At 64.2% G+C, this 55,954-nt stretch carries 49 protein-coding genes, 1 tRNA gene and 2 pseudogenes (1 of these 52 cut by a window edge); 25 read left to right on the plus strand and 27 right to left on the minus strand.

Going from position 1 to position 55,954, the window contains the following annotated elements; genetic code table 11:
- Positions 1–113: 113 nt before the first annotated feature.
- The 5 genes from RJQ10_RS01815 to RJQ10_RS01835 form a co-directional block, all read right to left on the minus strand.
- The gene (locus RJQ10_RS01815; RefSeq protein WP_350143040.1) at positions 114–536 is read right to left on the minus strand and encodes a nuclear transport factor 2 family protein; all 423 of its coding nucleotides are present in this window, start codon (positions 534–536) and stop codon (positions 114–116) included.
- A 201-nt stretch (positions 537–737) separates the two neighbouring features.
- Positions 738–1,925 carry a hydroxymethylglutaryl-CoA reductase gene (locus RJQ10_RS01820; protein ID WP_350143042.1) on the minus strand — a complete coding sequence of 396 codons (1,188 nt, stop codon included), beginning with the start codon at positions 1,923–1,925 and terminating at the stop codon, positions 738–740.
- Between the two features lie 73 nt (positions 1,926–1,998).
- Positions 1,999–3,804: a DNA helicase RecQ gene (gene recQ / locus RJQ10_RS01825; RefSeq protein WP_350143044.1), complete on the minus strand. Its 1,806-nt coding sequence runs from the start codon at positions 3,802–3,804 to the stop codon at positions 1,999–2,001.
- 45 nt (positions 3,805–3,849) lie between these two features.
- The gene (locus RJQ10_RS01830; protein WP_350143046.1) at positions 3,850–5,316 is read right to left on the minus strand and encodes an acyl-CoA carboxylase subunit beta; all 1,467 of its coding nucleotides are present in this window, start codon (positions 5,314–5,316) and stop codon (positions 3,850–3,852) included.
- A gap of 106 nt (positions 5,317–5,422) precedes the next feature.
- The gene (locus RJQ10_RS01835; RefSeq protein ID WP_350143048.1) at positions 5,423–6,910 is read right to left on the minus strand and encodes a flavin-containing monooxygenase; all 1,488 of its coding nucleotides are present in this window, start codon (positions 6,908–6,910) and stop codon (positions 5,423–5,425) included.
- A 132-nt stretch (positions 6,911–7,042) separates the two neighbouring features.
- Here RJQ10_RS01835 and RJQ10_RS01840 point away from each other — a divergent pair, with 132 nt between their 5' ends.
- The 3 genes from RJQ10_RS01840 to RJQ10_RS01850 all read left to right on the plus strand — a co-directional run bounded on the left by RJQ10_RS01840 (position 7,043) and on the right by RJQ10_RS01850 (position 10,589).
- Entirely contained in the window at positions 7,043–8,104 is a 1,062-nt protein-coding gene (locus tag RJQ10_RS01840; RefSeq protein ID WP_350143050.1) for a helix-turn-helix domain-containing protein, read from the plus strand.
- A gap of 180 nt (positions 8,105–8,284) precedes the next feature.
- Positions 8,285–8,491 carry a cold-shock protein gene (locus RJQ10_RS01845; RefSeq protein WP_304704655.1) on the plus strand — a complete coding sequence of 69 codons (207 nt, stop codon included), beginning with the start codon at positions 8,285–8,287 and terminating at the stop codon, positions 8,489–8,491.
- 157 nt (positions 8,492–8,648) lie between these two features.
- Complete coding sequence (locus tag RJQ10_RS01850; protein ID WP_350143052.1) at positions 8,649–10,589, plus strand: DUF3604 domain-containing protein; 1,941 nt, start codon at positions 8,649–8,651, stop codon at positions 10,587–10,589.
- Here RJQ10_RS01850 and RJQ10_RS01855 read toward each other — a convergent pair.
- Entirely contained in the window at positions 10,566–11,210 is a 645-nt protein-coding gene (locus RJQ10_RS01855) for a redoxin domain-containing protein (protein ID WP_350143054.1), read from the minus strand. The genes RJQ10_RS01850 and RJQ10_RS01855 overlap by 24 nt on opposite strands.
- A gap of 152 nt (positions 11,211–11,362) precedes the next feature.
- Between RJQ10_RS01855 and RJQ10_RS01860 the strand changes: the two genes are divergently transcribed.
- Complete coding sequence (locus tag RJQ10_RS01860; protein ID WP_350143056.1) at positions 11,363–13,087, plus strand: SLC13 family permease; 1,725 nt, start codon at positions 11,363–11,365, stop codon at positions 13,085–13,087.
- 6 nt (positions 13,088–13,093) lie between these two features.
- Here RJQ10_RS01860 and RJQ10_RS01865 read toward each other — a convergent pair whose 3' ends face one another.
- Positions 13,094–14,107 carry a 3-ketosteroid-9-alpha-monooxygenase, oxygenase component gene (locus tag RJQ10_RS01865; protein WP_350143058.1) on the minus strand — a complete coding sequence of 338 codons (1,014 nt, stop codon included), beginning with the start codon at positions 14,105–14,107 and terminating at the stop codon, positions 13,094–13,096.
- A 247-nt stretch (positions 14,108–14,354) separates the two neighbouring features.
- Here RJQ10_RS01865 and RJQ10_RS01870 point away from each other — a divergent pair, with 247 nt between their 5' ends.
- Genes RJQ10_RS01870 through RJQ10_RS01880 form a run of 3 tightly spaced genes read left to right on the plus strand, consistent with a single transcriptional unit; the run spans position 14,355 to position 16,851 of the window.
- Complete coding sequence (locus tag RJQ10_RS01870; protein ID WP_350143060.1) at positions 14,355–15,128, plus strand: SDR family NAD(P)-dependent oxidoreductase; 774 nt, start codon at positions 14,355–14,357, stop codon at positions 15,126–15,128.
- A gap of 4 nt (positions 15,129–15,132) precedes the next feature.
- A complete protein-coding gene (locus RJQ10_RS01875; protein WP_350143062.1) occupies positions 15,133–15,759 on the plus strand; it encodes a nuclear transport factor 2 family protein in 627 nt (208 codons plus the stop codon).
- A gap of 33 nt (positions 15,760–15,792) precedes the next feature.
- Positions 15,793–16,851, plus strand: a complete 1,059-nt coding sequence (locus tag RJQ10_RS01880; RefSeq protein ID WP_350143064.1) for an alkene reductase — start codon at positions 15,793–15,795, stop codon at positions 16,849–16,851.
- A gap of 5 nt (positions 16,852–16,856) precedes the next feature.
- Here the strand turns inward: RJQ10_RS01880 and RJQ10_RS01885 are convergent, their stop codons facing one another.
- Positions 16,857–17,615 (minus strand): SDR family NAD(P)-dependent oxidoreductase, encoded by a 759-nt coding sequence (locus tag RJQ10_RS01885; protein ID WP_350143066.1) that lies wholly within the window; start codon positions 17,613–17,615, stop codon positions 16,857–16,859.
- Between the two features lie 212 nt (positions 17,616–17,827).
- Here RJQ10_RS01885 and RJQ10_RS01890 point away from each other — a divergent pair, with 212 nt between their 5' ends.
- Complete coding sequence (locus RJQ10_RS01890; RefSeq protein WP_350143068.1) at positions 17,828–18,580, plus strand: SDR family NAD(P)-dependent oxidoreductase; 753 nt, start codon at positions 17,828–17,830, stop codon at positions 18,578–18,580.
- An 11-nt stretch (positions 18,581–18,591) separates the two neighbouring features.
- On the opposite strand, the gene RJQ10_RS01895 is transcribed toward RJQ10_RS01890, so the two are convergent.
- Both RJQ10_RS01895 and RJQ10_RS01900 read right to left on the minus strand, forming a co-directional pair.
- Positions 18,592–19,947, minus strand: coding sequence for an ATP-binding protein (locus RJQ10_RS01895; protein ID WP_350143070.1), 1,356 nt, complete (start codon positions 19,945–19,947; stop codon positions 18,592–18,594).
- Positions 19,947–20,645: a response regulator gene (locus RJQ10_RS01900; protein ID WP_350143072.1), complete on the minus strand. Its 699-nt coding sequence runs from the start codon at positions 20,643–20,645 to the stop codon at positions 19,947–19,949. The genes RJQ10_RS01895 and RJQ10_RS01900 overlap by 1 nt, the downstream gene beginning before the upstream one ends.
- A 172-nt stretch (positions 20,646–20,817) precedes the next feature.
- Here RJQ10_RS01900 and RJQ10_RS01905 point away from each other — a divergent pair, with 172 nt between their 5' ends.
- Entirely contained in the window at positions 20,818–21,309 is a 492-nt protein-coding gene (locus tag RJQ10_RS01905) for a Spy/CpxP family protein refolding chaperone (RefSeq protein WP_350143074.1), read from the plus strand.
- 73 nt (positions 21,310–21,382) lie between these two features.
- Here RJQ10_RS01905 and RJQ10_RS01910 read toward each other — a convergent pair whose 3' ends face one another.
- The 4 genes from RJQ10_RS01910 to RJQ10_RS01925 are packed head-to-tail and all read right to left on the minus strand — an operon-like array spanning position 21,383 to position 27,962.
- A complete protein-coding gene (locus tag RJQ10_RS01910) occupies positions 21,383–24,334 on the minus strand; it encodes an insulinase family protein (RefSeq protein ID WP_350143075.1) in 2,952 nt (983 codons plus the stop codon).
- A 35-nt stretch (positions 24,335–24,369) separates the two neighbouring features.
- Positions 24,370–25,140 carry a glutaminyl-peptide cyclotransferase gene (locus RJQ10_RS01915; RefSeq protein ID WP_350143162.1) on the minus strand — a complete coding sequence of 257 codons (771 nt, stop codon included), beginning with the start codon at positions 25,138–25,140 and terminating at the stop codon, positions 24,370–24,372.
- Positions 25,141–25,145: 5 nt separating this feature from the next.
- Positions 25,146–27,164 (minus strand): bifunctional tRNA (5-methylaminomethyl-2-thiouridine)(34)-methyltransferase MnmC2/FAD-dependent 5-carboxymethylaminomethyl-2-thiouridine(34) oxidoreductase MnmC1, encoded by a 2,019-nt coding sequence (gene mnmC, locus RJQ10_RS01920; RefSeq protein WP_350143076.1) that lies wholly within the window; start codon positions 27,162–27,164, stop codon positions 25,146–25,148.
- Positions 27,165–27,203: 39 nt separating this feature from the next.
- Entirely contained in the window at positions 27,204–27,962 is a 759-nt protein-coding gene (locus tag RJQ10_RS01925) for an SDR family NAD(P)-dependent oxidoreductase (RefSeq protein ID WP_350143078.1), read from the minus strand.
- A gap of 191 nt (positions 27,963–28,153) precedes the next feature.
- On the opposite strand from RJQ10_RS01925, the gene RJQ10_RS01930 reads away from it, so the two are divergent.
- Positions 28,154–28,660: a hypothetical protein gene (locus tag RJQ10_RS01930; RefSeq protein ID WP_350143080.1), complete on the plus strand. Its 507-nt coding sequence runs from the start codon at positions 28,154–28,156 to the stop codon at positions 28,658–28,660.
- A 19-nt stretch (positions 28,661–28,679) separates the two neighbouring features.
- Here the strand turns inward: RJQ10_RS01930 and RJQ10_RS01935 are convergent, their stop codons facing one another.
- Complete coding sequence (locus RJQ10_RS01935) at positions 28,680–29,147, minus strand: MaoC/PaaZ C-terminal domain-containing protein (RefSeq protein ID WP_350143082.1); 468 nt, start codon at positions 29,145–29,147, stop codon at positions 28,680–28,682.
- 92 nt (positions 29,148–29,239) lie between these two features.
- Between RJQ10_RS01935 and hrpA the strand changes: the two genes are divergently transcribed.
- From hrpA to RJQ10_RS01970, 7 genes are all read left to right on the plus strand, one after another.
- Entirely contained in the window at positions 29,240–32,995 is a 3,756-nt protein-coding gene (gene hrpA, locus RJQ10_RS01940; protein ID WP_350143084.1) for an ATP-dependent RNA helicase HrpA, read from the plus strand.
- A gap of 137 nt (positions 32,996–33,132) precedes the next feature.
- A complete protein-coding gene (locus RJQ10_RS01945; protein ID WP_350143086.1) occupies positions 33,133–33,474 on the plus strand; it encodes an HvfA family oxazolone/thioamide-modified RiPP metallophore in 342 nt (113 codons plus the stop codon).
- Positions 33,474–34,331 carry an HvfB family MNIO-type RiPP peptide maturase gene (locus RJQ10_RS01950; protein WP_350143088.1) on the plus strand — a complete coding sequence of 286 codons (858 nt, stop codon included), beginning with the start codon at positions 33,474–33,476 and terminating at the stop codon, positions 34,329–34,331. The genes RJQ10_RS01945 and RJQ10_RS01950 overlap by 1 nt, the downstream gene beginning before the upstream one ends.
- Positions 34,324–35,061, plus strand: a complete 738-nt coding sequence (locus RJQ10_RS01955; protein ID WP_350143090.1) for an HvfC family RiPP maturation protein — start codon at positions 34,324–34,326, stop codon at positions 35,059–35,061. The genes RJQ10_RS01950 and RJQ10_RS01955 overlap by 8 nt, the downstream gene beginning before the upstream one ends.
- Positions 35,062–35,151: 90 nt before the next feature.
- Positions 35,152–35,871 carry an MlaA family lipoprotein gene (locus tag RJQ10_RS01960; protein ID WP_350143092.1) on the plus strand — a complete coding sequence of 240 codons (720 nt, stop codon included), beginning with the start codon at positions 35,152–35,154 and terminating at the stop codon, positions 35,869–35,871.
- 124 nt (positions 35,872–35,995) lie between these two features.
- The gene (locus tag RJQ10_RS01965; protein ID WP_350143094.1) at positions 35,996–37,180 is read left to right on the plus strand and encodes a PP2C family protein-serine/threonine phosphatase; all 1,185 of its coding nucleotides are present in this window, start codon (positions 35,996–35,998) and stop codon (positions 37,178–37,180) included.
- A 1-nt stretch (position 37,181) separates the two neighbouring features.
- Positions 37,182–37,664: an STAS domain-containing protein gene (locus RJQ10_RS01970; protein WP_350143096.1), complete on the plus strand. Its 483-nt coding sequence runs from the start codon at positions 37,182–37,184 to the stop codon at positions 37,662–37,664.
- A 7-nt stretch (positions 37,665–37,671) separates the two neighbouring features.
- Here RJQ10_RS01970 and RJQ10_RS01975 read toward each other — a convergent pair whose 3' ends face one another.
- The 3 genes from RJQ10_RS01975 to dusA are packed head-to-tail and all read right to left on the minus strand — an operon-like array spanning position 37,672 to position 40,099.
- Positions 37,672–38,115 (minus strand): tellurite resistance TerB family protein, encoded by a 444-nt coding sequence (locus RJQ10_RS01975; protein ID WP_350143098.1) that lies wholly within the window; start codon positions 38,113–38,115, stop codon positions 37,672–37,674.
- Positions 38,112–39,065 carry a transaldolase gene (tal, locus tag RJQ10_RS01980; RefSeq protein WP_350143100.1) on the minus strand — a complete coding sequence of 318 codons (954 nt, stop codon included), beginning with the start codon at positions 39,063–39,065 and terminating at the stop codon, positions 38,112–38,114. Before tal ends, RJQ10_RS01975 begins: the two co-directional genes overlap by 4 nt.
- Before the next feature lie 20 nt (positions 39,066–39,085).
- Positions 39,086–40,099: a tRNA dihydrouridine(20/20a) synthase DusA gene (gene dusA, locus RJQ10_RS01985; protein ID WP_350143102.1), complete on the minus strand. Its 1,014-nt coding sequence runs from the start codon at positions 40,097–40,099 to the stop codon at positions 39,086–39,088.
- Between the two features lie 144 nt (positions 40,100–40,243).
- Here dusA and RJQ10_RS01990 point away from each other — a divergent pair, with 144 nt between their 5' ends.
- A complete protein-coding gene (locus RJQ10_RS01990) occupies positions 40,244–40,555 on the plus strand; it encodes an antibiotic biosynthesis monooxygenase family protein (protein ID WP_350143104.1) in 312 nt (103 codons plus the stop codon).
- On the opposite strand, the gene RJQ10_RS01995 is transcribed toward RJQ10_RS01990, so the two are convergent.
- From RJQ10_RS01995 to RJQ10_RS02010, 4 genes are all read right to left on the minus strand, one after another.
- On the minus strand, positions 40,552–41,658 hold the full coding sequence (locus RJQ10_RS01995) for an HDOD domain-containing protein (protein WP_350143106.1): 1,107 nt from the start codon (positions 41,656–41,658) through the stop codon (positions 40,552–40,554). The genes RJQ10_RS01990 and RJQ10_RS01995 overlap by 4 nt on opposite strands.
- Positions 41,659–41,769: 111 nt before the next feature.
- A complete protein-coding gene (locus RJQ10_RS02000; protein ID WP_350143108.1) occupies positions 41,770–42,915 on the minus strand; it encodes an ABC transporter ATP-binding protein in 1,146 nt (381 codons plus the stop codon).
- Positions 42,912–44,582 carry an ABC transporter permease gene (locus RJQ10_RS02005; RefSeq protein WP_350143110.1) on the minus strand — a complete coding sequence of 557 codons (1,671 nt, stop codon included), beginning with the start codon at positions 44,580–44,582 and terminating at the stop codon, positions 42,912–42,914. Before RJQ10_RS02005 ends, RJQ10_RS02000 begins: the two co-directional genes overlap by 4 nt.
- Positions 44,573–45,610, minus strand: coding sequence for a Fe(3+) ABC transporter substrate-binding protein (locus tag RJQ10_RS02010; RefSeq protein WP_350143112.1), 1,038 nt, complete (start codon positions 45,608–45,610; stop codon positions 44,573–44,575). Before RJQ10_RS02010 ends, RJQ10_RS02005 begins: the two co-directional genes overlap by 10 nt.
- Positions 45,611–46,180: 570 nt before the next feature.
- Here RJQ10_RS02010 and gltX point away from each other — a divergent pair.
- From gltX to RJQ10_RS02035, 5 genes are all read left to right on the plus strand, one after another.
- On the plus strand, positions 46,181–47,674 hold the full coding sequence (gene gltX, locus RJQ10_RS02015; RefSeq protein WP_350143114.1) for a glutamate--tRNA ligase: 1,494 nt from the start codon (positions 46,181–46,183) through the stop codon (positions 47,672–47,674).
- A gap of 7 nt (positions 47,675–47,681) precedes the next feature.
- Entirely contained in the window at positions 47,682–48,419 is a 738-nt protein-coding gene (locus RJQ10_RS02020) for a sulfotransferase (protein ID WP_350143116.1), read from the plus strand.
- A gap of 95 nt (positions 48,420–48,514) precedes the next feature.
- A complete protein-coding gene (locus RJQ10_RS02025; RefSeq protein ID WP_350143118.1) occupies positions 48,515–49,918 on the plus strand; it encodes an L-serine ammonia-lyase in 1,404 nt (467 codons plus the stop codon).
- 60 nt (positions 49,919–49,978) lie between these two features.
- Positions 49,979–50,054, plus strand: a tRNA-Ala gene (locus RJQ10_RS02030).
- Between the two features lie 208 nt (positions 50,055–50,262).
- Positions 50,263–50,472 carry a helix-turn-helix transcriptional regulator gene (locus RJQ10_RS02035; protein ID WP_350143120.1) on the plus strand — a complete coding sequence of 70 codons (210 nt, stop codon included), beginning with the start codon at positions 50,263–50,265 and terminating at the stop codon, positions 50,470–50,472.
- Positions 50,473–50,720: 248 nt separating this feature from the next.
- Here the strand turns inward: RJQ10_RS02035 and RJQ10_RS02040 are convergent, their stop codons facing one another.
- Entirely contained in the window at positions 50,721–51,080 is a 360-nt protein-coding gene (locus RJQ10_RS02040) for a hypothetical protein (protein WP_350143122.1), read from the minus strand.
- A 75-nt stretch (positions 51,081–51,155) separates the two neighbouring features.
- Between RJQ10_RS02040 and RJQ10_RS02045 the strand changes: the two are divergent.
- Positions 51,156–51,823, plus strand: a pseudogene (locus RJQ10_RS02045) (transposase); the annotation flags it as partial.
- Positions 51,824–51,833: 10 nt separating this feature from the next.
- Here the strand turns inward: RJQ10_RS02045 and tnpC are convergent.
- The 3 genes from tnpC to RJQ10_RS02060 all read right to left on the minus strand — a co-directional run bounded on the left by tnpC (position 51,834) and on the right by RJQ10_RS02060 (position 54,185).
- The gene (gene tnpC / locus RJQ10_RS02050) at positions 51,834–53,375 is read right to left on the minus strand and encodes an IS66 family transposase (RefSeq protein WP_350143124.1); all 1,542 of its coding nucleotides are present in this window, start codon (positions 53,373–53,375) and stop codon (positions 51,834–51,836) included.
- A gap of 79 nt (positions 53,376–53,454) precedes the next feature.
- The gene (tnpB, locus tag RJQ10_RS02055) at positions 53,455–53,799 is read right to left on the minus strand and encodes an IS66 family insertion sequence element accessory protein TnpB (RefSeq protein ID WP_350143164.1); all 345 of its coding nucleotides are present in this window, start codon (positions 53,797–53,799) and stop codon (positions 53,455–53,457) included.
- Positions 53,800–53,813: 14 nt separating this feature from the next.
- On the minus strand, positions 53,814–54,185 hold the full coding sequence (locus RJQ10_RS02060; RefSeq protein ID WP_350143126.1) for a transposase: 372 nt from the start codon (positions 54,183–54,185) through the stop codon (positions 53,814–53,816).
- A gap of 77 nt (positions 54,186–54,262) precedes the next feature.
- Here RJQ10_RS02060 and RJQ10_RS02065 point away from each other — a divergent pair.
- Positions 54,263–54,727 (plus strand): annotated as a pseudogene (locus RJQ10_RS02065) (transposase); the annotation flags it as partial.
- A gap of 152 nt (positions 54,728–54,879) precedes the next feature.
- On the opposite strand, the gene RJQ10_RS02070 reads toward RJQ10_RS02065, so the two are convergent.
- Positions 54,880–55,954, minus strand: the 3' portion of a protein-coding gene (locus RJQ10_RS02070) for an outer membrane protein assembly factor BamB family protein (RefSeq protein ID WP_350143128.1). 416 nt of this gene lie beyond the right edge of the window; the window shows 1,075 of its 1,491 coding nt (coding positions 417–1,491); the start codon falls outside the window, past its right edge — the gene reads right to left on this strand; its stop codon occupies positions 54,880–54,882.

Here is a 55,954-nt window from a genome sequence, read left to right on the forward strand (position 1 = left end):
GCCGCCCAGGTGGGGCCGCCCAGGTGGGGCCGCTTCGTCGGGCTTGTTTGCCGCATGTACCCGGCCTCGGCAGCTAGGCGCGCCTGCCCCTACTCGGTAGGCAATGAGATGCCTCAGTCCAACGGATACGGCGGCCGCTGCCCGCCGCAGAGCACGTCGGTCACCTGTTCCGTGTCCATGTACTCGGTGAGTTTGACCAGCTTGCCCTTGTCGAACTCGAACAGGAAATGGTAGTCGTTGCTGTAGGTCTGGCCGGACACATGTTCACCCTCACTGGAAGCCTCCACGGCGACTTTCTCGCCCTCGGCGACCATGCCGCGCACGGTGAAGGTGATGCCGGCAGGGAATACTTCCATGATGCTGGCGATGGCGCCGCGCAGTTCCGGGTATTCGGTGAGGCCGGAAATGAGCGTTGAGCCCATGGTCTCCACGCAACCGTTTCTGGCGTAGGCCGCGAGCACCGCATCGACGTTGCCTGCGCTGAGGTCCGCGAGGAACTGGCGAACACGCGCCTTGTTGTCTGTCTCTGTCGTCATTACTGTCACCCGCGAAATGGAGCGCCGGCGGCGCCATGGCCCCATCTTAGCCACCGGGATTGGTCGCGCCATCTCGCTGGTACAGCATTTCAAGCCAGGACATCCGACCCGTCGCAGCGGGTCGGCGCTGGTTCAACTATTCGACAAGACGAGGCCGGGCGGGCAGCGGCCAGGCTGCCGGGTGGAAGTTGCGTGCGGGTATCAGCGGTTCCTGCCCAGCCGTTCATGGGCATTGACCCATTCGTTCTGGCGGGTTTCCTTGTCCACCCGGGTGGCAGCGCCCAGTGACAGCTCCCCCGCGACGACCAGGCCGGCGGCGATTTCCGCCAGCTTCAATGCCTTGCCCTTGCCGTGGCAGTCCATGATCTCGAGGCACTCGCGCTGGGTGGGCAGATTGGTGCCGCCGCCGTAGGTGGCGAGGATCAGTGCCGGCAGGGTGATGGAGAAAAAGTAGTCGCCGGCACGGGTCACCCGGGTGTACACCGTGCACTGGTTGGACTCGCCGATATTGGCAATATCCTGGCCGGTAGCCAGGTACAGGGCGGCGAGGCCATTGGCGGGGTGTGCGGCGTTGTTCGAAGAGTGGGTGAGGAAGGAGGCCACGGTGGTGATGCCCCAGCCATAGTGCATGGCTTCCGGGGTGATGCGCAGGTTGGACTGCAGCACGTCCCGCGGCACGGTGATTTCCGCGGTCACCCGGCGCCCGCGACCCTTGAGCGAGTTTACCGAGGAGGTGCGTTTCTCGGTATCGAAGTTGCCGGAAAGCAGGTAGTGACGCATTCTCGGGAACTGCTCGCGGATCCACTCGCAGGCGACAAAAGTCGCCTTGCTGGTCATGTTCTGGCCAGCGGCATCGCCCGTGCTGTAGTCAAAGCGGGTGAACACCATGTTGTGGGCGATGTAGTGTTCGACCTCGTTGAGCTTGCCGACGGATGTGGTGCTTTCGGCCACCGCCTTGATCGCCGGGAAGTTCTCCACCAGCCATTCGTTGAAATCCCGCGCATCGCGGGCGTCCTTGAAGACGAAGCAGGGCGCCCGTTGCATGGCTTCGCCGCAGACGGTGGTTTTTACCCCGCCGCTCTCGCGAATGACTTTCATGCCGCGGTTGTAGCTGGCCAGCATGGTGCCCTCAACCGTGGCCATCGGTACGTAGAATTCGCCCTGCGCATGCTCACCGTCAATCAGCAAAGGGCCCGCCAGGCCAATCGGTACCTGGACTACGCCGAACATGTTCTCGATATTGCCGGCCATGACTTCGGGTTCGAAGGAGAACTGGCGCGTATGGTGCAGCTGCGCGGGGGTTTTTGCTTCGATAAAGGCCTGGCGTTCGGCGATGATGTCTCGGCTGTAGTCGTTCTCGTTGTTGCGCGGGATTTTGTTATTGCTCATGGCATCGCCCTCGGGAAAATGGGAAGGGTAGGAAAAAGGCCCCCGCAGCGCAAGCAACGCTCCGGCGGGGGGCTCAGCCGGCGGATTGTTCCAGGTGCTGTGCAATCACCCTGAGGAAATCCCGCCCGTATTTGTCGCGCTTGCGCTCGCCAACGCCGCTGAGGCGGCCAAAGGCATTGATGTCGCGGGGCAGCGCGGCGCACATTTCCTGCAGGGTGCGGTCGTGGAAGATGATGTACGGCGGTATGCCCTGGGTTTCTGCCAGGGCCCGGCGGCATTCGCGCAGGGCTTCCCAGAGCCCGACATCCACTTCCTCCGGCAGGGGCTGGCGGGTCTGCTGGCGGGTTGCCTTGCGGGCGATATCCTTGCGCAGTTGCAGGGTCTCCTCGCCCTTGAGCAGGGACCGGCACTTGTCCTGCAGGCGCAGGGCGCCAAAGCGCTCGAGATCCGCGCTGAGGTAGCCACCCGCGACCAGCTGGCGGAACACCGAGCGCCACTGGTGGTTGTCCAGCGACTTGCCGACGCCGAAGGTGGGCAGGCAATGATGGTCGTACTGGAAAATCCGGTCGTTCTCCACCCCGCGCAGCACCTCGATCAGGTGGTTGACGCCAAAGCGCTGGCCGGTGCGGTAGACCGCGCTTAGCGCCATGCGCGCGGCCTCGGTACCGTCCCAGGTGGGCACAGGGTCAAGGCAGGTGTCGCAGTTGCCGCAGGGCTCCAGAAGGTCATCGCCGAAATAGTGAAGCAGGGCCTGGCGCCGGCAGCTGGTGATTTCGCACAGGCCGAGCATGGCGTTGAGACGCTGCTGCTCCGCGCGCTTGTGCTCGGCGCTGCCCTCGGAGCTGTCCATCATCTGGCGCAGCTTGAGGACATCCTGCAGACCGTAGACCAGCCAGGCGTTCGCCGGCAAACCGTCGCGGCCGGCGCGGCCGGTTTCCTGGTAATAGGCTTCAATGGTCTTGGGCAGGTCCAGGTGGGCGACGAAGCGCACATCCGGTTTGTCGATGCCCATGCCGAAGGCGATGGTAGCGACCATGATCACAGCGTCCTCGCGCAGGAAGCGTGACTGGTGGCTGCTGCGCAGCGCGGCCGGGAGACCGGCGTGGTAGGGCAGGGCGTTGTAGCCCTCCTGCTGCAGCCACAGTGCGGTCTCCTGCACCTTCTTGCGCGACAGGCAGTAGACGATTCCCGCGTCGCGCGGGTGTTCCGCCTGCAGGAAGCGCAGCAGCTGCTGCTTCGGGTTCTGCTTCAGAGCGATGCGGTAGCGGATATTGGGGCGGTCGAAGCCGGCGATGAATTTTTCCGCATCCTCCAGGTCCAGCCTCGTAATGATTTCCTGGCGGGTGCGGGCATCGGCGGTCGCGGTGAGAGCGATCCTCGGCACTGCGGGGAAACGCTCGTGCAGCAGGCTCAGCTGCAGGTAGTCAGCGCGGAAGTCGTGGCCCCACTGGGATACGCAATGGGCCTCGTCGATTGCGAACAGGGCGATGTCCGCGCGTTCCAGCAAAGCCAGCATCCGGCCCTGTACCAGCCGTTCGGGAGCGATATAGAGCAGGTCCAGCTGGCCCTGGACCAGGGCCTGCTCCACCTCCTGGGCGGTGGCGGGGTCGAGGCTGGAATTGAGGTAGGCGGCCCGTACCCCCAGCTCCCGCAGCGCATCGACCTGGTCCTGCATCAGGGCGATCAGCGGCGAGATGACAATCCCGCAGCCATCGCGCACCAGCGCCGGCACCTGGTAACACAGGGATTTGCCGCCGCCGGTGGGCATCAGCACCAGCGCGTCCTGGCCGGCGACCAGTCGCTGCACGACGGCCTCCTGCAGGGGGCGAAAAGCGGGGTAACCGAAAACGGACTGGAGTACGGCGAGGGCAGAGGTCATGGCGGGCGAGTATACCCCAGTCCGGCCCGCTAGCCGGTGATCCAATCAGTGCAATAAGGCCTGAATCAGTTCGTTGCGCAGTTCGCGGGGGTCGATGACCCGGTCAAAGGCCATGGCATCGGCTCCGGCCCAGGCGCCGCTCTGGCGGGCCGCAAGCGCTTCGGCGGCATCGCTGTCGGCGCCGGTGACTGCGGCGGCGCCCAGGGCCGGGATGCCGCCCAGGCTGACTCCGGGCAGCGCCAGGCTCACCAGCTGCCGGTCCCAGGGGTTCATGCCCATGACCGAGCTGCCGAAACCAAAGGCCTTGCGCAGGGTGACGACCACCTTCTGTCCGCGATAGTGGCGCTGGGCCCGGAACATGTTGGCCGCCGCCCGCAGGACACCCGAGCGCTCCGCAGCCGGCCCGGGCATCACGCCGGGGTTGTCGACCAGGGATACCAGCGGCAGGCCGAACCGGTGCGCCAGGTCAATGAAGTAACTGGCCTTGTCGGCGGCCTGGCGGGTGATGGCACCCGCTTCAACGGCCGGCTGGTTGGCGATGAGCAGGCAGCTGCGGCCGCCGATGCGGGCGAGCGCGGCGATCAGGGTCCGGCCATAGTCTGGTTGCAATTCCAGCAGGCTGTCGGCGTCCACCAGCTCCGCCAGCACCCTGCGCATGTCATAGGGCTGAGCGACAACCGGCGGCATGATATCGAGCAGGCTGTCCACAGGGCGCGGCGCGCCTGCGGCGGGGTCCGCGGCTTTGGCCGCGAGCGTGTCGGGCTGTGCCAGCAGATCGAGGAATCGGCGCGCCAGGCTGAAGCACTCGGCCTCGCTGCCGCCACGCAGGTGGGCGACGCCACTGTCGCGGGTGTGGAGCAGGGCAGAGCCCAGCTGTTCAGCGGTGGTGTCGATACCCATGGCGGCCTTCACCAGTGGCGGCCCGGCGCTGAAGAGAGCGCTGTCCTCGGCCATGATTACCAGGTCGGCGAACATGGCGGCCAGGGCGCCGTGGCCGGCGGAGGTGCCGAGCACAAGGGCCACGATGGGCGCCTGTCCCTGCAGCTCGGCGAGCAGTTGCAGGTCGCCGGGAGCGTGGGGATAGCGCTCATCCTGGTTGCTGGCCCGCTCGCCGGCGCCGTCCAGCAACACCAGGAGGGGATAGCGCTGTTCCAGCGCCAGGCGCACCAGGCGGGCGCGCTTGGCGGCGTTGGGGTGGCCGATGGAGCCACCCTGGACGGTGAAGTCCTCCGCGAGGATAACGCAGCGGCGGCCGTCGATCTGCACAGTGCCCGCCACCAGGCCGTCGGCGGGTACCGCAGGCCGGCCGGCTGGATGCTGGCCGCCCGCCAGGGCGCCGTACTCCCTGAAGCTGCCCGCGTCGGCCAAGGCCTCGATACGCTCCCGGGCGGTGAGCCGTCCGCGCCGGTGCTGGCGGGCGATGCGGTCCTCACCGCCCTGGGCGACGGCGTCCTGCTGGCGCTGGCGCAGCTCGCACAACAGGGCTTCCCATTGCTTGCGGTATTCGGTCATGGTGGCGGGCCGTGTTGTTAGCGAAGACACTAAAATACGTAACGCCGCCGCCGCGGACAACGGCGGCGGTCTGGCCCCGGTTCAGTCTGTTGGTGCGCGACCGCCTTTATGCTGCCGAGGATCTCTTCGCTTGGGGCGGTTCCAGGCCGAATGCCGCCCAGTCCGGCTCCGCCATGCAGGCGGTGAAGCGGGCGAAATTCCACGGCCAGCTGGAGGGAATACCCTCCGCATCCAGGTACCAGCTGTCACAGCCCCCCAGGTACCAGACCGTGTTCTTGGCCGCGGCGACGCGCTCGGTCTCAAAGCTCTCCATGGCCTCGAGACTGGGGGCGATCTCGCTGCAATCGTCCCCCCGCAGGCGCGCCAGCAACTGGCTGATGTAGCCCCACTGGTGCTCGGCAATGTCTATCAGGGAGAAGTTGCCCACCGGCCCATTGGGGCCATTGAGCATGAACAGGTTCGGGAAATCGGGCATGGTTACCGCCAGGTAGGCCTTGGGTCGATCGGCCCAGAAGGCTTCCAGGCTGGCTCCGTTGCGCCCGTTGATCGTCATCGGGCGCATGAAGTGATCGGCATGGAAGCCCGTGGCATAGACGATCACGTCCAGCTCGTGCAGTTCCCCGTCCGCGGTGCGGATCCCTGCCGGCTCGATACGCTCAATGCCTTCGCGCACCAGCCGTGACTGTGGGTGCTGGATGGCCCGGTAGTAATCGGGCGAGAAAATCAGGCGTTTGCACAGCGGCGCGTGGTCCGGTCGCAGCAGCTCCCGCAGTGCCGGGTCGGTCACGGACTGTTCCAGGTTGTCCAGGCAGGCTTTGGCCATGGCGCGGGCGGGCTCCGATTCCATATCGGTGATGGACTGGGTGTAGGCCTCGACTGCAGCCATGTACTCGTCCACGTTCATCGCCTTGGCCAGTACCTCGGGATCCTGGAAGGCGGCCCGCTCTGCCTCGCTGAAGACCCCGTTTTCCACCGGCATGATCCACTGTGGCGTGCGCTGGTAGTGTTCCAGCAGCGCCGCCTTGCCCGCCAGCGCCGAGATGATCTGCACCCCGGTGGAACCGTTGCCGATGACGCCGATGCGCTTGCCCTCGAGCGCCACGCCATGGTCCCAGCGGGCGCTGTGCATCAGGTCCCCGCGGAAGGACTCGGCGCCGGCGATGTCCGGATAGCGGGGGTGGTGGAGTACGCCGGTGGCGGCGATCAGAATGTCGGCGCTGTCGCGGTGACCACTGCGGAACTCCAGCTGCCAGCGGCCATCGCGGTAGTCCGCGCGGGTGGCTTCCTCGCCGAACCGGGTCAATCGGTCGATACCGTATTTGGCAGCGGTGCGCTCGAAATAGGTCTGGATTTCAGGGCCGGGGGGGAGATGCCTGCTCCAGTCCGGATTGCGTTCGAAGCTGTAGGTGTAGAAATGCGAGGGCACGTCGCAGGTCAGGCCGGGGTAGGTGTTGTCGCGCCAGGTCCCGCCGACCCGGTCGGCCTTTTCGTAGAGGGTGATGTCGGTGTAACCCTCTTCCTGCAGGCGGATGCCGGCGAGGATGCCGGCCATACCGGCGCCGAGAACGATGATGCGGGGTTGTGTGGCGGACATGGGGATGGCTCCTGGCTGATGTGATTATGGTGATAGCTTACGGCAGAGCGGCCATTCAAGGCTTAACATTTATGTTCAACTTTATGGCAATATTGTCAAAATTGCCGACGGCTCACAGCGGTGCTGAATGTCATGCCTCAAAACACGCCTCAAGCTTCTCCCGCCCTGCGGAAACCGCCTGGCCCGGATGCCCCCAGTTCAACCTTTGCGCCGCTGGTGGAACTGTTGCTGGCGGAACTGGAGGCCTGCGGCCAGGCGGATGGCCTGCGCCAGCCGCCGCTCACCCTGGAGGCGTTTACCCGCTGGTATCTCGACGTGGTCCAGCGCCTGGATGCCTACCTGGCGGTTGGCGCCGATCACGCCCCGATGGCGCGGGGCGAGGTGGAGTTGATGTGCCGCTGCGCCCTGTCGGCCGCCGACTTGCGCGAGGTCATTGCCATCTGTGAACGTTTTGCCGGCATGTTGCAGCCGCGGGCGGGGCGCATCCGCCTGGAATCGGCAGCGGAGCGCGCCAGTTTCCGCCTTGATTCGCTCCGCGGCCAGCCCAGTACCGCCGGCAGTCTGGTGGATATCACCGGCCTGTTTGCATTTCTGCAGTTGTTCCAGTGGCTGCTCGGCAGGGAGCTGCCACTGGAACAGGTCCGTATCGGCCCCATACGTCGTAACGACGTGCTGCCCTTCCTGCGCCTGTTCCGGGCGCCGGTGCTGGCCGGTGGTGAGGACTATGCCCTGGACTTTGCCGCCGCGGCCCTGGACCTGCCGGTGGTGCGCAACCCCAGTGAGTTCACCGAGTTCTTTCACAGTTTTCCCTGCGCCGTGTTCGGTGTCCGTGGCCACAGCCTGCCGGGCCAGGTCGCCGCGCTGCTCTCTGCCGCCCTGCGCCACGGCGCGCCGCTGCCGAGCCAGGGGCAACTTGCCGAGGGCCTGGGGCTGCCGCTTTCGACCTTTCGCCGGCGCTTGCGGCAGGGGGGCAGTAACTACCGGGCCCTGCGGGAGGCTGCGCTGCGCAATGGCGCCTGCGAAGCCCTGGCGCAGCCGGACCGGCGGGTCGGTGATATAGCTGCCGGCCTGGGCTTTGCCGATGCCGCCAGCTTCACTCGGGCGTTTGTGCAGTGGTTCGGTGTGCCGCCGGGGGTGTGGCGGGACCAGTTCCTGCAGAAGGACCCCGCGCGGGGCGGCGAAAATAAACATTGACCGATTGTGCAACGCCTGTATACTCGGTCTTGCTTGAACGTTTTACACCTATCTTATGCATACCATTTCGAAGTCACGCAGTTAGTACCTCGTCCCTGATTTCATAAGTAATTGCACTACCTCAAGCCCTACCGCCTTCCCCGGAAGGTTTTATCTATACCTGAAATACAGGAACGTAACATGGCTACTAGCACCGGCACCGTAAAATGGTTTAACGAAACTAAAGGCTTCGGCTTCATCGAGCAGGAATCAGGCCCGGACGTATTTGCGCACTTCAGCGCGATCTCCGGCTCCGGCTTCAAGACGCTGATCGAAGGCCAGAAGGTTGAGTTCAACGTCACTCAGGGCCAGAAAGGCCCGCAAGCAGAAAACATCGTAGTCGTCTAAGACCGCGTAAGTTCTGCCAAGGCCCCCCGGTGGAGACACCGCGGGGCTTTTTTTATGCCCGTAATTCCCGGGCGGCGGTTCAACATGCCTTCCCCGGCAGTTTGCGCCCGGTGTGGCCGCTAATTATGGTGTGGTTTTCCCAGGCCCCGGGGGCAGCATGATTTTAGCATTCCTGTTTCAAGCAGCTGCGCATGACAGAGGCAGGCGGGCGCGCCAGTGCCTTGCTGCCCTGCTGATTGCCGCTCTGTTGCCGCTGTCGGCGGCCTGGGCGCAGGGCTCTGGCGGGGAGCGTACACCCTGCGGGCATCATCAACCGCTGCGCCAGCCGTTTTTTGGCGACCTCCATGTCCATACGCGCTACTCCCTGGATGCCAGTACCCAGGGCACCCGCACCTCGCCGGCGGACGCCTACCGCTTTGCCCGCGGGGAGAGGGTCGGTATCCAGCCCTGGGACGAATCCGGCCAGCCCGCACGCAGTCTGCAGCTGCGCCGGCCGCTGGACTTCGCCATGGTGTCCGATCACGCCGAGCTGATCGGTGAAGTCAACATGTGTGCCAACCCTGAGGTCTCGGGCTACTCCAGCTGGCAGTGTCGGTTTTACCGCACCTGGCCGCGGGGCGCCTACTACCTGTTCAATTATATGGCAGCGATGCGCGCCTCTCACCTGGGCATGTGCGGCGAGGACGGCGAGCGCTGCCTCGCGGCAGCCCTGGCGCCCTGGCGGGAGATGCAGGATGCGGCCGAGCGTCACTACGACCGCTCCGGAGACTGTGCCTTCACCACCTTTGTCGGCTACGAGTGGACCGGCGTGCAGGCGGATTCCGGCGGCAACCTGCACCGCAATATCGTGTTTCGCAGCGCCAGCGTGCCGGAACTGCCCGTAAGCTATATCGATGCGCCGGGTGAGACCCTGCTCTGGGACGCGCTGGAAACCCGGTGCATTGATGCCGACAACGGCTGTGATGCCCTGGTGATACCACACAACTCCAACCTGAGTGCGGGCCACATGTTCAGCGACCGCCTTGCTGACGGCTCGCCGGTCGATGCCGCCTATGCCCTGCGGCGCCAGCGCATGGAGCCCCTGGTGGAGATCATGCAGCACAAGGGGGCGTCGGAGTGTTTCTTTGCCCCGGACGTTACCCGCGACGAACTGTGTGCCTTCGAACAGCTGCCGCTGGACAATATCGCCGGCTTTGGCAATCCCCCCACCGGCAGCACCGGTTTCCTGCGCGAGACCTGGCGCCAGGGCCTGGCCCAGGAGGCCCTGCTCGGCGCCAACCCTTTCCGCTTCGGGGTGATCGCCAGCACGGATACGCATCTGGGCACGCCGGGCGCGGTGGAAGAAGACCGCTTTCTGGGCCACGGTGGTGCCGGCGTGCCGGCGCTGAAATCGGTGCCGCCCGGACTGCCTGACAAGCTTGAATACAACCCGGGAGGGCTCGCTGTGCTGTGGGCCGAGGAGAATTCCCGCGATGCCCTGTTCAGCGCCATGCGGCGGCGGGAGGCCTACGCCACCAGCGGGCCGCGAATCATTACCCGGCTGTTTGCCGGCTGGAACCTGGACCCCGAGCTGTGCGCGGTGCCCGACCAGCTTGAGCGCGCCTATGCCAGCGCGGTGCCCATGGGTTCGGAGCTGGGGCCGGCGCCCCCGGGCGGCGCCCTGCGCCTGCTGGTGGCGGCCGAGCAGGATGCCGGCACCGCCGACAGTCCGGGTATGCCGCTGCAGAAAATCCAGGTGATCAAGGGCTGGCTGGACGAGGAGGGTGAAACCCGCGAGCAGGTGGTGGATGTGGTGGGTGACCCGGTCAGCCGCGGCAAGGTGGACCTGGCGACCTGCGCTACCGCGGGCAGCGGCCATGCCCGGCTTTGTGCAGTCTGGGAGGACCCGGACTTTGATCCCGGACAGCGCGCCTTCTACTACACGCGAGTAGTGGAAAATCCCGGCTGTCGCTGGAGTCAGCGCCAGTGCCTGGCCGGGGGTGTCGACTGCAGTCGCCCGGAGACTATCGGCAAGGGCTTCGAAGGCTGCTGCGCAGCCGAACACCGGCCGCTGGTGCAGGAGCGGGCCTGGACCTCACCGGTCTGGTACCAGCCCTAGGACGTCCCGGGCGTAAGCCAGGGCTGCTGGCGCCGCCACCCGGGTGCGGTAGCCCTCGAGGAACAGCTTGCCGACGACGGTACCATCCGGCGCGACCACGATCATGCCGGGATGGGGGATGCCGTAGTGCTCGTCCCCCGGGCGATAGTCCTCGTGCAGGATTCCCAGGGTCTTGAAGCTCAGTGCCTCCACATCCGCCAGCAGGGGAATCGTGATCCCGTGCCGGCGGGCGAAAGCTGCCTGTTCCCCGGGGCTGTCGCTGGTGATCGTCACCAGGCCGATACCGGCGTCATCGAAGGCTCCCCGGTGCTCCTGCAGCTGGCGCATTTCCGCCATGCAATACGGGCACCACACCAGCGACCGGCTGGCCACCAGCACGGTGCCATTGGCGCCGGCAAAGCCGTCGAGCAGGGTGATTTCCCGGCCCTGGTGCAGCGCCCGCAGGCCCGGGAAGCGCGAGCCCACAGCGGGACCCAGGGACCGCAGCGCCTGGTCCGCAGAGACGAACATGTCCGCGGTCAGCCTGCTTTCCACAGCTTGCCGCAGGGGCGCGCGCAGGCTGTAGAGAATGCCGGCGGCAAGCACCAGGACGGCGATGACGCCGACAATAAGCCGTTGCATGGCTGTGTTCCTCAAGCCGGTGGTGACCGCGACAGTGTAACCGCAACGCGCTGGTCCCGCTGGTATGCATGGCTGGCAAGGATGACTTGTCGCTTGCACCGGGTTGCACGTATGCTTGCCCGTTTCGCATTTGCCGCCCCTGGACCCCATACATGATCGACCAGCTCCTGATTTCCGGCCTGTTCCTGTGGCTTCTGGGTAGCCTGATATTCAGCGACTGGGCGCCGTCGAAAATATTCCTCGGCACCATGCTGGCCGCGTACTTCCTCGGTCTGGTGGAAACGTCGCAGGTGCTGGAGAAGGCCTCGAACTCGGGGCTGATTACGCTGATCCTGCTGCTGCTGGTATCCATTGGCCTGGAGAAGCTGTCCTGGCTGAACAGCCTTTCCGGGCGCCTGATCTCCCCCAGTTATACGCTGAGCCTGTTGCGACTGGGTGGCGTCACGGCGGTCTTTTCCGCTTTCGTCAACAACACGGCGGTGGTGGCGACCCTGGCTACCGCCGTGCGCGCCAGCCGCCATCATCCGGCCTCGCGCCTGCTGATGCCCCTGTCCTATGCGGCGATCCTCGGCGGTACCATGACCCTGATCGGGACCTCCACCAACCTGATCGTCAGCAGCTTCCTGGAGGACGCCACGGGCGAGGGACTGGCCTTCTTCGATTTCTTTCCTGTCGGCGCCGCAGCGGTCGCGGTCGGTCTGCTGGTGATGCTGCTGTCGGCTCGCCTGCTCCCCCGCGCCAGCGCCGAGCAACTGCAGGTTGCGGAGTATGTGATCGAGGCGGAGGTGGGTCCCGGGTCCAGCCTGATCGGCAAGAGCATTGCGGACAATCGCCTGCGCGATCTCGACGCCCTGTTCCTGGTCGAGATCGTGCGCGGTGAGCACCTCATTTCGCCGGTGGCCCCCACTGAATTTATCGAGGCCGGGGACAAGCTGATTTTTTCCGGGGACATTACCCAGGTCAATGCCCTCGACGCCTTCGATGGCCTGCGCCTGTTCGCGGTGGAGGAGGGGTTGCTGCGGGAAAACATGATGGAAGTGATCGTCATGCCCAATGCCGCGATTGAGGGCAAGACCATCAAGGAGTCCGGTTTCCGCTCCCTGTTCGATGCCGCCGTGGTGGGAATGCGCCGCGGTGGCAAGCGTCTGTCGGGCAAGCTCGGCAACATCACGATCCAGGCCGGTGACAACCTGATGCTGGCGACCGGGCCGGATTTCAACGAGCGCAAGAACCTCGACAAGAACTTCGTGGTGGTGGACGACGCGGTAGCCGGCTCCAATACCACACCGCTGCAGAACTGGTCGGTCAGTCTGCTGCTCGCCACCGTGGTGCTGCTGGCGGCGCTGGAAATCCTGCCCCTGGTCAAGGGCCTGGTCCTGCTGCTGATCTGCATGCTGGGACTGCGTCTGGTGCGGGGCTCGGAGTTGCGCCGGCGCTTCCCGTTCGAGATCTGGCTGATCATTGCTTCCGCCCTGACCCTGTCCCAGGCCCTGACCAACACCGGCCTGGTGGCGACCCTGGCCCTGGCACTGCAGGACCAGCTCGTCGCCGTTGGCCCCTGGATGGCGCTGCTGGGTATCTACTTCGGCACATTGCTGCTCACCGAACTGATGACCAACAACGCGGCCGCGGCCTTGAGCTTCCCGGTCGCCTTCGGGCTGGCCGAGACCCTGGGCGTCAGCGCGATGCCGTTTGTAATGGCGGTTGCCTACGGTGCCAGCGCCAGTTTCCTGACGCCCTATGGCTACACCACCAATCTCATGGTGCAAAACCTCGGTGGCTACGGCATGCGGGACTACTTTCGCAGTGGCTTGCCGGTGTCCATCGCCTATTCCGCAGTGGTGCTGTGGCTGCTGCCCCGGGTGTTTCCGTTCTAGCGCGGCTCAACGCCCACCGGCACCGGGCCGCCAGTTGTCGTGGGTGTAGAACTGCGCGTACCACTTGCGGAACTTGGCGAAGGGGCCGTCGTTGTCACACAGCAGCGGCTTCTCGAAGTACTGCTTGTGGGTCCAGATGATGCGGTCCTCCTCCATCTGCCGGTAGATATCCTTGACGATGGCATCGGCGACACCGCCCACCGGTTCCCTGCCATCGACCTTTTTCTGGATGAAGGCATAAAAAGCCTTCGAGTTTTCATTGTCCACCGGGGTCAGGTTGGCCATCAGCACCGTGTCGCAGATACCGCTGAAGCGCACTGTGGCCTGTCCCGGCCCGGTGCTCTTGTTGGCGATCTCGCCGGTGACCTCGCCGCGGGGCGTGGCCATCTTGCTGATCAACTTGCCTGAGCGGTAGACGCCGTCAAACTCCATGATTTCGGGGGTGGGGATGTTCTGGGTGCCGTGGACATACAGGAAGTGGGCAGGGTCAACGGCGTTCTCGCCGATCTCCTGCATATGGGTCCCGATGTCCCAGGTGTGAATCTTGAAGCTGCCCCAGTCGCCGTTGTCGGCGGCGGCTTCCGGGATTTCTTCCGGCTCGAAATGGGGTGCCGCGCCTTCCGGGTGGTACCACACGTAGATCACCTGGTTCAGTTCCCGTACATGCCACGGCCGGATGACCTGCTCGCCGCGGGCGACCCTGGGCGGCAGATTGGTGGCATAGGGCACATCGGTGCACTGGCCGTCGCCGTTGTAGGCCCAGCCGTGGAACGGGCAGACGATAGAGTCCCCGCGCACCTCCGAACCGACGCCCGCTTGCCCGCGGATGCCGTAGCCGAGGTGGGCGCCCATATGGGGGCAATAGGCGTCCAGGACTTTTGCCTCTCCACTTTCGGTCCGGAACAGCACCAGGTCGGTAGCGAAATAGCGCAGGGGCATGGAGGCGGCGACAGGCAATTCCTGTGAGTAGGCGACCTGGAACCAGCCCAGGGGAATAGGCATGGGGATACGTTGACTCATGTTGGGATACTCCGTGCATTGGCAGCATTGCATTGACGCCTGGTACTCTACGGCAGCCCCGGGCTGATTGGTATGACTTGCAAATTTCCAGCGAAACGTTACCGGGGTAAATAATCATACCCTGCCGGCTATTCGTCGCTGGCGAGTGCGTGTCTGCCCCCGCCGGGGAGCGTGGCAGTTGACCGTTCGCCCCGGCGCTGCCTAAGCTGCCGCTCTTTCTATACGATGGTCACAAGAGGACAGGCAGATGAGACTGCAGGGCAAAGTTGCGATTGTCACCGGCTCGGGACAGGGTATTGGTGCTGCCACCGCCCTGCGGTTTGCGGAAGAGGGTGCCGCGGTGGTGCTGGCCGCCCGCAGCGAGGACAAGCTTGCCGCGGTGGCGGACACCATTGCGGCGGCCGGGGGGCGGGCTCTGGTCTGTCCCACGGACATTGCGGATGAGGACGCGGTGCGCGCACTGGTGGCCAGGACTGTGGACGCCTTCGGCCGTCTCGACATCGTGGTCAACAATGCCGTGCTGATGGTGCCGGGAATGCTCGCGAACCACGATACCAAAGCCTGGCGACAGAATTTCATCGTCTCTCTCGACGGCGCCATGTTCCTGATGCGCGAGGCCTACCCCCAGCTCAGGGCCAACCGCGGCGCAGTCGTCAATGTCTCCTCGGTCTGTGGCCTGCGCGGTTCCCCGGCCACGGCAGGTTACAGCGCTGCCAAGGCGGCGCTGCTGGGTCTGTCGCGCAACGCGGCAATGGAGTGGGGCAAGCAGGGCATACGGGTCAACACCGTGATTCCCGGTGCTTTCATGACTCCGCCCACCGCGGCGGTTCTGCCGGACGACGCGTCGCGCGAGGCCACGGCCAAATCCATTCCCATCGGCCGCATCGGTGATCCCCGGGAGTGCGCCAACGCCATCCTGTTCCTGGCCAGCGACGAAGCGTCCTATATCACGGGTACCGAACTGGTGGTCGACGGCGGCCGCGTGGCCGAGCTTAACGCCGGCACGGCGAGCTGGGAGTAGGGCGATGACGGACGCGAGCCTGCTGCGACGAATAGACCGCCTGGAGTCGCTGGATGAGATACGCCAGCTGGCGGCCAAGTACTCCCTGTCCCTGGACATGCGTGACCTCGACGCCCACGTCAATCTGTTCGCGCCGGACATTCGGGTGAGCCGGGAGAAAGTCGGCCGCAGCCAGCTGAAGCGCTGGCTGGACGATACCCTGCGCCTGCAGTTCACCGGCACCTCGCACCATATTGGCAATCACATCATCGAATTCGATGATCCGGATCGTGCCCACGGCGTGGTTTATTCCAAGAACGAGCACGAAACCGGTGACCAGTGGGTCATCATGCAAATGCTGTACTGGGACAATTACGAGCGCATCGACGGGCGCTGGCTTTTTCGCCGCCGCCTGCCCTGCTACTGGTACGCCACCGACCTCAACAGCCCGCCCATCGGCGAACACAAGATGCGCTGGCCGGACCGCGAATCCTACGACGGCGCCTATCACGATCTGTGGCCCTCCTGGGCCGACTTTTGGGCGCACCCGCCGACTGCGGATGAACCCGAGGTGGCCGCGCCGGCGCCGCTGGAAGAATTTCTCGCCACCATGCGACGCGGCGCCCCCGAGCCGCGCATCCGCGTTCGCTGAACCCAGCTCACCTGACCAAGGATAATCACAGCAATGGATCTTCTGACACCACTCCAGCTCGGCGACCTGCAGTTGCGCAACCGCATCGTGATGGCGCCCATGACCCGCAGCCGGGCGGGCAGCGATGCCGTACCGACAGCGCTGATGACCGAGTACTACCGCCAGCGGGCCGGCGCCGGCCTGATTGTCAGTGAGGGGATCGCGCCCAGCGCCAACGGTCTCGGCTACTGTCGCACGCCGGGCATTTACAGCACGGAGCAGGTGGCGGCCTGGCGCGAGGTGACCACTGCCGTGCATGCGGAGGGGGGCACTATCGTTGCCCAGATCATGCATGTGGGGCGGGTTGCGAGCCATCACAACAAGCCCGCCGGCGCGGAGACCGGGGCGCCGTCGGCGGTCACGGCCAACGGTGAGATCTATACCGACCAGGCCGGCATGCAGCCGATGGACGCTCCCCGGGCACTGGCGCTGGCAGAGATACCCGGGGTGATCGAAGAGTACCGCCAGGCCACGGCGAATGCACTCGCCGCAGGCTTCGACGGCGTAGAGCTGCACTGTACCAGCGGTTATCTGCCCGCCCAGTTCCTGTCCACCGGCACCAACCGGCGCACCGATGTCTACGGAGGCCCGGTCGCCAACCGTGCGCGCTTCGTGCTGGAAGTACTGGCGGCGATGGCGGCGGAGGCAGGCGCCGGCCGGGTTGGCATGCGCATCTGTCCGGACAACGGTTTCAACGATCTGTCCGACGACAACCCGCAGGAGACCTTCGACTATCTGCTGGCCGCAGCCGCCAAAATGGATCTCGCCTGGTTGCATGTCATCCGCATGCCCACCGGCCGGGTCGACAACCTGGCACTGGGTCAGCGCTATTTCGGCGACAGGCTGATCGCCAACGAGAGCTACAAGCTGCAGGAAGCGGGGGACGCAGTGGGCGCCGGCGCGGTAGCGGCGGTGTCCTTCGGGCGCCCGTTCATCGCCAATCCGGACCTGGTGGCGCGTTGGCAACAGCAGCTGCCGTTGGCCAAGTTTGATCCCAACACCCTGTATACCCCCGGACCCGAGGGCTATACCAGCTACCCCCCGGCCCGCTAAGGGCGCTAGCGAACCGCGCCGCCGCCGTCCACCGACAGGAGCTGGCCGGTGATGAAGGAGGCGCGGTCGCTGCACAGGAAGGCGACTGCCTCGGCGATTTCCCCGGGTTCCCCGATGCGATTCAGTACGGCGGTCTTTTTCAGCTGCTCGGCGACCTTCGGCTGTTCGGTGAAATACTTTTCCAGGCCCGGGGTGCGGATGACGCCCGGCGACACGGCGTTGATGCGAATGCCCTGGGCACCGTACTCCGCGGCGGAGCTTTTGGTCAGGATATTCACGCCGCCCTTGGCGGCGGCATAGGCGGTGTTGAATGCCTGGCCCTTGAGCGAGGCGTTGGAGGAGATGTTGACAATAGCGCCGCCGCCCGCCGCCAGCATTGCCGGGATCTCGTATTTCATGCACAGCCAGGTGTTGGTCAGGCACATTTCCAGAGTCTGGTCGAACACTTCGCGGCTGTACTCGTGAATAGGGCCGGAGCCGCGGCTCAGGGCGGCGCTGTTGCAGGCGACGTCGAGCCGGCCCCAGGCGCTGATGGCGGCGGCGACCATATCCTTCACGGATGTTTCATCGCTGACGTCGCCGTGGACGAACAGCGCTTCGCCGCCGGTTGCCACAATGCTCGCCACGGTTTCCTCGCCCGACTCGGCATTGAAATCGGCGACCAGAACCTTCGCTCCTTCGCGGGCGAAACACTGGGCTATGGCTCGCCCTATGCCCTGGCCCGCGCCGGTGACGATGCCGATCTTGCCCTCGAGAATTGTCATGCCCTGTTCCTCTTTGCCCGCCGTCAGAAAAGCGAATGGTAGCGGGAATGGGGCGGCGCTTCAGTGCTTCCCCGGCAACATCAGCCAGCGGGTACAACATGACAGTACGATGGCAGAAAAGCGCCCGCGAGGCGGCTTGCAGGCCCCCGTGACCTGTCGTCGGGGTAGTGCTGACGGTATGCTGGCGAGCAGTCAACAGGTGGAGCCAGAGGATGAATCTACAGGGTAAAGTGGCACTGGTAACCGGTGCCGGGCAGGGCGTGGGACAGGGCATCGCCCTGGCGCTGGCAGCGCAGGGCGCCAGAGTAGCGGTCAGTGGCCGCACGCTGGAAAAACTGGAGGCGACGGTCCTGAAGATTGCAGAGCGCGGCGGCGAGGCATTGCCGGTGGTATGCGAGGTGAAGTCTCCCGCATCGCTGCAGGGCTGCGTCGACACAGTCATCGGCAAATGGGGCGCACTCAATATTCTGGTCAACAATGCCCAGGAAGTGCCGCTGGGGCGTCTGCTGGAGGTCACCGACGACGCGGTGACCGCGGGCTGGGAATCCGGTCCGATGGCGACGCTGCGCCTGATGAAGCTCTGCTACCCCTACCTCAAGGGCGACGGCGTGATCATCAACCTGGGCAGCTCTGCCGCCAAACGCTGGGATATGGCGGGCTACGGCGCGTACGCCGGGATCAAGGAGGCCATTCGCTCCCTGACCCGGGCGGCGGCCTGCGAATGGGGCCCGGACAATATCCGCTGCAACGCCATCCTGCCTCACGCGCTGTCGCCGGCCCTGGAATGGTGGCTGCAGCGCGACCCCGCGGAAGCGGAAGCGTTTTTCGCCCAGATACCCCAGCGCCGGATCGGGGACTGCGAGCAGGATATCGGCCGGTTTGTCGCCCTGCTGTGCTCGGAGGGAGCGGGCTATGTCAATGGCCAGAGCATTGCCCTGGATGGCGGCCAGGCATTTCTGGGCTGACGCCGGGCTGGTTACCGGGCGTCAAACAAGGGCAGGGTGATGTCCATCCTCAGGCCGGGTCCGGTATTGCGCGCGGTGATGGTGCCGCCATGCTGGATGATGGCTCGGCGGGCGATGGCCAGTCCGAGGCCGTAGCCGCCGGTCTCCCGGGCCCGGGCCGAGTCGACCCGGTAGAATTCGTCGAATATGCGTTCCAGCTCCCCGGCAGGAATGCCCGGGCCCTGGTCCTGGACGCTCACCCTGATCTCCCCGGCCGTCGCGCTGATCGCGACCGCGACAACCGTATCCCGCGGGCTGTAGTACAGGGCATTGCGCAGCACGTTGTCAAAGGCCTTGCGCAAGCGCCCGCCGTCCCCGAGCACCAGGGCCTGACCACAGTCGGTTTGCAGGTCTACCCTGCGGCCACTTTCCCTGCCCTCGAAGCTGGCGTCATTGCAGAGGTCGCGCAGCAGGGGCACCAGGTCGATATGCTCGTCCATTGCCAGCTGGTCACTCTGGCTGCGCAACAGTTCCGCGATCAGTTCATCCAGGCGGCTGGCCTCGCGTTCAATTCGCTCCAGCTGTAGACCCGCCGCGGTCGGATTCTGCTCCGCCAGTGCCAGCGCGACCCGGAGGCGCGCCAGGGGCGAACGCAATTCGTGGGATACGTCCGCAAGTAGCCGTCGCTGGGCATCAATCCGCTGCTGCAACTGGGCCGCCATGCGATTGAAATCCCGCGCCAGGTCATCGGTTTCATCGCCGCCCCGGCCGCGCACCGCCAGGCGCACCGCCAGGTCGCCGTCGGCCAGCTTGGCGGCGGCCTGCCGCAATCCGCCCAGACGCCGGGTCAGCAGTCGCGACAGCAGGTAGCAGAGCAGGCCCGACACCAGTACCGCCAGCGCTCCTCGCAGCCACAGGTTTCTGCCCAGCTCGTTGACCAGGCGTGACCTGCTGGGCTTCAGCACCAGTACCGAGCGCATCGGGCCCAGATCTTCGCGGTACAGCTGGTGGGCGACCAGGTGGCGGGCGTTGTCGCGAATAAAAGCACGTCGGTCACCTGTGTCCAGACGCGCCGCAACCGTTGCCACATTCTTCGGTACCCGTCGCCCGAGGATGTCTTCGCCACTGGCGTCGAGGAAGTAGACCTGCACCCCGCGTTTCGCCTGCGCCTCCGCAATGACGTCCGGAAGTTTTTCGCTGGTCTGGTTCTGCAGGTCGTAGAGCAGGCGCACTACCAAACGCGGCGGTGTTTCGCCGTGACGGGCATGGCTGTCGTCTGGTACCAGTGAGTCCAGGTACTGGCCCGCCAGCAGCCAGCTGCCCAGCACCGCGATAGTGACTACCCAGAAGCCCAGGAAAATCTTGACGAACAGGGAGGACGCCGGCATCAGCTGCGGTCCTCGTGGGTGACAGTGAACTGGTATCCGGCGCCGCGAATACTGACGATAGGGTTGTCTGCCCCGCAGGCGGCGAACTTCTTGCGGATCTTGCTGACATGCACGTCGACACTGCGGTCATAGGCCGATAGCGGACGCCCCAGGGCCTGGCGGCTCAGGGACTCCTTGTCCACAACATTGCCGGCGTGCAGCAGCAGCGTATGGAGAATGTTGAATTCGGCGCTGGTCAGCTCCAGGTCGCGTTTGTCCCAGGAGGCGCTGCGGTCGGCTGTATTGAGCTGTGTCAGGCCCACTCTGAGGTCGGCATCCCTGGCTGGCTCCGCGCTGCGCCCGCGGCGCAGGATGGCGCGCAGGCGCGCGGCCAGCTCCCGCGGGTTGCAGGGCTTGGGCAGGTAATCATCGGCGCCGAGTTCGAGGCCGATGATGCGGTCGGTGTCCTCGCCGCGGGCGGTGAGCATGAGTACCGGTGTGTCCAGTCGCTCGCGCAATTTGCGCAGTACCTCCAGGCCCTGCATCCCGGGCAACATGATATCCAGCACGATGGCGTCAAACACCGTCTGCTGGCAGCGCTGCAGAGCTTCGCGCCCATCGTGGCAGAGCTCCACGCCAAAGCCTTCCAGCTGCAGAAATTCCTGCAGCAGTGCACACAGCTCATGGTCATCATCAATGATCAGTAGACGCTCGGTCATGGGGCAGATTCAATGTCACGGTGTTGTGCGCAGTGTGCGGCGCTGGCGCTGGAAAATCCATGCTCCGGCGGCTTGCCACTACGCTTCTTTACAGTTATTTACCTTTCTGCAGGCCACACTTACACAGGTTTCCCCGATACTGGCCACGTGTTCAGCCAACAGGAGAAGGTTCATGCACACACCAATACGTTCAGCTATTCGCACCAGTGCCCTGGTACTGGCCCTTGCCACCGCGGCAGTTGCGGCGCCCGCTTCGGCGTGGCCCGGCGAGGGTGGCCCCGGACCCATGGCGGGCAGGATGATCCAGCACCTGGACCTGACTGCCGAGCAACAGGCCAGCGTTGCCGAAATCATGGCCCGGTCGCGCGAAGCCGGCGCTGCAGATCACGAGCGGATGCGCGAGATCAAGACCCAGCTGCGAGCGCAGTCTGACAGCTTTGACGCCGGCGCCACCCAGGCCCTGGCGGATGAGTTGGGCCAGATCACGGCGCGCAGTACCTACCGCATGACAGAGACCCGGGCGGCAGTGAACGCGCTGTTGAACGAGGAGCAGCGCGAGAAGCTCGAGGCCCTGGAGGCCAAGCGCGGGGAGCGCAAGCACGGCAAGGGTCCGGGCAAGGGAGGCCACAAAGAGCGGAAGGCGACCGAAACGAGCGAAAGCTAGGCAGACAGTAGTGCCGAGTACCGGGGGTGGCGATCAAGCCAGCCCCGGTTTTTTTGCGCGGCGATGGTTCGCGCTACAGAACCTCGACCTGCAAGCCCAGCTCCGCGACCGCCGAACCCAGCGACTCGTACTGCTTGCGGCTGGTAACCACCGCGGTGCTGGCCAGCGCCGGGTCCAGGTAGCGCTGTGCTACCTGCCGCAGATCTTCCAGGCTGACGTCCAGAATCGCGCGGCGGAAGGCTTCCCGCTGCTCATGGCTGCGACCGAACATGCGCTGGTAGAAATGTTGCCTGGCTTCGCCGGCGGGAGAGGCGGGTTTGTCCAGGCTGCCGATGACACCCAGTATCGCCTCTTCCAGTGCGCTGTCCTCGTGGCGTGTTTCCAGTACCCAGGCGATGGCGCGGTCGAAATCCGCCAGGGTGTCGAGTAGCCGCGGGTCGCGGTAGGAGTAAAACCGGAACGCAGCGATGCCCGAGTCCTGGCTCGCGCCGCCGCCGTAGGCCCCGCCCTGCTCGCGGATGCTGCGATGCAGGAAGCCATTGCGCATGAAGCCGCCGAGGACGGTCAATGCCGCCGCATCGGGGTGGCCGACGGGCACGGTGGGGTAGGCCCGGGCACAGAAGTTGACCTGGGTATTGGCAATCCACAGCTCTCGCCGTGCCTCGCGCACCGGCGCTGCGGTGAACAACGCCTTGCTGGTATCCGGATGGATGGAAGCGCCCCATGCCGACAGCGCCTGGCGGCTGACAGCGTCTATGGCGTGCTCATCGGCGATGGCCAGCAACTGCGGCTGCATGGCGGTGACCGCGCTGTGTATATCGCGCAGGCGGCCGACAAGGTCCTGCAGCTGGCTGTCGCTGCCCAGCTTGTCGTCCAGTGCCTTCAGGGAGCGAATGCCTTCCAGGCCGCTGTGCAAGTGGTTGATTTGCGCCAGCGGGCTCATGCCGGCGCTGGCCGCGGTCATTGCCAGGCCGTGGCCGTTGCCGGTCACCGACTGCTCCCGGCGGGCCCGGGCCTGCGCCACCAGTTCCCGTATGCGCCCACTCTCATCGAAACGAAGTCGCTGCAGGCTGTCCTGCATCAGCGCGATCTGGGCCTCGCTGTTGCGCGCCAGCGCCTTGGAAGAGAGGGTGAAACAGCCCTGTACCTGCTGCTCATCGTCAATCGCACCGCGCAGGGCAGCGGAAGCGCCGATGCTGCCGACGGTCGCGGCCTGGCGGTGCTGCACCGCCAGGTAGTCCTCACTGCCCAGCCCGACCTCGGTCAGAATCCGGGTGTACAGGGGCAGCAGGCCGGTGGCGGTGGCGTCCAGCGCCGGCAGGGGGCTGACCAGTTGCTGGTAGACGAGGCCGTTGGTGCCCTGGGTGTAGGTGGTCAGCGTCAGGCCATTCTGGCGGTGTTCACGGTATTCGGGTTCGGGCAGGCTGGCCGGCACGTCAGCCAGGGTAACCTTGGGCAGGATGCTCAGATCCCCGACCTGCTGCTGGCGCTGTTCCAGTTTTTGCGCCAGTTCCAGCGTCGCTTGCTTGTCGGCCTCGCTCATTCCGGATTTGAGTGCCGCCAGGCGCTCGGCCTCCCTGGCCAGCCGGCGCGCGGACAGTTCGGTGTCCGGAGTCATGATCAAAGTGACACGGTGGGGGTTGTCCAGCAGCCGCCGCCGGGCCAGGTTCCTGATGTATTCCGGGTCGCGGATATTTTCCTGCAGGGTGGCGATCACCGGGTCGAGATCGAGCACCGCAACCGGGTCGGCGTGGTGGGTGGCCGGGCTCAGAGCCTGCAGGATCAGTTGCAGTCCGTACGGGTAGCCGTCACCGCTGATTTCCCGCTGGTGAAGTTCCAGCTGGTGCAGTACCGCCTCCAGCTGTGCGGGGGGGACTCCCTCGGTGGCGACGCTCTCGATGACACCGAGCACCAGCGCCTCCAGCGCGTCGGCAGAAGCCGCTTCGCTGCCTTCGATACCGCAGCTGAAGACCATCTCGCGCTGGGAGTCCTCGAGTCCACACAGGGGCGAGGGGGCCTGGCCCAGGGTGGTGGTCTCCAGCGCCTGCATCAGTGGCGACGCGCTGTTGTCCAGCAGCACGCTGGACAACAACTGGGCCTCCAGCAATTGCTGCAGGTCGGCGCTTTCCCCCAGCAGCCAGCCGACGACGATATGGGTCTTGCGCGCCGTGTCACCCGAGTCGTCCAGGGCATAGGGGCGCTCGATCCGGCGCGGTGCGCTATAGCGCTGCTCCAGTGGCACATCGATGCGCTGGGACAGGCGCTGGAAGCGCGCCAGCGCCCGCTCCTGGAACACGGCCTGGTGCTCGTGGGCGGGAATATCGCCGAAGGTCATGAAGATGGCATTGCTGGGGTGGTAGTGGCTCTGGTAGAAGGCCTTGAGTTGGGCGTAGCTCAGATCGGGAATATGCTCCGGGTCGCCACCGCTGTCGTAGTGGTAGGTGTTGGTGGGGAACAGGTGTTCGCACAGGGTTTGCCACAGGGTGCTGGGCACCGAGCTCCTGGCGCCTTTCATTTCGTTGAACACCACGCCTTTGAACACCAGCTCGCTGTCGGGGTTGCCAGGTTCGGCGAACTCCACCCGATGGCCCTCCTGGGCGAAATCCAGCGGGTCCAGGCGGGAAAAAAAGACGGCGTCCAGATAGACGTCCAGCAGGTTGGCAAAGTCCTTGCGGTTCTGGCTGGCGAACGGGTAGGCGGTCCAGTCGCTGCTGGTAAAGGCGTTCATGAACGTGTTCAGCGACCGCCGCAGCATCATGAAGAAGGGATCGCGCACCGGGTAGCGCTCGCTGCCACACAGCGCGGTGTGTTCGAGAATGTGGGCGACGCCGGTGGAGTCCGTGGGCACCGTTCGCAGGGCCACCAGAAACACGTTCTCGCTGCTCTCCGCAGCCAGGTGGTAGTGCGTGGCGCCGGTGGCCAGGTGTTCGTACTGGTCCACCCGCAATTGCAGGGATTCGATCTCGTGGCTGCGCAGCAGGCGGAAGGCGGCGTGGCTGACGGCGGCCGGTAAACTCTGTGTCATGGTAGTCCTGGTTGCTTCGAAACAAGCCGCGTATTCTAACGCGAATTCTCGTGCTCTGCTGTGGCAGGCACCAACTCAATGCGGTATAGCCAGGGCCAGTTCTTGCCGGTAACCCAGAGGCCACCGTCCGCGGGGTTGCGGGCGATACCGTTGAGTACGTCCGCGTTGGGTGGTCGTTCGGCCAGCGGCAGCAGTCCGCGGAGGTCGATGCTGGCGGTTACCTCGCCGCTGGTCGGGTCGATGACAACGATGCGGTCGGTCATCCAGATATTGGCCCAGATCTTGCCATCTATCCACTCCAGCTCGTTCAGGCGCACAACGCGCTCGCCCTGTTCGGTCACCTTCAGCGAGCGCAGATGGTGCCCGCTATCCGGATCGAGAAAGTGCAGATGCTCAGTGCCGTCGCTGTAGACGAGTTCACGGCCATTGTCGGTCAGGCCCCAGCCCTCGCCGGGCAGGGCAAAGACAGCGGCGGGGCTGAGCCCCTGCCGCTTGTAGACCAGCATTCGCCGGGCGCGCCAGGTCAGCTGATAGACCCGGCCGCCGAACACCGTGATGCCCTCGGCGAACAGGCGGGGATGCAGGCGCCGCTGGTCCAGCAACTCGCCGTCGGCAAAGCGGTAGCGGAGCAGGCGCGACTGGCCGTAGAGACCGGTGCTGACGTACAGCTCGCCATCAACGATCTGCAGGCCCTGGACAAAGCTGTTGTCGGGCTGGGGTTTTTTGTCCAGCACCCGATAGCTGAATTGTTCCACCGCCAGGGCGTGGTGGGTGAGCAGCAGCAGTAGCAAGCCATGCAGGATCACCCTGTTCAAATGCGGTTTCTCCCGAGATCGCGAATCAGGAAGCGGGCCGGGGCCAGCGCCCGGATCAGCTCCGGTTCCAGCGGCAGCGGTTCACCGCAGAGCTGGCTGGCCAGCAGCTCCGCCGCCAGTGGCGTTGAAGTCAGTCCCCGCGAGCCGTGGCCGGTATTCAGGTACAGCCCGGGGAGATACCGCCCCGCCCGTGGAATGGCCGTGCGGGCATTGTCCCGCAACGGGCCATAGTCGCATAAAAAGGCCTCGCGGTCCGGTACCGGCCCCACCAGGGGCAGGTAGTCCGGGCTCGCGCACCGCCAGCCGGTCCGCCCGGGCAGGGAGCTGTCCGCGAGGCCGGCCAGCGAGGATTGCGCGGCGGGCAGCGCCAGCGCCAGCTGTTCCAGGTTTTGGACCTGGTCGGGCCGGCGCAGTTCCGGATCCATGTCGCCCGGGTCGAAGGTGGCGCCGATGCAGTGCCCTGCCGCAGTTGCCGGGGCGATGTAGCCCTTGTGGCACAGCGCCGCCCGCAGCCCCGCCAGGTCTGGCAGCGGTGGCAGCTGGGTGGTCTGGCCGCGGATGGCCTTGAGCGGCAACCAGTGCAGCGGGCCGAAATCGCCGCAGTGGGTTCCTGCGGCGATGACGGCGGTCGGTGCCCGGGCCAGCATTTCGCAGCCGCTGATCGCCTGCCAGCCACCCTCTACCCTCTGCAGCTGAACCGGCCCACAGTTGTCGCGCAGGGTGATAAGCGGATGCCGCAGCAGCTGCCGGCAGACGGCGGGCGGTGACATCCAGCCCGAATTCGGGTACCAGAAGCCCGTCCCGGGCTGGGCGATACCCAGCAGCGCGGAGGCGCGATCGGCATCGAGGACCTGGGCGAGACTGGAGAGCGGTGCCAGCAGCGGCGCCATGCGTTCGAGTTCCCGGGAGTCCGCCACCTGGTGGAAACTGCCACAGAGCTCGCCATCGACTCGCACTTGCAGGACGCCATCGGCGAAGCCTGCCCGGTAATGGCGACTGGCGAAGTCGAAGCTGGCGAGGGCGAAGTCCGTCAGTGGCGAGTGGCGGTGGGAGAGGCGGGTATACAGTACTCCCTGGGCATTGCCCGAGGCGCCATCGGCAACGTTGCCCTGATCCAGCAGGGTAACCCGGATGCCGCGACGGGCGAGGGCGGCCGCGGTGTGGCAGCCTGCGAGCCCGGCGCCTATGACCAGCACCTCTCCCGGCATGGCGGGGGCCTGTGCCGGGATGTCCCAGGGCGTGCCCTGCAGTGGCATGGGGCGCGGGGTTGCTCTGAGCCGGCCGCACAGCTGTTCCCGCTTGCGGCCAAAGCCAGGCGTTTTCCGCACCTCGAACCCGGCGTCGCCCAGGCCGCGTCGCACCGCGCCCGCGGCGGTGAAGGTGGCGAAGGTAGCTGCGGGGCGGCTCAGGGCCGCGATCGCGGGCCACAGTGAGGGTTGCCACATGGCGGGATTGCGGGCCGGGGCAAAGCCGTCCAGATACCAGGCGTCCACCAGCGGGGTGCGGGCGTGGCCGAGGTCCTCCAGCACCGCGGAAATATCGCCCCACCACAGATCCAGGACGACCTCGCCCCGGTCGAACAGGGCCCGATGGCTGCCTGGCAGGGGCAGTGGGTACTGCGTCGACAGCTCGGCCAGCAGCGGCGCCAGCTCCGGCCAGATGGCCCCCGCCCGTTGCAGCTGTGCGACCTCGAGCGGGAATTTTTCCAGCGCCACATAGTGCAGCCGCCGCGGCGCGCCGGGAACCGTGGCGCGGGTGCGCCAGGCCTGCCAGGTGAGGAGAAAATTCAGGCCGGTACCAAAGCCGGTTTCCGCCACCACGAAGCGCTCCGCTCCCGGCGACGCCCAGCGTGCCGGCAGCGCGTTGCCGGCGAGAAATACGTGGCGGCCCTCCGCCAGGCCATTGTCGCGCGAGTAATACACATCGGCGAAAGCCGGCGCTACCGGGCTGCCGTCATCCTGCCACTGCAGGGACGGGCCCGGCAGCGGTTGCCACAGGGAGTTGCAGCGTTCCACGGTTCCCGTTCCTGGCCTGCTGCCGCCGCGAGCCGCGCTTTATCCGGCGACGGTATAGCCGCCGTCGATGGGCAGGGTCTGGCCTGTAATCCAGCCCGCCTGGGCGCTGCTGAGAAACAGTACCGCTCCCGCCACATCTTCGGGCGTGCCGTGCCGGCCCAGCGGTGTTCGCGCCATGGTGGGCGCTGACCACTCGGGGTTGGCGATGGTCGCCGCGGTCATCCGGCTCTCGCACAGGCCCACGGCCACGCAGTTGGCGCGAATGCCCAGAGGGCCCCATTCCACCGCCATTGCCCGGGTGACCCCCAGCAGACCGGTCTTGCCGGCCCCGTAGCCAGGGATGATGCCCATGCCGAAGTAGGAGCTCATCGAGGCGATGCCGATGACCGAGGCGCCTCCGGCCAGTTCGCTCGCCCGCAGCGCATCGCGGCAGCCCCGGGCGAGGCGGAATCCGGAAACCAGGTGGATGTTGACGGCGCGGCCGAAATTATCCGGGTCCCATTCATCGAGTCCGAGGCTGGGCAGGGCAATACCGGCGTTGTTCACCAGCACATCCAGCTGCGTCTGTGCCTGCGCTACCGCGTCCACCTGCGCCGGGTCTTCCACATCCAGCTGCAGGTAGCGGTAATCCGAGAGGTCCGTATCGTAGTCCCGGGCACTGGCCCGGGTGCCGGTGATGGTGACTTCGGCGCCCGCAGCCAGGTAGGCCGCCGCTATTCCCGCGCCGATACCGCTGGTGCCGCCGGTGACGAGAATCCTGGCACCGCTGAAGTCGAAGTGTGTTGCATTGCTGGCCATGGTTTCGCTCTTGTCGGATTGGGGGCGCTGCGGGTGCTTGCCACAGCGCGGCAAAGCCTAGCAGATACCCCCGCCGGGAGCCATTGGGAGACCATGCGTGGGAGACCGCACGGGGGGGCCGGCCAGGGGAAGCGCTGGTTTTTGCCGCGGGCAGGCAGTAGACTTGCGCCCCTTGATTGTGAGGGCTTTTCATGGCGCAGAACCAGAGTCAGACCATCCCCCGGGACAAGTTCCTGACCATAGCGGTCAACCTGTTGTACAAGGCTTTTCTCGAGAATCGGCGCACGGAATCCAAGAACGTCTTTCGCGACATGGCGGCCGGCAAGTCTGTGCACCTGACCAATGTCCAGATGGAGGATCGTTCCCAGGTCCGCTTCGACGTTGCCCTGGACCACACCGAGTTTCGCGGCAAGCTGAACTTTGGCGCGTTCCGCGCCAGCCTGGCCATGCTGGTCGCCCAGCTCAGCGACGCCCTGCGTGCTAGCAAGGACATCAGGGTGTTCACGGACCAGAACAACCCGGACAACGTGATTTTCGGGCTGACCGCGGCGACCGAAGAGGACGGCGAAGTCAACGTCATGGTGCTGGGGGTGGATTCCAGCGAGACCCGCGGTTCCATCGAACTGCGCCTGCAGTACCTGGACCCGGAGCAGTTCGCGCCGGAGGCCGGGGTCGCGCCCGCATCGCCGTCGACCTGACGCCGGTCGCGGCCCGGGATCAGCCGGGCTGTGCCGTTGCCGCGATTGTTACCGTTTCCCGCTCGGCTGGCGCAATCACTTCCGCGCTGCCGGTGACGACTTTCTTCCCGTGCTGGTTCAACACCAGGCAGTCCAGGGTAACCTGGCGCCGCCGCGGCTGCTTGTCGGTCACGGTCAGCTGCACCGTCAGAGTGTCGCCGATCTTTACCGGCAGCCGGAACGCCAGCGACTGGCCCAGGTAGATGGTTCCCGGCCCCGGTAGCTGCATGGCCAGCGCCGCGGAAATCAGTCCGCCGCTGAACATGCCGTGGGCGATGCACTCGCCGAAGGCGGTGCCTGCGGCGTAGGCCGGGTCCAGGTGCAGGGGGTTGTGGTCCCCTGAAGCCGCGGCAAACAGGCGGATATCTTCCATGGTGACGGTGCGGGTGCTCTCTGCCCGCTGGCCAATCGTCAGTTCGTCGAAGGTATGGTTGCGCACTTCGGGCATGCCGGATTCCTGCGGGGATTGTTGAAAGCGCGATGATACCTTAGTGTAGCGGACCCCAAACACCCCGAAACCCAGCCCGCAGGAGCAGAGCGATGCCGGAAGCGGTGGTTCGCGCCATTCCGCCGATGACCTACCCCCCCGAGTTGCCGGTGGTGCAGCGCCGGGACGACATCGCGCGGGCCATCAGCGAGCACCAGGTGGTGATCATTGCCGGGGAGACCGGCTCCGGCAAGACCACCCAGATTCCCAAGATATGCCTGGAACTGGGGCGCGGCCGCGAGGCCCGTATCGGCCACACCCAGCCCCGCCGGCTGGCGGCGCGGACCGTGGCTCAGCGCATTTCCGATGAACTGCAGGCGCCCCTGGGCGAGGTGGTGGGCTACCAGGTGCGCTTTACCGATCAGGTATCTGACGCCTCGGCGGTGAAGCTGATGACCGACGGCATCCTGCTGGCGGAGATTCGCAACGACCGGCTCCTGCGCCAGTATGACACCCTGATAATCGACGAGGCCCACGAGCGCAGCCTCAACATCGACTTCCTGCTCGGCTACCTGCGCCAGCTGTTGCCGAAACGGCCAGACCTGAAATTGATCATCACATCCGCCACCATCGACGTTGACAGCTTCTCGCGACACTTTGGCGACGCCCCCATTATCGAGGTCTCCGGGCGCAGCTATCCGGTGGAGACGGTGTACCTGGATCCCGCCGAGGACCGGGACCTTGGCCTGCAGGAGCAGATCGTGGGCCTGGTGGACGATATCGAGGCGGGCCGTTTCGGGGAGCGCGGCGATGTGCTGGTGTTCCTGCCCGGAGAGCGTGATATCCGCGAGCTGGCCCGGCAGCTGCGTGGCCAGGAGCGGCTGGAGGTGCTGCCGCTCTACGCCCGCCTTACCCAGGCCGAACAGAGCCGTGTTTTCGACCTCTCGCGGCGGCGGGGCCTGCGGGTGGTGCTGGCGACCAACGTGGCGGAAACCTCCGTTACCGTGCCCGGCATCCGCTACGTGATCGACCCGGGCGAAGCCCGCATCAGCCGCTACAGTTTCCGCACCAAGGTGCAGCGATTACCCATCGAGCCCATCTCCCAGGCCAGCGCCAACCAGCGCCAGGGCCGCTGCGGCCGTATCGCGCCCGGCGTCTGTATTCGCCTGTATACAGAAACCGATTTCCTTTCGCGGCCGGAGTTTACGGACCCGGAAATTCTCCGCACCAGCCTCGCGGCGGTGATTCTGCAGATGCTGAACCTGGGGTTGGGGGAACTGCAGCGCTTTCCCTTCATCAATCCCCCGGACCCGCGCATGGTACGCGACGGCTACAAGCTCCTGCAGGAGTTGGGGGCGGTGACGGGACGCGGCAAGCTGACTGCCATCGGCAGGCGCATGGCCAGGTTGCCGGTGGACCCGCGCCTGGCACGCATGGTCCTGGCCGCACAGCAGCTGTCCTGCCTTGATGAGGTGCTGGTGATCGCGGCGGCGCTGGCCATCCAGGACCCGCGGGAACGGCCGGCGGACAAGCAGGCGCAGGCTGACCAGATGCACGCGCGCTTTCGCCACCCGCGCTCGGACTTCATGGCCTGGCTGGCGCTCTGGCGTTACTACGAGGAGCAGCGCCAGGCACTGAGCCAGAGCCAGTTGCGCAAGCTCTGCCAACGCGAATTCCTCTCTTTTCTCCGGTTGCGCGAGTGGCGCGACATGCACGCCCAGCTGCGAATCGGCTGCCGTCAGCTCGGCCTGCACCCGGGTGCCGGGCTGCCCGCAGTGGAAGAGGAGAGCTACGATGCGGTGCACCGGGCGCTGCTGGCGGGCTTGCTGTCGAACATTGCCCAGCACCAGGAAGACCGGGATTACCTGGGCAGCCGCAACCGCAAACTGCAGATATTTCCCGGCTCCGCCCTGGGACGGCAGCGGCCAAAGTGGCTGGTGGCGGCAGAGATCGTGGAAACCTCGAGAGTCTTCGCTCGCACGGTCGCGACCATTGATCCCGCCTGGGTCCTGGACAGCAATCCGGAACTGCTCAAGTTCCACTACTACGAGCCGCGCTGGGAGGCACGCCAGGGGCGGGCGATGGCCTGGGAGCGGGTCACACTGTACGGACTCACCGTGGCTGACAAACGCCCGGTGCATTACGGCCCGATCAATCCCGCGGAATCCAGGGAATTGCTCATTCGCGAGGGCCTGATTGCCGGGCGCTTTCCGCGCCACCCAGGATTCCTGAAGCACAATCTCAAGCTGCTGCGCGAGCTTGAGGACCTCGAGGCCCGTGCCCGACGCCGGGATCTGTTGGCGGACGAGCAGGTCCTCTTCACGTTCTATGCCGAACGGCTGCCAGAGGATGCCACCACGGCCGAGCACCTGCGCGCCTGGTTGGCGGCCACGCCGGGCGCGGATGCCAGCCTGCGGGTTCCCCGCGACTTGCTGCTGGCGCGGGATCCGGGTTCCGGCCTCGGCCAGCAGTTCCCTGACCGCCTCGGCTGGGGCGATATGGAGTTCCGCCTCAGCTACCAGTTCGAGCCGGGGCAGGCGGCGGACGGAGTCTCGGTGACGGTGCCGGTCGGGCTGCTGAACCGGGTGCCTCGCTTCCGGTTCGACTGGCTGGTGCCGGGCTTGCTGCGGGACAAGTGCATTGCCCTGGTCAAAGGCTTGCCCAAGGACAAGCGCAAACAACTGGTGCCGGTGCCCGATACCGTGGATCGCGCGCTGGCGCTGCTGGAGCCGGGGGACGAGGATCTCTGTGTGGCGCTGGCCCGGGTGCTGTCCCGGTTGGGCGGTAGCACCGTGCAGCCCGGCGACCTGCAGGCGGACAGGCTCGACGCGTTCTACCGCATGAATATCCGGGTCGTCGATGCGGATGGCAAGCTGCTGAACCAGGGACGGGACCTGGCGGCGCTGGTGGCCGAGTTTCGCAGCGACACGCGCCAGACCATCAGCGCTGCGGCGAGCAGCAGCCCCGCCCGCGAGGGCCTGACCAGCTGGGATATCGATGCACTGCCCGAGAGCTGGCGTTTCCGCCAGGCCGGCACCGAGATCATGGCCTGGCCGGCCCTGGTGGACAAGGGCGAATCGGTGGCGGTGGAACTGTGCGACTACCCGGGACAGGCGCTGCTGCAGCACAGGCTCGGTGTGCTGCGACTGCTGCGGCTGCAGCAAAAGCAGCAGGTCAAGTTCCTGCGCAAGCAACTGTTGCTGGGCAACGAAACCAGCCTGCTGCTGGCCGCGGCCGGGCAGGAGCGGGTGCCGCTGGTGGATGACATTATCGACGCAGCCTGGGTCCAGGTCGGTGGTCTCAATGACGCCCTGCCGCGCGACGCAGCCGGATTCCAGGTCGTACTGGCCCGCAGTGGCGAGGTGGTGGCGCGGGCGACGGCGCTGGAATCCAACCTGCTCGACGCCCTGAAGCCGCTGGCGGAGCTACAGCCTCACCTGGCCCGCTTAACCGGTCCGGCCTGGGCCCCGGCACTGGCGGATATCCGCCAGCAGCTCGCGGACCTGTGGCTGCCCGGGTTCCAGCGCGATACCCCGGCGGACTGGCTGGCCCAGTACCCGCGCTATATGAAGGCGCTGCAGCAGCGCCTGGAGCGCCTCACCGGCCAGCTGCCCCGTGACACCACCCAACGCGAGATGTTGCAACGCCTCGCCGAACCGTTGCGCGAGGTCCGCACCCGATGGCCGGGGGTGCTGGCCCTGTGCGCGCCGGCACTGCATTATCGCTGGATGCTTGAAGAGTTCCGGGTGTCACTGTTTGCCCAGCAGCTGGGCACTCGGGTGCCCGTCTCCGACAAGCGCTTGCAGGAGCAGTGGGGGCTGGTAAGTGAGTGGCTCGATGCCCATCCGGATGGTGGTCTCGCACCCTGAATTGTGAAATAGTACCGAAGCCCCTCCGGGCACGGGGAAACTTCCTCGCCAATACTGGGTCACAGCACTGACTGTTGGCGGTTGGCGTCGGCAATGAGTGTGTTCCAGAACTTACATTTAACAAAAGGATAATCATCATGGCAGAGTCAAAGAAGCCCCTCGCAATTGCCCTGGGCGCAGCATTCCTGGCCAGCTCCGTTGTACCCATGGCATCCGCGGAAGCCAACCCCTTTGCGGCGGAACAGCTGAATACCGGTTACAACCTCGCCAGCTACAACTCCCACGGTGAAGGCGACCACGAAGGCAAGTGTGGTGAGGGCAAATGTGGTGAGAAGGACGGCGAAGGCAAGTGCGGTGAAGGCAAGTGTGGTGAGAAGGACGGCGAAGGCAAGTGTGGTGAAGGCAAGTGCGGTGAAGGCAAGTGTGGTGAAAAGGATGGCGAAGGCAAGTGCGGTGAAGGGAAGTGCGGCGGTGCCTGATGCCGGTTAGCCACGACGGGCCCGCGGGAGCGGGCCTGGGATTGCGACGGGCCCTCATGGGCCCGTTGCTGTCGATGGCCCAGGGCGAGGTTGATTTTCTCGAGCTGGCGCCGGAAAACTGGATTGGGGTCGGCGGCCGCTACGGACGCCAGCTGCGCCAGCTTGCGGAGCGCTTCCCGCTGGTTTTCCACGGCTTGTCGCTGGACATTGGTGGCCCGGACCCGCTGGACACCGGCCTGCTGGGCGCCGTGCGCGAGCTGATGGACGAGCTGGGTGTCAGCGTTTACAGCGAGCACCTCTCCTGGTGCGCCGCAGAGGGGCACCTGTACGATCTTCTGCCAATACCCTTTACCGAGGAGGCGGTGCGCCACGTTGCCGGACGCGTGCAACAGGTGCAGGATATCATCGGCGCGCCACTGGCTCTGGAGAATGCCTCTTATTACGCCCAGGCGCACGCCGACATGAGCGAGGCCGAATTCATCAATGCCGTGGTCAGTGCCTCCGGCTGTGATCTGCTGCTCGATGTCAACAACATCTACGTCAACAGCATCAATCACAACTACGCGGCGTCGGCTTTCCTGCGCGCCCTGCCGCTGGACCGGGTCCGCTATATCCATGTGGCCGGCCACTACGACGAGGCGCCAGATTTGAAAGTGGACACCCACGGCGCTGATGTCATCGACCCCGTGTGGGATCTGCTGGCCGAGGCCTACAGCCTGCTGGGGCCGGTGCCGACCCTGCTCGAGCGTGACTTCAATCTGCCGCCCCTGCCGGACCTGTTGCAGGAAGTGGCGCGAATCCGCGAGTTGCAGGGCGCTTGCAGCGCGGACAACAGGGTGGTTCTAGCCCATGGCTGAGCTGCGCCACAGTCAGCTGGCGCTCGCCGGGCACCTGCGCAACCCGGAATCCGTGCCCCCTCCGCACGGAATTGAGCCGCGTCGGCTCAAGATCTATCAGGATTTGATCTACAACAATATCGAAGGCTTTATCAGCGGCGGTTTCCCCGTGCTGCGGAGTCTGTATTCTGCCTCGGCGTGGCACGCCCTGGTACGCCAGTTCATTGACGGCCATCGCTGTCATACGCCGTATTTCCTCGAGATCAGCCAGGAGTTCCTGCGCTTTCTGTTCGAACATCATCAACCCGGCCCGGAGGACCCCCCGTTTATTGCCGAGCTGGCCCACTATGAGTGGGCGGAGCTGGCCCTGTCGGTAGCGGAGGGGGACCTCCCGCCCCCGGCGCCGGATCGCGACCCGCTGGCGGCCGTACCGCAGCTGTCGCCGCTGGCCTGGGTGCTGGCCTACCGCTTCCCGGTGCACCGCATCGGGGCCGACTTCCGTCCCACGGAACCCGGTGATCCGGTCTACCTGGCGGTCTACCGCGACCGCGAGGACGCAGTCCAGTTCATGGTACTCAACGCCGCTACTGCACGCCTGCTGGAGCTTGCCCGCGACAACGAATCGAGCAGCGGCGCCCAGCTGTTGCAGCAGCTGGCGGTGGAGCTGGGCATGGATCGGGAGCGGGTCCTGGGCTTCGGTAGTACCCAGCTGGCGGACTTCGCCAGCCGTGCTGTCGTTATCCTGCACTGATACAAGCCAACTTTTGCCCCTCAGCCCGTGTTGCTCCCCAGTACACACAAGCGTAATATTCCGCCACTTTTTTCGAACATCGGCAATGCCATGAAACTGCTGCGCCCGACCGTGGGGCTCTTGTGTCTGCTTCTGCTTGTTCCGGCGATGGCCCAGGAGCCCGTCAATCCAGACCCCTGGGAGGGGTTCAACCGTCCCATCTTCGAGTTCAATGAGCGGCTGGACAAGTATGTTCTGAAACCCGTGGCGAAAGGCTACCAGGCGGTGATGCCCGATCCCGCGGAGAGAGGCGTCAGCAATTTTTTCAGCAATCTGCGTGACGCCAATTCGACGCTCAACGCCGTCCTCCAGGGGCGCCCCGGTGGCGCGGTGCGCGCTGGCGGCCGCTTCCTGCTCAATTCGACTGTTGGCATGCTGGGGCTGTTTGATGTGGCCACCCGCATGGGTGTCGAGCCCTACCGCACGGACTTCGGTCACACGCTGGCGATTTGGGGGGTTCCTTCCGGGCCGTATCTGATGGTTCCCATGCTGGGGCCGCGCACCGTCCGCAGCGGCACCGGTACGGTATTCGACGCCTTTGCCTCGGTGGAGATGACCATCGACGATACCAGCATCCGCAACTCCCTGCGGGGGCTGGATGTAATCGACACCCGCGCCAGACTGCTCAAGGCCGAGGATCTGGTGTCCGGCGACCGCTATATTTTCCTGCGCGATGCCTACCTGCAGCAGCGCCGGGCCCTGGTCAATGACGGCGTGGTGGAGGACAGTTTCTCGGACTTTGGCGACGACGACTGGGGCGAGGAATTTTGAGCTCCGCGCCTCGATGCGCTACCCGCATCAAAACTGTGAAATCCTGCCATAACACAGCGCCTGCCGGTTGCCCGGCCCGGGGCAAGGGCGTAGTGTCTGCCCGCAAGCTTCCCGCAAGTAACGCATGATGGATTCCAAGGGCTTTGTGCTGGTCATCGACGACGACTCCGCTCGTGCAGCAGCGCTTGCGGCAACCGTCTCTGCCGCAGGCTACCGGACTGAAGTTCACACCGATGTCATCGCTGCCTATCACTTTCTCCAGGACAACCAGGAGCTGGACGTCATTCTCTGCGAGCTGGATCTGGAGGATGTGTCCTGGGTGGAGGCGCGCCGGTCACTGCGCGAGCTGGACCTGCAGATACCGGCGATCATTATCAGCGACCGGGCTGAAGTCGACCGCATGATGACGGCGCTGCGGCTCGGCGCCAGTGACTTTTTCGTGCGCCCGATCGAGGATACCGAAGCCCTGCTCAAGTCCATTGAGCGCTGCGTACGCCAGCGCCAGCTGCGCCGCGAACTGCAGGAGTCCCGCAAGCGGCTGGAGCTGGCGAACATCGAACTGCGCGGGACCGTCAAGATGCTGGAGCAGGACCAGCAGGCGGGCCGCCAGGTGCAGCTGCGGATGCTCCCCGCCAGCCCCATGGTCCTGGACGAGTACGTATTCAGTCACACTGTGATCCCCTCGCTTTACCTGAGTGGCGACTTCACTGACTATTTTACCGTCGGCGATCACCACGTGACGTTCTTCATGGCTGATGTGTCAGGTCACGGCAGTTCCTCTGCCTTTACCACAGTCCTGTTGAAGAACCTCTTTGCCCGCAAACGCTCTGATTACCTGCGGCGCAGCGACGACACAATTCTCAGCCCGGTGGCCATGCTCAAGCGGGCCAACAAGGAGCTGCTGGGGTTGGCGGTAGGCAAGTTCGCCACCATGGTTGTTGGCCTGCTCGATACCGCCGCCAACACCTTGCGCTACAGTATTGCCGGGCATCTGCCGCAACCGGTGCTGGTGTCGAAAGAGGGCGCTCGCTATCTCCGTGGCGAAGGTTCCGCCGTGGGCATTATGGACGATGCATCCTACGAAGAGCACCTGATCGACCTGCCGCAGCGCTTTATGCTGGCACTGTTCTCCGACGGGATTCTGGAGATACTGCCGCCACAAAACCTGATCGAAAAGGAAAAGTACTTCCTCAAGGTGTTTGAGGAGTCCGCCGAGTCCCCGGAAGATATCGTCACCCGGCTCGGACTCGACCATGTCGAAACCGCTCCCGACGATATTGCTGCGCTGTTTATCAGCAAGCGGGGTTAGGATGGAAGAAGGCCGTATACTCGCAGCAAGCCAGGACGGCGCCTATGTCATTCGCCTGACCGGCGATGTGCGCCTCACGCTGTGCACCACGATAGACGACTACATGCACAGGATGCTGGACAACCCCGATTTCGCCAGTGTCTGGGTCGATCTTTGTGGCGCCGAGGGCATAGACAGCACCACCCTGGGGTTGCTCGCCAAGCTGGCGCTGGAAGTGCGGGCGCGCTTCGGCTTCATGCCGGCGATCTACAGCAACAATCCCGGTATTACCCGTTTGATCAAGAGTATGGGCTTTCAACGCCTGTTTGAACTGCACGAGGATGCCTGCGCCAATCCTGACCGCATCCACCGGATTCCCCTGGTCGAGGGCAGCGAGCAGGCGGTCAAGGAGAAAGTGCTCGAGGCCCACCGGGTGCTGATGGGACTCTCGGAGGAGAACCGCGCCCGCTTCAAGGACCTGATGGTGGTGCTGGAGCGCAGCTGAAGCCGGCTTAGTCCGGCTTGGCGTCCAGTTTGCTGCGAATGTAATCCTGGTGGGGCACGTAGGTCAGCTCCGCCACCTGCCGAATCAGGTGCTCCTCGTACTTGTCCAGGTCACCGTCGGCGTAGGCGACCTGCCACATAGACGCGATCAGTTCCAGTTTCTCCGCCGGCCCGTAGTGATCGTTGATCACCCGGGTGAACTCGTACAGCGAGGTGGCACTGTCAACCCGTCCTGAAGCCTGCTGGACAAGGGCGTGAACCTCCTCCCGGGGCAGGGCAAGCGAGCTGCAGAGCAAACGCTCCAGCGCCGCCTCCTCTTCCGCGTCCTGGGTGAAATCGGCCCTTGCGGTTTCAATCAGCAGTGCAGCGGCTGCCAGGTGGACCCGCTGGCTGTGCTCCTCCTGGCTGTCGCCGGCGGGCAGGATGAACAGTGATTTCAGGGCATTGATCATGACTCGACGATAACCTGTTCCAGCTTGATCTGGTCGGCAATGAAGTTACGAATCCCCTCCGCCAGCTTTTCCGTCGCCATGGCGTCATCGTTGAGAGCCAGCCGGAAAGCGGGTTCGGCCTGTGTCCCGCGCGGGTCCCCGGAGCTGGCGCCATCTGGCGACAGCTGGCGGGGCAGATCGCCAGTGTCCGCTGCCAGGCTCTCCAGCAGCGCCGGACTGATGGTCAGGCGGTCGCAACCCGCGAGCGCCTCGATTTCGCCGGTATTGCGAAAACTGGCGCCCATAACCACCGTGCCATAGCCGTGGGTCTTGTAGTAACTGTAGATACGGCGCACGGACGCCACGCCCGGGTCATCCGTGGCCTGCGCGACAACCAGGTCAGTGTTGGCCAGGTGCCAGTCGAGGATGCGGCCGACGAAAGGAGAGATCAGGTAGACCCCGGCATCGGCACAGGCTGCGGCCTGGGCGAAACCGAACAGCAGCGTCAGGTTGCAATTGATGCCCTCTTTCTCCAGCTGCTCACCGGCCCTGATGCCTTCCCAGGTGGATGCAATCTTGATCAGGATTCGCTCTTTGGCAACCCCGGCTTGCTGGTACAGGTCGATCAGCCGGTGCGCGCGGGCGACGGTCGCAGCGGTATCGAAGGAGAGCCGGGCGTCGACCTCGGTGGAAATCCGCCCGGGCACGATATTCAGGATTTCGCAGCCGACATCCACCGCGAAACGGTCGCAGCAGTTGGCCATCTGCTCGGCGCCCGAGCCTCCTTCTGCCGCTGCCCAGCTGCGGGCCTGAGCCAGCAGCGTACGGTAGTGGGGCAGGGCGGAGGCCTTCAGCAGCAGCGAGGGGTTGGTGGTGGCATCCTGGGGATGAAAGCGGCGGATGGCCTCGATATCGCCGGTGTCGGCGACCACGTCGGTCATGGTTTTGAGCTGCTCGAGTTTGCTGGTCATCTTGGTCCTTTGTTCCTCTCTCAGGCGGCGGAGTCACGGGCCTGCTGCCGCTCACCGGCTTCCCGCACCAGGCGGTAGGCCTGTTCCAGTACTTCCAGGCCGGCGCCCCGGCGGTGGGCGTTCTCGCTGATATGGCGGCGGAACTGGCGCGCCCCGGGCAGCCCCTGGTACAGCCCCAGCAGGTGCCGGGTGATATGGTTCAGTTGCGTGCCTGCCGCCAGTTCACGGGCCACATAGGGCAGCATCTTTTCGATCGCCGCGTGTCGCGATTGTAGCGGATTTTCAGCGTCGAACAGTGCCCGGTCCACATCGGCCAGCAGCCAGGGGTCGTGATAGGCTACCCGTCCCAGCATGACGCCGTCCACCCTGGCCAGGTGTTGCGCGCATTCTTCCAGGGTGGTGATGCCGCCGTTGAGGACGATAGTCAGCTGCGGCAGGTCCGCCTTCAGCCGATACACCCAGGGGTAGTTAAGGGGCGGGATTTCCCGGTTCTCCTTGGGCGACAAGCCCTGCAGCCAGGCCTTGCGTGCGTGCACGATAAACACCGTGCAGCCCGCTTCCGCGCTGGGGGCGACAAAGTCCAGCATCTGCTGATAGGACTCCATGTCATCGATACCGATGCGGTGTTTGACGGTCACCGGCAGCGAGCAGGCGTCCCGCATTGCGGCCACGCACTCCGCGACCCGCTTTGGGTGGGCCATCAGGGACGCGCCGAAGGCGCCGGACTGCACCCGGTCCGAGGGACAGCCGCAGTTGAGGTTGACCTCGTTGTAGCCCCAGTCCTCGGCCCAGCGTGCGCAGCGCGCCAGCTCCGCGGGGTCGCTGCCCCCCAGCTGCAGCGCTACCGGCTCTTCCACCGGGTCGAAGCGCAGGAAACGGGCGCGGTCACCGTGGATCAGTGCCCCGGTGGTCACCATTTCCGTGTACAGGCGCGCGTGCCGGCTCAGCAAGCGCCACAGGTAGCGGCAGTGACGGTCACTCCAGTCCATCATTGGTGCAATACAGAAGCGGTGGGCGTTGGAAGTGCTGGGCATCGGGTTGTGGCGCTGAGAGTGAGCGCCGTATTGTACCCGAGAAGTTTGCCCAGTTGGCTATACTGGGTGGCGCTTCGGGCGTTGTCTGCGGGCCGGCGCGACGCAATTCACAGGCAACCGGCTCCGGTGCCGGGGAGGGACCTGATGCACTACATCTTCGAAGTTAACCTGAAGCCAGGCTACAGTGCGGAGCAGTATGCGGATGCCTGGATCCGGGCCAGCGAGATCATTCAGCGCGCACCCGGTGCGCGGGGCACCCGGCTGCATCGCAAGATAGGCGACCCCTCGCGGCTGCTGGCCATCGCCACCTGGGAGAGCAAGGCGGCTCGTGATGCCATGGAGTCGCGCTTGCCGGACAGGGTGCAGGAGATCATTGCCGAGCAGATACCCTTTGTCGAGATCAGCCTGATTGGCGAGTTCGAGGCACCGGAGTGGACGGTGTTGCCGCCTGGTTAGTTGCCAGCCAGGTTGATTGACTGGTTCAGCTTCCGGCGCAGCGCCGGATCGTCCAGGGCGCGCCAGACGCGGGCCAGGCCGGCCTGTTCCAGATGTTCTGACAGGAAGAAAAAGTCGACAGCATTCGGATCGCTGAAATTCAGGTTGGCGATGTTGCGCAGGCCCTCGTAGCTTACCGCATCACCGATTCTGCAGCCGACATAGCATACCAGCGTGCGTTGCCAGCTGGCGCTGTCAGCTTCAACTTTCGCGGGCGGCGTCAGTGCCAGCAGGGAGTCACGCAGGCCGGTCAGGATTTCTGTGGGCAGGCCCCAGTGCTTCGCCAGCAGGAACCCGACTATGGCGGAGTTGAACCCCAGTACGTCCTGCTGCCTCTGGACCCGCTCCAGCAGGGAGTGCCCCGATGAGTAGAGTGCCGCCATATCGGGTCTTGAGGAAATGATGTTCATGTTCCCCAGGTTTGACAGCAGTGCCAGAGTCGATGCGATTGAAGGGCGCTCGAGCCCCACATGCTGCGCAAGTGCGAAGGTGACGGCGCCGGAGACCTGGCTTGCTTTCCACAGCTGCGTCATGCCCGACTGCTGTTCCGGGTCGGACGATGTCGATGGCAATGTGTCGGCCAGCGCAGACTGGGCAACGATACCCTTGACGTAGCCGACCCCCAGGTAGGCGATGGCATGGGGAATACTGGAAATGGGAGTGCTGAGCGCGAATGCGGCCGAATTCACAGTGCGCAGCAGTTCCGCGGCCATCGCCGGCTCGCTTGCTACTGCCGCTGCAATTTCCTCCGGGTCGTCGAGCTCCTGGGTCATGGCGGTGAACAGAGGGTGTGGCCTTGGCAGATCTTTCACCACGGTATCCAGTGCGGCCAAAGTGGCGGGCTCGATATCCTCTATCGCCAGTAACTGCAATGAAGCCAATTCTGGCGGCACACTGGCCGTTTCCTCCTCCTCCGGCTCGCCACCGGGCCCCGGTGCGGCACGCAGGGCCGGTCGCCGGGCTCGCTGCGACCTTTTGGGCTTCTTGCGCCCGGCGCTGCCGAGGATGACCAGCAATAGCACCACCACCAGTGATGACCAGAGGATAATGACGAGAATGCTCATAACAGACGTCCTTGGCTGTAGCGTTGCGTACGCTAGGTCAGAGAGTACACTTTCAGGTTATCCCGTAAGTCTACTCCAAATTGGCGCCCTGTGAGGTGAAAAGCTTGGTGGTCAGGAGCGATTCTCCAGCGGGGTTTGCAAGCTGCTGTGACCGGGTTCGCACTGTGCCTGCTGACCGTTGGTGAGGGACGGGACACAACAGCAGTTGCGCGGGCAATCCCCCTCGAATACAACCACATGCTGCAGGTTGAAGCGCACCGGCAGCATGCCGCCCAGGGGGACGTCGACATGGCTGGGGGTCAGGCAGGGAACGCGCTGGCCGTCTGGCAGCAAGAGGTCGTAAAGGTAGCTGGCACCGCGGAACGCCTTGTGCAGTACCCGCAGGGCCGTGTGGCTGCCTTCGTCGTATTCGATATCGTCGGGGCGTACCAGCAGGCGCAGGGTCTCTCCCGGTTGCCAGTGCGGATGACCCCGGTCCAGTACTCCCAGGCCGTCATTCATTTCCCCGGCCGCGTTTACCGTGACCGTGATCATGGTGCCCTGGCCGATGAATTCGGCGACAAACTCGTTGCCGGGATTGTGGTAAAGATTGTACGGCGTGTCCGTCTGGGCGACCCGGCCGCGGTTCAACAGGGTGACCTGGTCGGCCATGGCGAAGGCCTCGTGCTGGTCGTGGGTGACCAGGATGGCGGTGACGCCGTTGCGTTTCAGCAGCTCGCGGATCTCCGCCGCCAGCTCGGTTCGCAGCTCCGTGTCGAGGCTGGAAAAGGGTTCGTCCAGCAGCAGTATCTCCGGGTTGGGTGCCAGCGCCCGCGCCAGTGCCACGCGCTGCTGCTGGCCGCCGGACAGCTCGTGCGGATAGGCCTTGCCGTGCTCGCTCAGGGCCACCAGTTGCAACATGCTCTCCACCCGCTCGCGCCGCTCTCCACGGGGCAGGTGGCTGAGGCCGAAGCCGATGTTGCGGCGAACGTCCAGGTGGGGAAAGAGGGCGAAATCCTGGAATACCATGCCCACTTTGCGTTGCTCTGGCGGCAGTTCGCGCCCGGGAGTGCTGATGGGGGTTCCACGCAGGAAGATGCTGCCGGCACTGATGCTTTCGAAGCCGGCAATAGCGCGCAGCAGGGTTGTCTTGCCGCAGCCTGAAGGTCCCAGCAGGCAGCCAATCTGGCCGGTCTGCAAAGTCATGGAGACGTCCGCCACCGCGGTGAAATCGCCGTATTTGACCGTGACCTGCTGTAATTCCAGCTGGCTGCTCATGTTTGCTCCTGCTCCCTGGGCATGCTGCGGTTCATCAGGATAACAGGCAGCAGGCCGATGAGCACGATGGCCAGCGCCGGGAGGGCGGCATCAGCGAGGCGCTCGTCCGAGGCCAGTTCATGGGCGCGTACCGCAAGGGTGTTGAAGTTGAAAGGGCGCAGAATCAGGGTGGTGGGAAGTTCTTTCAGGACGTCCACGAAGACCAGCAGAAGCGCCGTCAGCAGGGTCCCCCGCAGCATGGGCAGGTGAATGCGCCGCAACACACCGAGAGGTGTGTGGCCGAGGGAGCGCGCGGATTCGTCGATACCGGGGCGGATACGGGCCAGACCGGCCTCCACAGACTGCAGGGACACGGCGAGAAAACGCACAACATAGGCAAAAACCAGCGCCGCCAGAGTGCCGCTCAGCAGCAGCCCGGAGGAAACGCCGAACTGCAGCCGTAGCCAGCCATCGATAGTGTTGTCGATCCAGGCGAAAGGAATCAGCACGCCTACTGCAATCACAGTGCCGGGTACCGCATAGCCCATTCCGGCAACCCGAATGGCTGCGGTCTCGGCCGGGCCAGGATACAGGCGCCGGCCATAGCCCAGCAGCAGCGCCAGCAACAGGCAGCAGAGGGACGCGGTGGCTGCCAGCAGAAAGCTGTTGCCAACCAGCTGCAGGAAGGCCTGGTTCAGCAGATCGGTATGGTTGGCCGCGGCCCAGACTGTGAGCTGGGCCGCGGGCAGCAGGAAGCCGGCGGCGAGTATGCCCAGCGCGATGCTGAAACTGGCAGCCGCGCGCCAGCCCCGCAGGCGTATGCGGGCGGGATGGCTGCGGGCAGAGCTCTTGTGAAACCGCAGGCGCGCCCGCGACCGCCGCTCGAGGACGAACAGGGTGAACACGAACAGCAGCAGGAACGCCGCCAGTTGCGCTGCGGTCTGCAATTCGCCCAGGCCGTACCAGGTGCGGAAAATACCGGTGGTAAAGGCGCTGACACCGAAATAGGCCACAGTGCCGTAATCCGCCAGGGTCTCCATCAGCGCCAGGCTGACGCCGGCGGCAATGGCCGGGCGCGCCATGGGCAGCGCCACCAGGAACAGGGTCTGCCAGGGGGTCTTGCCGAGGTTGCGGCTGGCTTCCAGCACCGCCGTGGACTGCTCGAGAAATGCGACCCGCACCAGCAGGTAGACGTAGGGGTACAGCACCAGCGACAGCATGCAGATGGCTCCGCCCAACGAGCGGATCTGCGGGAACCAGTAGTCGCCAAAGCCCCAGCCGAAGCTGTCGCGCAGCAGGGTCTGCACCGGGCCTGCATAGTCCAGCATGCCGGTGTAGGTATAGGCGATGATATAGGCGGGAATTGCCATGGGTAGCAGCAGGGCCCAGCTGAAGAAGCGCCGTCCGGGGAAGTCGCACATGGCGGTCAGCCACGCGGCGCTGACTCCAAGTACCAGGGTGCCGCTGCCCACGCCCAGCATCAACAGCAGGGAGTTGGTGACATAGTCCAAAAGCACGGTGTCGATCAGGTGCTGCCACGCACTGCTGTAGGGTCCCAGCAGGCTGGTGACAATCACCAGCACGGGCACCGCGACGATTGCCGCGCTCAGCAACAGGAGTATTCGCCACAACCTGGCCTGCAGCGGTTGTCTGCGCACAGCGATCGGCGCGCGGGTGGCTACTTCCAATTCGCCTGGTCCATGGCCATCACCGCCTGGGCATTCAAGCGTCCGAGTTCACTCATGTTGAGCGGGTCGGCCTTGAATTCACCCCAGGACTGCAGCAGGTCCGAAGGCGCAACGTCCGGACGTACGGGGTATTCATTGTTGGCCTCCGCATACCACTGCTGGCTGTCCTCGCGCAGCATGAATTCGATCAGCTGCCGCGCCTCTTCGCTGTGGGTAGCGGAGCGGGTAATACCGGCGCCGCTGATATTGACGTGTACTCCGCGTCCCGCCTGGTTGGGCCAGAAGAGCCGGACGCGCTCTGCTGCCGCCCGCTCTTCGGCATCCTCCGAGTTCAGCATGCCGCCCAGATAGTAGCTATTGACCAGGGCGACGTCGCACTGGCCGCTGGCGACCGCCTTGATCTGGTCGCGATCACCGCCCTGGGGCTGGCGGGCGAAATTGGCGACAAACCCCTGCAGCCAGGCCTGGGTAGCCTCTGCGCCCTGGCTCGCGAGCATGCCAGCGACCATCGACTGATTGTAGATGTTGCCTGAGGAGCGTACACAGATGCGCTGTCGCCACGACGGATCCGCGAGCGCTGCATAGTCGCTCAGCTCGGCGGCATCGACCCGGTCCGGCGCGTACACCAGGACCCGGGCGCGCAGGGAAAGCCCGTACCAGTAGCCTTCATCACTGCGCAGGTTGACTGGAACCGCCGCCTCCAGGGCGGGCGAGCTGACCGCTTGCAGCAGGTCTGCCTGCTGGGCCCGGTACAGGTTTCCGGCATCGCTGGTGAGCAGCAGGTCTGCCGGTGAGTTCAGGCCTTCGTTGCGCAGGCGCGCGAGGAGGGCGTCGCCGTCCCCGGTCACCAGGTTGACGGCAATGCCGGTTTCCGCACTGAAGCGGTCCAGCAGCGGCTTGATCAGCGCCTCCTGCCGCGCCGAATAGACATTGACCGACTCCGGACTGGAACAGGCCACCAGCAGTGGCAGCATTACCAGAGCGAGCAGCGAAGAGGCGGTGGGCCGACCGCGGCGTGCAAACAACATGGAAACCTCTCAACAGTGTAGGGGTGAAGGCTGTGTATCTGGAAGAACGATAACGCTAATTATTCTCATTTAAAAAACAATAGCAACCCCATTCTCCGCGATCAACCGGGAAACTGTAAATGCCTCGCGTTTCCGCACTTTCAGTGACCCGCTCGTTTGACAACATCGATGCGTTTTTATGCGCTATACTTTAGCAGGTTCTAATGAGTCTCGTGAGTCCAGACGGTCTGGGTCCGGGGCAAAGCATAGCCGCACGGGTGCGGCTATTTGTTGCTGCAACAGAGGGTTCGATCATGACAACACTGCGACGGAGCAAGAAGTCGCCGCTGCGAATGGCGGCGGTGTTTATGGGTGTATTTGCACTGGCTGGGGGATCAGGATCAGTTGAGGCCGCAGGATCGCGATCAGTTGCAGATACGTGATCAGCCTCAGCCTGACCAGTAGCGCATCAGCGACTCCGCGGTAGAGGGCGCAGGGCCGGTCCTCTCCCCCGCCGGGTCTGCACTGGTGGGCAAGGGGGCGGTGCACCCCGTATAATCCCGGGCTTTTCAGCCAGGTTCCGCAAAGCCCATGACTGTTCGCACCCGCATCGCCCCGTCTCCCACCGGCGACCCCCACGTTGGCACCGCCTACATCGCGCTGTTCAACCTCTGTTTTGCCCGCGCCCACGGCGGCCAGTTCATCCTGCGCATCGAGGATACCGACCAGGCCCGCAGCACCCCGGCCTCGGAGCAGGCGATTCTCGATTCCCTGCGCTGGCTGGGGCTGGAGTGGGACGAGGGCCCGGATGTGGGCGGCGCCTGCGGACCCTACCGCCAGAGCGAGCGCATGGAGCTGTATGGCGAATACGCCATGCAGCTGGTACGCGAGGGCAAGGCCTTTGTCTGCTACCGCACGCCAGAGGAGCTGGATACCCTGCGCGAAGCGCGTCGCGCCGCGGGAGACAGTACCGCTTTGAAGCCCGCCGACCTGCGGCTGCCGGCGGAGGAGGTGGCCCGGCGGGAAGCTGCCGACATGCCCTATGTCATTCGCATGGTGGTGCCTGACGAGCCCGGTGCCTGTGTTATCGAAGACCTGCTGCGGGGCACCATCGAACTGGACTGGAGCATGGTGGACGCGCAGATTCTGCTCAAGTCCGACGGCATGCCCACCTACCACCTCGCCAATGTGGTGGACGATCACCTGATGGGTATCACTCATGTGCTGCGCGGCGAGGAGTGGATCAACTCCGCTCCCAAGCACAAGCTGCTCTACGACTACTTCGGCTGGGAAATGCCGGTGCTGTGCCACCTGCCGTTGCTGCGCAACCCGGACAAGTCCAAGCTCAGCAAGCGCAAGAATCCCACCAGCATTCTCTACTACCAGCGCATGGGCTTTTTGCCGGAAGCGCTGCTCAACTACCTGGGGCGGATGGGCTGGTCGATGCCCGACGAGAGCGAAAAGTTTTCCCTGCAGCAGATGCTGGACCACTTCGATATCCAGCGGGTTTCCCTCGGTGGTCCCATTTTCGATGTGGAGAAACTGCGCTGGCTGAACGGGCTCTGGATTCGCGAAGACCTGAGTGAAGAACAGCTTGCCCAGCGCCTGGTGCAGTGGGCCTACAATCGGGACAACTTGATGCAGGTGCTGCCTCACGCCCAGAAGCGGATGGAGACCCTGAGCGACTTCGCGCCGCTGGCATCCTTCCTGGTGTCCGGCACTTTGCCCATCAACGAGGATTCCTTTGCCGGTATCAAGGGCGATCGCGAGGACCTGCTGGCGAACCTGCAGTTTGCGCTCTGGCGTCTGGAAGCCCTGCGCGAGTGGGACCGGGACACGGTGTGGAACGGGCTCAAGACTCTGGCGGACGCCCTGGGCATCAAGATCAAGGATCTGCTGGCGCCGCTGTTCGTGGCCGTTGCCGGCTCCAGCGCGTCGTTCTCGGTGGTGGACTCCATGGCCATGCTGGGCCCGGACATGAGCCGCGCCCGTCTGCGGCACGCCATCGAGGTCCTGGGTGGTGTGTCGAAGAAAGCCGCGAAGCGGCTGGAAAAGGCCTATGCCGAACTTGGGCTGGGCAGCTGAACCGTTCTTGACCGTTCCCGCAGACAGCCGGTTCCGGTTTCTGATCGTCGGTGCCGGCCGCTCCGGCACCAGCCTGCTGACTGCGCTGCTGGACCAGCATTCGCAGCTGGAGGTGGGGTTTGAAGTCGGCAGCGTCGAGTGCTTGCGAGGCCGCGCGCTGGAGGACGAGCCGGCGCGATTGTTCCAGCAGCGTAGCGGCGCTTTCATTGAGCGCTGTCTGGCGGCTGCGGCAGCCTCGCCCAGGGGGCTCTGGGGCAACAAGATAACCACCGAACAGCTCGCTGGCCTCAACAAGCACAACCTCTATCACACACCGCCACTGGATATCCTCGATGCCTTCTTCAATGTAGTGCTCCAGGATCTGCCGGTCATCTACCTGCTGCGCGATGGGCGCGCCTGTGTCCAGTCCAAGTTGGCCCGCACCGCCCAGAGCCTGGAGCAGGCCTGTGACAGTTGGCGCTACGCCGTGGCGGTGTACGAGTTTCTGCAGCCGCGGCCGCGGACCCTGTTCCTGCGCTTTGAAGACCTGGTGCTCAGCCCCGAGCGCGAACTGGGGCGTGTCCTGGGGCTTCTCGGCCTCGACTTTGAACCGGGTATGGTAAGCGCTGCAGGCACGATGCACCCGGGCATGCTGCCCGCCTATCGTCGTCCCGGCATAGAGCCCGGGCGGGCCACCGATCTCGACAGAACACATCCCTGTGTGGCCCTTATCGAACCCGAACTGAAGCGCTGCGGCTACCTCTGAGCCTACAGGCAGCAGCAGGACCCTGGCGGCAGTGGCATTCTGCGGACGGCGGCCTACAATGGGGTTTTCCGCCCAAGCTGTGAGGAGTCCCGAACTTGGCTATCAGCGTATTCGACCTGTTCAAAGTGGGTATTGGTCCATCCAGCTCCCACACTGTCGGACCGATGAATGCCGCCCGCCGGTTCGTTCTCGGCGTTCAGGAAAGCGGGGAACTGGAGCGCTGCCAGCGGGTGACTGCGGAGCTGTACGGCTCCCTGGGAGCGACCGGGGCCGGACACGGGTCGCCCAAGGCGGTGATTCTCGGGCTGGAGGGCGAGACCCCGGAAACCGTGGTGGTGGACGATATTCCCGGTCGGGTCGCAACTGTGCGCGAGGGCGGCCGGCTGCGCCTGCTGGGGTGCCACGAGATCGACTTCAGCTACCGGGATGACCTGGTCATGCACCGCACCGAGTCACTGCCCTGGCATGCCAACGGTATGCGGTTTACGGCCTTCGATGCCGCTGGCCAGGCTCTGCGGGTGCGGGTCTACTATTCCGTGGGGGGTGGATTTGTGGTCGATGAGGCCGCCGCGGAGGGCGGTGACGTCATTGTCGACGACCCCACCGAGCAGCCCTGGCCCTTCACCACCGCGGCGGAGCTGTTGCGCCAGTGCAAGGAGAGCGGACTCTCGATCAGCGCCCTGATGCTGGAGAACGAAAAGGCCTGGCGCAGCGAGCAGGAGATCCGTGAGGGGCTGCTGGCCCTGTGGCGGGTAATGGATGCCTGTATCGAACGCGGCTGCCGCGCCGAGGGAATCCTGCCCGGCGGCCTCAAGGTCAAGCGCCGGGCCGCACAGCTGCACCGGCAGTTGAAGAGCGGCGCCGGTGGCCTGGGGGATGATTCCCTCAACACCATGGACTGGGTCACGCTCTACGCCCTGGCGGTCAATGAGGAGAACGCGGTCGGCGGGCGCATCGTGACCGCGCCAACCAACGGCGCCGCGGGCATCATTCCGGCGGTGTTCAAGTACTACCTGAAGCACTGCCGGGGCGCCAGTGAAGAGGATGTCACCCGCTACCTGCTGACCGCTGCCGCGATCGGCATCCTGTACAAAATCAACGCCTCCATCTCCGGCGCCGAAGTCGGCTGCCAGGGCGAGGTGGGCTCGGCCTGCTCGATGGCCGCAGGCGCGCTCGCGGATGCCCTGGGTGGCACCCCTGCCCAGGTCGAGAACGCCGCCGAGATCGCCATGGAGCACAATCTGGGCCTGACCTGCGACCCCATTGGCGGGCTGGTGCAGGTGCCCTGCATAGAGCGCAACGCCATGGGTGCGATCAAGGCCATCAGCGCCGCCCGCATGGCCCTGCGCGGCAGCGGCGAGCACTATGTGTCCCTGGACCAGGTGATCAAGACCATGAAGGACACCGGTCGCGACATGCAGGACAAGTACAAGGAAACAGCTCGCGGAGGCCTGGCGGTGAATGTGCTGGAAGTCCCGGTGAATTTTGTCGACTGTTGAGCCGCTTGCTTCTTGACACCGCTTTCCGGCGTCACTAGAATTCGCGTCCTCAGAGTTTCAGGGGCTATAGCTCAGCTGGGAGAGCGCTTGCATGGCATGCAAGAGGTCGACGGTTCGATCCCGTCTAGCTCCACCAAACAAATCAAGTAGTTAGGCCAATCCAAAAGGGTTGGCCTTTTTGCTTTCAGGGTTTTTGCCCCACTTTTTGCCCCACCGATGATAATCCCTGCCCGCGCCAAGCATGAGGGCAGCAATACGTGCAATTGATTGGACTTGCTGGGATTCGCCCCCGTGGTGTCTGTGTCAGTCTTTCTCCAGAGGCTCAAGCGAAGGAGGGCTACGCCATGACCACTGAATCCATGAACAACCATATGCTGCTAAGACTGCCGCAGGTCAAGGCTGTTACTGGTTTATCCCGCAGCATGATCTACGCGCTGGTATCCAGTGGCCGTTTCCCTCAGCCGGTCAAAATCAGCGATAGAGCGTCCGCCTGGGTGGCCGCTGAAGTTGATGCCTGGATAGAGGCTAAGATCGCTGAACGCGTGAGACCCTAAGTCCGTGCTCCCGGAGCGCGGTTCGTTGCCAAGTTCCTGGGGCATCGCGTCGTCTATTCGACCTTTCACTCGGGTGGGGCCGACGCCAGCCCGGCAGTCAGTCTGGATTTGAGGGTATCTTGGCGTTGCGCAGCTCCCTCGGTCACGGTGACAATGACTCGCATTACCAGGCCTGTTGGTTGCCGTTTAAAACTGACCCCGGGGGCAAATCTACTCTGCCCCCGATATCTATACTAGCCAAAACTCTGTTATGTTCTTATATCGCCAAAAAAGCCAATCACTCTGATCACTTGTCCTGAGTCTTCAGTCTCCACAACATCAAAACCTGTCATTAAGAGTTTTTCATTTTGGTGAATTGACCAATGATATCGATGATAATTGTGGTGTGAATCCACAGGACTTGAAATTGAATACACGGCACCAGGCATCTTTCTGTGGACCTCGTGAACATTTTTCTCAAAATCATCTAATCCAACTAAATCAGCTGATGGATCAACAAAACGGATATTTGGTGATAAGGATTTTTCCATATTTTTCCGAACATCACTTGGATCGGCAGAGTTCCAAGCCGCAAACATATGATCTAATTGCTCTGGGTAATCTGACATTGCAACGTAAGCTTCCCCACATGAAGGACAGGACATAACTAGAGCTTTCTGGCATTTTATCGTCAGGAGGTTCATATGAAAAAATCCAAGTTTAGCGAAAGCCAGATAGTCGCAGTCCTCAAAGAGGCCGATGCCGGCATGTTGGTGAAGGACTTATGTCGCAAACACGGCATCTCGGCACCCACGTACTACTCATGGAAGTCCAAGTACGGCGGCATGGAGGCGTCAGATTTGAGGCGTACCAAAGAGCTAGAGTCCGAGAACGCCAAACTCAAACGCATGTATGCAGACCTGGCGCTTGAGAATGCGGCGATGAAGGAGCTGATCACAAAAAAGCTCTAACACCGGCGGAGAAACGGACAGCGGCAGCTTTTCTGGTCACGCAACAGAAGCTGTCCATTGCACGATCCTGTCGGTGTGTGGGCCTGTCCCGATCAGGATATTACAAGACGTCTGATCACTGGGCCGTGCGTGACGCCGAGGTTATAGCGGCACTAGCTACCATCGTCGAAGGCCGGCCCAGCCGAGGCTTCTGGAAGTGTCGAAAACAACTCAGACGGCAGGGCTATCCATGGAACCACAAACGCATTTACCGAGTGTTTAAGCTTATGAACTTGCATCTGCGCCGCAAGGCTAAAAAGCGGTTACCCAAGAGAGTCCGGGCAGAGCTGTATGTGCCGGCGTTACCCGATACGGTGTGGTCAGCTGATTTTGTCTCGGATGCACTGACGACGGGCAGTAAGCGTCCGGCCATCACACCTTGATGGCCGGGCTCCAGTTGTGCGGTAGGAGGCTGTCGATCGCTGAGTACTTCGTACTGGGTAGACGCTCAAGCACATCGCGCAGGTAAGCCTGCGGGTCGAGACCGTTTATCTTCGCGCTCTGGATCAGGCTCATCACGTTCGCCGCCCGCTGCCCACTCCGTAGTGATCCAGCAAACAACCAGTTTTTCCGGCCAAGAGCCCAGGGGCGCACCTGATTCTCGACCCAGTTGTTATCGATCGGCAACTCGCCGTCGTCGAGGTAGCGCGTCAGGGCATCCCAACGTTTCAGGCTGTAGTCAATCGCCCTGGCCGTTCGGGTGCCTGCCGTCAGAGCAGACCTCTGGTGGATGAGCCACTCCCGGAGCTTTTCCATAATCGGGCGAGATCGTGCGTCCCGGATTCGTTGTCGTTCATCCGGTGGCTTTTCAGCAATGTCACGCTCAATGTCGTAGAGCGTACCGATAGTCTCCAGGGCTTGGGCAGCGATGGGACTGTCACCGCGCTCGGCGAGCTCAAATAACTTCCGCCGCGCGTGCGCCCAGCAGCCGACTTCGGTCATGCCAGCGGCGAAGCCGGCCTTGTACCCCTGGTAATCGTCACAGACCAACTTGCCTTGCCAGTCGGCCAGGAAGTCACGAGAGGCCTTCCCTGATCGCGACGGCTGGAAGTCGTAGACCACACCCTGGATCGCTGCCGAGCGGGTGGTGGCATACGCCCAGATGTAGGCGCGATGGGTCTTTTTCTTGCCCGGCGACAGCATCGGTACCGGTGTCTCGTCCGCATGCAGAACCGCGTGGCCCAGCAAGCAGGCACGCAGTTGCTCCACAAGCGGTGCCAGCTCCACGCCGCAACGTCCCACCCAGTCCGCCAGTGTCGATCTTGGAAGCTCGACACCGGCCCGAGCATAGATCTGCTCCTGCCGATACAGCGGTAGGTGATCGGCGTATTTGCTGATTAGCACCTGCGCGAGAAGGTTGGTGGTCGGAATACCCTTGTCGATGACATGAGGCGCTACCGGCGCCTGCACGACCGTCTCACAAGCCTTGCAGGCCCACTTGCTGCGGACATGGCGCTCTACACTGAACTGACCAGGCTCATAATCTAGCTTCTCGCTGATGTCTTCGCCGATGCGCGTCAGCTCACAGCCACACCTGCAGGTCGTCGACTCGGGATCGTGGTGGATCTCCGAACGGGGTAACTGCGGTGGGAGCGGTTGGCGCCGCGGTTTTAGAGGCCTGTCTTTCTTCGGCGACTCATACTCGGCCAGCTTCTCAAGCTCCGTTTCGATCGCCGCGATATCCTCATCAACCAGATCGTCCAGGAGGTTCTGCTGTGGGCTACTGCTCTTCGATTCGCTGCGTTTGCCAAAGCGATGTCGCCGGAGAATGGCGATCTCATGCGTGAGGTGTTCATTGCGCAGGCGGTACTGGCGAATGGCCTCATCACGCTCGCCTAACGCATCTTGCATCTGCGCCACCAATTCGCGGAGCTGGGACTCGCTGAGCTGGTCAATGTCGATCGATTCAAGCATAACGACACTGTGCCACCGGACCACCTAAATGGCCATAAGCACTATTTCCGTAGACCCGAGCGGGTGATCGTGGTGTTATCTACTGCCGGTCTATGAGGAAGTTCGCGCCGGCATATTGCCAGGGCAACCCCGATGCCAGGGCTTGCAATTGCAGGTCATCAAGGGCCATCGGATCTCCACTGCGCAGTGCGCTCCAGACAAAGCGGCCCTGATGCAGCCGCCTCGCCAGCAACCAGATACCGAAGCCGTCGCACAACAAGATCTTCATGCGATTCGCCCGCTTGTTGGCGAAGATGTAAGCGCAGTGTGGCTTCGCCGCACCGAAGGCTTTGATCACCCGGGCCAGCGTTGTCTCTGGGCCGCAGCGCATATCCAGCGGTTCCCGGGCCAGCCAGATCTCGTCGATGCGCAGGACCTGGCCCATGTTCACGGGCAGCGTCACCTTGTTACAGCACGCAGCCAGTCGACAGACCGCTCGATTGCGTTGAGCGGCCAGTTTACGATCAGCCTGCCTGATGGCGTTGGTACTTCCATGCGTACCGTCGCGAAATCATCGACCGTTGCTGGCTGCGAGCCAGGCGGCGAAGGCGCTGGCAGACGAAGGAACTCATCCTGTGAATCGCGCCGCTGGGTGAGGCGCCACTTCTGTACCATGTTGGGATTCAGGCTGTGGCGAATGGCAACACCGGCCACAGATGCACCAGGGTGATCGCACTCGGCGATGATCTGAGCCTTGAATGCCCTGGAATAGCGGCGTCGCCGCTTCTTCGGTGTTGGTGCCACATCGCTAAGCGGCGCGTCGTAATCCATAATAGGTGCCCACTAAGAATAGGTGGGCACCTAAAATAGCGGATCGCCTACGAACGGCAAGATGGGTTTACCGGACGCTTACGACGGGCAAGCGATTCCGCACGTTCAATGTGACCGATGACTTTAATCGTGAAGCGATTCACATTGAGATCGACACTTCCATCACATCAACACGCCTGGTGCGCGTGTTCGAGCAACTCCGCGACCAGCATGGCCTGCCTCAAGTTCTAAGAACCGACAACGGTCCGGAATTCTTGGGTGAGGTCTTCACGGCATGGGCCAAAGAGGCTGGAATGGCAATCCAGTATATCCAGCCCGGAAAACCGAACCAGAATGCCTACATTGAGCGATTCAATCGGACCTATCGCGAGGAGGTGCTGGACCAGCATCTGTTTACGTCCCTTGACCATGTTCGTGAAGCCACCTATTGGTGGATGATCGATTACAACGAGGAGAGGCCACACGATTCACTGGGCGATATGACGCCCTTGGAAGCACGAAAACAAGTCGTCAGAAACTCTAGTTTTGAACTGTCCACTTGACGGGGAAGCTTACGATCTGAGATTTCGGGCCTGTGGCGTGACAGTTAGAGTGAGCCGTGTTGGTTAGTTGAAGCACAAAAGAGTGTTCTTCACCATGCAGAACTTTGCCGGCGTCAGCCGGCTTTTTTTTTGTAGAGAGTCGTATTCGCCTTTTAGGCCACTCTCCCCGAGCGGGGATTTTTGACAACTGCTGGTCGCAGCGCGGTAACACCGCCTTTGGGCTCCAGCGCAGTACGATGCGAGGGAGGCAGCAATGGGTTGATCCCGCGGTAGAAGATCGAACTCGTGAGAGCGGCATGACAGGTATAAACGCTGCCGTCCCGGGCCATCACGACGCCAGCCTCACTGGTGTCGGGAAGCCTGGTGTAGCCGGTCAGCGCGCCATCGCCGGGGTCAATGCTGGCAAGCACCACCTGGTGCGGCTGGGTCAGAGGGGCGGCGCCCGGCGGCGTGAACGTATAACCCAATGCCAGGACCACCAGCAGGTGATCCCGGCCCAATGTCTGGACGCTATTGACGACGGCGTGGGGGCGAGGGTCGGTGAAAAATGGCTTCAGCGGCGCGCGCTCCGGCAGCAACTCGCTGGCGAGCGCATCGTAATCGCGACACCAGCGTGCCTCACCAGTCTCAGGGTCTATCGCGCTTAGCTGTGACGCGGCTCCCGGCACTGTGTTCGAGCCTGTGTATATAGTGCCGTCGCTGCCGACACTCGGTGATGCCGCGGGGCCGGCAGGGGCATAGCGCCACAGCGGCGTGCCGCTATCAGCAGCAAAGGCGAGTAGTTCACCTCGGTGGTTGCCCGTGTAAACCTGGTGCCCGGAGGGTGACAGGCTGGGAGTCACCGAGCAACGGCCATCGAACTGCCGGGTGAAGACGATCTTCAACTGGTTGGCTTCCTCCCGCAGTGCGTAGAGACGTGTTTGCATGGCGCTGTCGCCAGCGCCGGTGATGTAGAGCAATCCACTGTCGAGATCAACGGCAGGGGAATTGGTAACCGGAAAGTGGGTACCAAAAAACCCGGGAAAGAGTAGGGCGGCAGTCTCCTTATCCATCATTCCCTGCCACAGGCCGGGCGGCAGGGAAGCCGCTGGTGGCGGTGTCCCGCGGGGCAGTGCCAGGGGCGGCACCACCGGTGCGCCCGTGGCCCGGTCCAGGAGGACCGCAAACCCGTCGAGCGACACGCCCCCGACATGGCCGCTGGCGGAGAAAACCGCGGAGGCGAAGCCT

It is taken from the genome of Haliea sp., from assembly GCF_040222615.1.
GTDB lineage: Bacteria > Pseudomonadota > Gammaproteobacteria > Pseudomonadales > Halieaceae > Haliea.

Excerpts from the sequence above, each read along its gene's own strand:
- RJQ10_RS02035 (WP_350143120.1), top strand. The coding sequence starts at position 50,263 with ATGACCACTGAATCCATGAACAACCATATGCTGCTAAGACTGCCGCAG.
- RJQ10_RS01840 (WP_350143050.1), top strand. The coding sequence starts at position 7,043 with ATGCCTCAAAACACGCCTCAAGCTTCTCCCGCCCTGCGGAAACCGCCT.
- RJQ10_RS01925 (WP_350143078.1), bottom strand. The coding sequence starts at position 27,962 with ATGGCCAGCAATGCAACACACTTCGACTTCAGCGGTGCCAGGATTCTC.
- RJQ10_RS01890 (WP_350143068.1), top strand. The coding sequence starts at position 17,828 with ATGAATCTACAGGGTAAAGTGGCACTGGTAACCGGTGCCGGGCAGGGC.
- gltX (WP_350143114.1), top strand. The coding sequence starts at position 46,181 with ATGACTGTTCGCACCCGCATCGCCCCGTCTCCCACCGGCGACCCCCAC.
- RJQ10_RS01830 (WP_350143046.1), bottom strand. The coding sequence starts at position 5,316 with ATGACCGAATACCGCAAGCAATGGGAAGCCCTGTTGTGCGAGCTGCGC.
- tal (WP_350143100.1), bottom strand. The coding sequence starts at position 39,065 with ATGACCAGCAAACTCGAGCAGCTCAAAACCATGACCGACGTGGTCGCC.
- RJQ10_RS02000 (WP_350143108.1), bottom strand. The coding sequence starts at position 42,915 with ATGAGCAGCCAGCTGGAATTACAGCAGGTCACGGTCAAATACGGCGAT.
- RJQ10_RS01855 (WP_350143054.1), bottom strand. The coding sequence starts at position 11,210 with ATGCAACGGCTTATTGTCGGCGTCATCGCCGTCCTGGTGCTTGCCGCC.
- dusA (WP_350143102.1), bottom strand. The coding sequence starts at position 40,099 with ATGCCCAGCACTTCCAACGCCCACCGCTTCTGTATTGCACCAATGATG.
- RJQ10_RS01820 (WP_350143042.1), bottom strand. The coding sequence starts at position 1,925 with ATGAGCAATAACAAAATCCCGCGCAACAACGAGAACGACTACAGCCGA.
- RJQ10_RS01965 (WP_350143094.1), top strand. The coding sequence starts at position 35,996 with ATGATGGATTCCAAGGGCTTTGTGCTGGTCATCGACGACGACTCCGCT.
- RJQ10_RS01960 (WP_350143092.1), top strand. The coding sequence starts at position 35,152 with ATGAAACTGCTGCGCCCGACCGTGGGGCTCTTGTGTCTGCTTCTGCTT.
- tnpB (WP_350143164.1), bottom strand. The coding sequence starts at position 53,799 with ATGGGCCAGGTCCTGCGCATCGACGAGATCTGGCTGGCCCGGGAACCG.
- RJQ10_RS01950 (WP_350143088.1), top strand. The coding sequence starts at position 33,474 with ATGCCGGTTAGCCACGACGGGCCCGCGGGAGCGGGCCTGGGATTGCGA.
- RJQ10_RS01990 (WP_350143104.1), top strand. The coding sequence starts at position 40,244 with ATGCACTACATCTTCGAAGTTAACCTGAAGCCAGGCTACAGTGCGGAG.
- RJQ10_RS01860 (WP_350143056.1), top strand. The coding sequence starts at position 11,363 with ATGATCGACCAGCTCCTGATTTCCGGCCTGTTCCTGTGGCTTCTGGGT.
- RJQ10_RS01815 (WP_350143040.1), bottom strand. The coding sequence starts at position 536 with ATGACGACAGAGACAGACAACAAGGCGCGTGTTCGCCAGTTCCTCGCG.
- RJQ10_RS01885 (WP_350143066.1), bottom strand. The coding sequence starts at position 17,615 with ATGACAATTCTCGAGGGCAAGATCGGCATCGTCACCGGCGCGGGCCAG.
- hrpA (WP_350143084.1), top strand. The coding sequence starts at position 29,240 with ATGCCGGAAGCGGTGGTTCGCGCCATTCCGCCGATGACCTACCCCCCC.
- RJQ10_RS02040 (WP_350143122.1), bottom strand. The coding sequence starts at position 51,080 with ATGTCAGATTACCCAGAGCAATTAGATCATATGTTTGCGGCTTGGAAC.
- RJQ10_RS01910 (WP_350143075.1), bottom strand. The coding sequence starts at position 24,334 with ATGACACAGAGTTTACCGGCCGCCGTCAGCCACGCCGCCTTCCGCCTG.
- RJQ10_RS01845 (WP_304704655.1), top strand. The coding sequence starts at position 8,285 with ATGGCTACTAGCACCGGCACCGTAAAATGGTTTAACGAAACTAAAGGC.
- recQ (WP_350143044.1), bottom strand. The coding sequence starts at position 3,804 with ATGACCTCTGCCCTCGCCGTACTCCAGTCCGTTTTCGGTTACCCCGCT.
- RJQ10_RS01945 (WP_350143086.1), top strand. The coding sequence starts at position 33,133 with ATGGCAGAGTCAAAGAAGCCCCTCGCAATTGCCCTGGGCGCAGCATTC.
- RJQ10_RS01955 (WP_350143090.1), top strand. The coding sequence starts at position 34,324 with ATGGCTGAGCTGCGCCACAGTCAGCTGGCGCTCGCCGGGCACCTGCGC.
- RJQ10_RS01850 (WP_350143052.1), top strand. The coding sequence starts at position 8,649 with ATGATTTTAGCATTCCTGTTTCAAGCAGCTGCGCATGACAGAGGCAGG.
- RJQ10_RS01975 (WP_350143098.1), bottom strand. The coding sequence starts at position 38,115 with ATGATCAATGCCCTGAAATCACTGTTCATCCTGCCCGCCGGCGACAGC.
- RJQ10_RS01875 (WP_350143062.1), top strand. The coding sequence starts at position 15,133 with ATGACGGACGCGAGCCTGCTGCGACGAATAGACCGCCTGGAGTCGCTG.
- RJQ10_RS02060 (WP_350143126.1), bottom strand. The coding sequence starts at position 54,185 with ATGGATTACGACGCGCCGCTTAGCGATGTGGCACCAACACCGAAGAAG.
- RJQ10_RS01870 (WP_350143060.1), top strand. The coding sequence starts at position 14,355 with ATGAGACTGCAGGGCAAAGTTGCGATTGTCACCGGCTCGGGACAGGGT.
- tnpC (WP_350143124.1), bottom strand. The coding sequence starts at position 53,375 with ATGCTTGAATCGATCGACATTGACCAGCTCAGCGAGTCCCAGCTCCGC.
- RJQ10_RS01865 (WP_350143058.1), bottom strand. The coding sequence starts at position 14,107 with ATGAGTCAACGTATCCCCATGCCTATTCCCCTGGGCTGGTTCCAGGTC.
- RJQ10_RS01930 (WP_350143080.1), top strand. The coding sequence starts at position 28,154 with ATGGCGCAGAACCAGAGTCAGACCATCCCCCGGGACAAGTTCCTGACC.
- RJQ10_RS01995 (WP_350143106.1), bottom strand. The coding sequence starts at position 41,658 with ATGAGCATTCTCGTCATTATCCTCTGGTCATCACTGGTGGTGGTGCTA.
- RJQ10_RS01970 (WP_350143096.1), top strand. The coding sequence starts at position 37,182 with ATGGAAGAAGGCCGTATACTCGCAGCAAGCCAGGACGGCGCCTATGTC.
- RJQ10_RS01880 (WP_350143064.1), top strand. The coding sequence starts at position 15,793 with ATGGATCTTCTGACACCACTCCAGCTCGGCGACCTGCAGTTGCGCAAC.
- RJQ10_RS01895 (WP_350143070.1), bottom strand. The coding sequence starts at position 19,947 with ATGCCGGCGTCCTCCCTGTTCGTCAAGATTTTCCTGGGCTTCTGGGTA.
- RJQ10_RS02010 (WP_350143112.1), bottom strand. The coding sequence starts at position 45,610 with ATGTTGTTTGCACGCCGCGGTCGGCCCACCGCCTCTTCGCTGCTCGCT.
- RJQ10_RS01900 (WP_350143072.1), bottom strand. The coding sequence starts at position 20,645 with ATGACCGAGCGTCTACTGATCATTGATGATGACCATGAGCTGTGTGCA.
- RJQ10_RS01905 (WP_350143074.1), top strand. The coding sequence starts at position 20,818 with ATGCACACACCAATACGTTCAGCTATTCGCACCAGTGCCCTGGTACTG.
- RJQ10_RS01835 (WP_350143048.1), bottom strand. The coding sequence starts at position 6,910 with ATGTCCGCCACACAACCCCGCATCATCGTTCTCGGCGCCGGTATGGCC.
- RJQ10_RS01935 (WP_350143082.1), bottom strand. The coding sequence starts at position 29,147 with ATGCCCGAAGTGCGCAACCATACCTTCGACGAACTGACGATTGGCCAG.